Annotated in this window: 40 protein-coding genes; 5 read left to right on the forward strand and 35 right to left on the reverse strand. The window is 46.3% G+C overall.

Annotated elements, in window-relative coordinates; translation table 11 throughout:
- The 11 genes from LGT40_RS05690 to LGT40_RS05740 all read right to left on the reverse strand — a co-directional run.
- On the reverse strand, positions 1-315 hold a 315-nt coding region (locus tag LGT40_RS05690; RefSeq protein WP_226343171.1), incomplete at its 3' end, for a hypothetical protein.
- Complete coding sequence (gene dpdH / locus LGT40_RS05695; RefSeq protein WP_226071945.1) at positions 312-3,395, reverse strand: protein DpdH; 3,084 nt, start codon at positions 3,393-3,395, stop codon at positions 312-314. The genes dpdH and LGT40_RS05690, both read right to left, overlap by 4 nt.
- Before the next feature lie 2 nt (positions 3,396-3,397).
- Positions 3,398-4,270, reverse strand: a complete 873-nt coding sequence (gene dpdG / locus LGT40_RS05700) for a protein DpdG (RefSeq protein WP_226071948.1) — start codon at positions 4,268-4,270, stop codon at positions 3,398-3,400.
- Complete coding sequence (dpdF, locus tag LGT40_RS05705) at positions 4,267-6,849, reverse strand: protein DpdF (protein WP_226071952.1); 2,583 nt, start codon at positions 6,847-6,849, stop codon at positions 4,267-4,269. The genes dpdG and dpdF overlap by 4 nt, the downstream gene beginning before the upstream one ends.
- A complete protein-coding gene (dpdE, locus tag LGT40_RS05710) occupies positions 6,850-10,125 on the reverse strand; it encodes a protein DpdE (protein ID WP_226071957.1) in 3,276 nt (1,091 codons plus the stop codon).
- Positions 10,126-10,271: 146 nt separating this feature from the next.
- On the reverse strand, positions 10,272-10,652 hold the full coding sequence (locus tag LGT40_RS05715; RefSeq protein WP_226071964.1) for a hypothetical protein: 381 nt from the start codon (positions 10,650-10,652) through the stop codon (positions 10,272-10,274).
- Between the two features lie 87 nt (positions 10,653-10,739).
- A complete protein-coding gene (locus LGT40_RS05720; RefSeq protein ID WP_226071970.1) occupies positions 10,740-11,177 on the reverse strand; it encodes a hypothetical protein in 438 nt (145 codons plus the stop codon).
- A gap of 17 nt (positions 11,178-11,194) precedes the next feature.
- The gene (locus LGT40_RS05725; RefSeq protein ID WP_226071976.1) at positions 11,195-11,470 is read right to left on the reverse strand and encodes a hypothetical protein; all 276 of its coding nucleotides are present in this window, start codon (positions 11,468-11,470) and stop codon (positions 11,195-11,197) included.
- Positions 11,463-11,831, reverse strand: coding sequence for a hypothetical protein (locus tag LGT40_RS05730; RefSeq protein ID WP_226071985.1), 369 nt, complete (start codon positions 11,829-11,831; stop codon positions 11,463-11,465). Before LGT40_RS05730 ends, LGT40_RS05725 begins: the two co-directional genes overlap by 8 nt.
- A 68-nt stretch (positions 11,832-11,899) precedes the next feature.
- Positions 11,900-12,895 carry a helix-turn-helix transcriptional regulator gene (locus LGT40_RS05735; protein ID WP_226071994.1) on the reverse strand — a complete coding sequence of 332 codons (996 nt, stop codon included), beginning with the start codon at positions 12,893-12,895 and terminating at the stop codon, positions 11,900-11,902.
- Between the two features lie 14 nt (positions 12,896-12,909).
- Entirely contained in the window at positions 12,910-13,239 is a 330-nt protein-coding gene (locus LGT40_RS05740; protein WP_226071999.1) for a hypothetical protein, read from the reverse strand.
- Positions 13,240-13,388: 149 nt separating this feature from the next.
- Between LGT40_RS05740 and LGT40_RS05745 the strand changes: the two genes are divergently transcribed.
- Both LGT40_RS05745 and LGT40_RS05750 read left to right on the forward strand, forming a co-directional pair.
- Entirely contained in the window at positions 13,389-13,766 is a 378-nt protein-coding gene (locus LGT40_RS05745; protein WP_226072005.1) for a hypothetical protein, read from the forward strand.
- Positions 13,767-13,874: 108 nt separating this feature from the next.
- Positions 13,875-14,963 carry an ADP-ribosylglycohydrolase family protein gene (locus LGT40_RS05750; protein ID WP_226072022.1) on the forward strand — a complete coding sequence of 363 codons (1,089 nt, stop codon included), beginning with the start codon at positions 13,875-13,877 and terminating at the stop codon, positions 14,961-14,963.
- A gap of 79 nt (positions 14,964-15,042) precedes the next feature.
- On the opposite strand, the gene LGT40_RS05755 is transcribed toward LGT40_RS05750, so the two are convergent.
- From LGT40_RS05755 to LGT40_RS05765, 3 genes are all read right to left on the reverse strand, one after another.
- On the reverse strand, positions 15,043-15,408 hold the full coding sequence (locus LGT40_RS05755) for a hypothetical protein (RefSeq protein ID WP_226072024.1): 366 nt from the start codon (positions 15,406-15,408) through the stop codon (positions 15,043-15,045).
- A 150-nt stretch (positions 15,409-15,558) separates the two neighbouring features.
- Positions 15,559-16,275 carry a hypothetical protein gene (locus LGT40_RS05760; protein ID WP_226072028.1) on the reverse strand — a complete coding sequence of 239 codons (717 nt, stop codon included), beginning with the start codon at positions 16,273-16,275 and terminating at the stop codon, positions 15,559-15,561.
- A 33-nt stretch (positions 16,276-16,308) separates the two neighbouring features.
- Positions 16,309-19,719, reverse strand: coding sequence for a TM0106 family RecB-like putative nuclease (locus LGT40_RS05765; protein ID WP_226072037.1), 3,411 nt, complete (start codon positions 19,717-19,719; stop codon positions 16,309-16,311).
- Between the two features lie 112 nt (positions 19,720-19,831).
- On the opposite strand from LGT40_RS05765, the gene LGT40_RS05770 reads away from it, so the two are divergent.
- Both LGT40_RS05770 and LGT40_RS05775 read left to right on the forward strand, forming a co-directional pair.
- Positions 19,832-20,092 carry a hypothetical protein gene (locus tag LGT40_RS05770; protein ID WP_226072052.1) on the forward strand — a complete coding sequence of 87 codons (261 nt, stop codon included), beginning with the start codon at positions 19,832-19,834 and terminating at the stop codon, positions 20,090-20,092.
- Positions 20,085-20,519, forward strand: a complete 435-nt coding sequence (locus LGT40_RS05775) for a metallophosphoesterase (RefSeq protein WP_226072056.1) — start codon at positions 20,085-20,087, stop codon at positions 20,517-20,519. The genes LGT40_RS05770 and LGT40_RS05775 overlap by 8 nt, the downstream gene beginning before the upstream one ends.
- A 157-nt stretch (positions 20,520-20,676) precedes the next feature.
- On the opposite strand, the gene LGT40_RS05780 is transcribed toward LGT40_RS05775, so the two are convergent.
- From LGT40_RS05780 to LGT40_RS05825, 10 genes are all read right to left on the reverse strand, one after another.
- A complete protein-coding gene (locus LGT40_RS05780; RefSeq protein ID WP_226072064.1) occupies positions 20,677-22,008 on the reverse strand; it encodes an alginate export family protein in 1,332 nt (443 codons plus the stop codon).
- A 65-nt stretch (positions 22,009-22,073) separates the two neighbouring features.
- Entirely contained in the window at positions 22,074-22,772 is a 699-nt protein-coding gene (locus LGT40_RS05785; RefSeq protein ID WP_226072066.1) for a pirin family protein, read from the reverse strand.
- Positions 22,773-22,845: 73 nt separating this feature from the next.
- Positions 22,846-23,841 carry a catalase family peroxidase gene (locus LGT40_RS05790; RefSeq protein ID WP_226072069.1) on the reverse strand — a complete coding sequence of 332 codons (996 nt, stop codon included), beginning with the start codon at positions 23,839-23,841 and terminating at the stop codon, positions 22,846-22,848.
- 166 nt (positions 23,842-24,007) lie between these two features.
- On the reverse strand, positions 24,008-25,651 hold the full coding sequence (locus tag LGT40_RS05795; RefSeq protein ID WP_226072071.1) for an MFS transporter: 1,644 nt from the start codon (positions 25,649-25,651) through the stop codon (positions 24,008-24,010).
- A gap of 10 nt (positions 25,652-25,661) precedes the next feature.
- The gene (locus LGT40_RS05800; RefSeq protein WP_226343172.1) at positions 25,662-27,701 is read right to left on the reverse strand and encodes an amidohydrolase; all 2,040 of its coding nucleotides are present in this window, start codon (positions 27,699-27,701) and stop codon (positions 25,662-25,664) included.
- A 35-nt stretch (positions 27,702-27,736) separates the two neighbouring features.
- Positions 27,737-28,420, reverse strand: a complete 684-nt coding sequence (locus tag LGT40_RS05805) for a hydrolase (protein WP_226072075.1) — start codon at positions 28,418-28,420, stop codon at positions 27,737-27,739.
- Positions 28,421-28,620: 200 nt separating this feature from the next.
- Positions 28,621-29,022, reverse strand: coding sequence for a Rid family hydrolase (locus LGT40_RS05810; protein ID WP_226072077.1), 402 nt, complete (start codon positions 29,020-29,022; stop codon positions 28,621-28,623).
- Positions 29,022-29,921 carry a pirin family protein gene (locus LGT40_RS05815; protein ID WP_226072079.1) on the reverse strand — a complete coding sequence of 300 codons (900 nt, stop codon included), beginning with the start codon at positions 29,919-29,921 and terminating at the stop codon, positions 29,022-29,024. Before LGT40_RS05815 ends, LGT40_RS05810 begins: the two co-directional genes overlap by 1 nt.
- A gap of 16 nt (positions 29,922-29,937) precedes the next feature.
- Positions 29,938-30,531 (reverse strand): helix-turn-helix domain-containing protein, encoded by a 594-nt coding sequence (locus LGT40_RS05820; protein WP_226343173.1) that lies wholly within the window; start codon positions 30,529-30,531, stop codon positions 29,938-29,940.
- A 331-nt stretch (positions 30,532-30,862) separates the two neighbouring features.
- Positions 30,863-31,510: a hydrolase gene (locus LGT40_RS05825; protein WP_226072085.1), complete on the reverse strand. Its 648-nt coding sequence runs from the start codon at positions 31,508-31,510 to the stop codon at positions 30,863-30,865.
- Positions 31,511-31,664: 154 nt separating this feature from the next.
- Between LGT40_RS05825 and LGT40_RS05830 the strand changes: the two genes are divergently transcribed.
- The gene (locus tag LGT40_RS05830) at positions 31,665-32,576 is read left to right on the forward strand and encodes a LysR family transcriptional regulator (RefSeq protein ID WP_226072089.1); all 912 of its coding nucleotides are present in this window, start codon (positions 31,665-31,667) and stop codon (positions 32,574-32,576) included.
- Here LGT40_RS05830 and LGT40_RS05835 read toward each other — a convergent pair.
- The 11 genes from LGT40_RS05835 to LGT40_RS05885 all read right to left on the reverse strand — a co-directional run bounded on the left by LGT40_RS05835 (position 32,557) and on the right by LGT40_RS05885 (position 44,710).
- Positions 32,557-33,195: a response regulator transcription factor gene (locus LGT40_RS05835; RefSeq protein ID WP_226343174.1), complete on the reverse strand. Its 639-nt coding sequence runs from the start codon at positions 33,193-33,195 to the stop codon at positions 32,557-32,559. The genes LGT40_RS05830 and LGT40_RS05835 overlap by 20 nt on opposite strands.
- Positions 33,196-33,199: 4 nt before the next feature.
- Positions 33,200-36,226, reverse strand: a complete 3,027-nt coding sequence (locus LGT40_RS05840) for a sensor histidine kinase (RefSeq protein WP_226072101.1) — start codon at positions 36,224-36,226, stop codon at positions 33,200-33,202.
- A gap of 62 nt (positions 36,227-36,288) precedes the next feature.
- Positions 36,289-37,053 (reverse strand): alpha/beta hydrolase, encoded by a 765-nt coding sequence (locus tag LGT40_RS05845; RefSeq protein ID WP_226072106.1) that lies wholly within the window; start codon positions 37,051-37,053, stop codon positions 36,289-36,291.
- A gap of 106 nt (positions 37,054-37,159) precedes the next feature.
- Positions 37,160-37,816 carry an NAD(P)H-binding protein gene (locus LGT40_RS05850; RefSeq protein ID WP_226072114.1) on the reverse strand — a complete coding sequence of 219 codons (657 nt, stop codon included), beginning with the start codon at positions 37,814-37,816 and terminating at the stop codon, positions 37,160-37,162.
- 2 nt (positions 37,817-37,818) lie between these two features.
- Positions 37,819-38,514, reverse strand: a complete 696-nt coding sequence (locus LGT40_RS05855) for a type 1 glutamine amidotransferase domain-containing protein (RefSeq protein ID WP_226072122.1) — start codon at positions 38,512-38,514, stop codon at positions 37,819-37,821.
- Between the two features lie 19 nt (positions 38,515-38,533).
- A complete protein-coding gene (locus LGT40_RS05860; protein WP_247363572.1) occupies positions 38,534-38,851 on the reverse strand; it encodes a zinc-binding dehydrogenase in 318 nt (105 codons plus the stop codon).
- Positions 38,852-39,045: 194 nt separating this feature from the next.
- A complete protein-coding gene (gene wrbA / locus LGT40_RS05865) occupies positions 39,046-39,645 on the reverse strand; it encodes an NAD(P)H:quinone oxidoreductase (RefSeq protein WP_226072127.1) in 600 nt (199 codons plus the stop codon).
- A gap of 185 nt (positions 39,646-39,830) precedes the next feature.
- Positions 39,831-40,802, reverse strand: a complete 972-nt coding sequence (locus LGT40_RS05870; RefSeq protein ID WP_226072130.1) for a zinc-dependent alcohol dehydrogenase family protein — start codon at positions 40,800-40,802, stop codon at positions 39,831-39,833.
- A gap of 211 nt (positions 40,803-41,013) precedes the next feature.
- Complete coding sequence (locus LGT40_RS05875; protein ID WP_226072136.1) at positions 41,014-42,015, reverse strand: XdhC family protein; 1,002 nt, start codon at positions 42,013-42,015, stop codon at positions 41,014-41,016.
- Positions 42,016-42,023: 8 nt separating this feature from the next.
- Positions 42,024-44,234, reverse strand: coding sequence for a xanthine dehydrogenase family protein molybdopterin-binding subunit (locus LGT40_RS05880; protein ID WP_226072140.1), 2,211 nt, complete (start codon positions 44,232-44,234; stop codon positions 42,024-42,026).
- Positions 44,235-44,257: 23 nt separating this feature from the next.
- A complete protein-coding gene (locus LGT40_RS05885) occupies positions 44,258-44,710 on the reverse strand; it encodes a (2Fe-2S)-binding protein (RefSeq protein ID WP_226072146.1) in 453 nt (150 codons plus the stop codon).
- Between the last annotated feature and the right edge of the window lie 234 nt (positions 44,711-44,944).

Consider the following 44,944-nt stretch of genomic DNA (forward strand, 5'->3'; position numbering starts at 1 on the left):
TTTTTTTAGCCCTTCTTTAAATGCAGTCCAGTCTTTACCTTTTGTCAATTCCTGAGCTCGCTGGGATTTCGAAAACCGACTTTTAAGTTTCTCAAGCGATCTGATAGTGTCTGATGGTATGCCGGATGTATTGATCTTTAGTCCTTGGTCACGAAGTAGTCGTAATTGTTCGATTTCTTGACTCAACTCCTGAGAAAGAAAGTCTGCATCGCTCAGTAAGGGTGTTAGATTTCTGCTTTCAGATTTTCTATCATCTGACAAAGCCAGTTTGTTGGCCCTTTCAGATAGTTCTCTTAAATGTTCAATAAGGCTCATGAAACACCTTCCTGAGCTAAATAATTTAGGTCACGTTCAATTTCATCCATTCTTCGAGACAGTTTCTCTGCATCCAATTCAGGGGTAACACTTTGTAATTCACGCTCACGAACTTCGATCTCTTGTTCGATTGCTCCAGCAAAAGTTTCAATATCCTTTAAGAAGCTACCTGCTTGCTCAATAACTGAAATATTCAGCCCCCCCAGCCTCTTGAGTGTATCTTCAGCAGTCAGGTCGACTTCTTCTGAATGAAGAAGTGGCTCTACTAAATCCAATTGTTTTTTAAGATCAGAATTTCTAAATTGCTCCATAGATTTTTTAACTTCACCTCGTCTTAATTGACCCGGCCATACTCCTATAGGCTCTAGAGAATCCAGCATTTCACTTAAACTTGAGAGCAAAGCGTTCTTATCTAAGTCCTCACCCAAAAGTTCTGAAACTTGCGCAAATAGAACTTGTAACTTTTTGTGAAAATCTCTTACAGTCGGCGTTAAAAAGGTTGGCTTTAATTGAGAAAGGTGTTTTCTCTCTATTTCGTCAAATATTTTAGTCGGCTGAATTTCATCTGGAATGTTAATCAAGGTTGGATCTATAGCAAATAAAGTTCTGCCAGTATCCCCCTGATAACAGCCAACCCTTGCCCAGAGCTTATTCTGAAAGTTAGCTCTTAACTGATTAGCCTCTGCACGAAGATTATTCCAGCGTGATTCATCATTGGAATCTAAAATTAAATTTTCTGACTGATTTCTGATTGAATTGATACGTGTTTCGTATGAGGACATACGCTTTCTTTCTGTAGCACCGAGTATCAGAGCTTGTCTGTAAAGGATCCACGATAAAACTTTTACATCACTATCTCTCTCAGATTCAAGATCTCTAATAAATACCGACACAAGTCGTTGAATTAGGTTTGCTAACCTGGCACTGTCCTCTTCTGCCCCTAAGTAGTCTAAATCCCAATTAGCATTTTCCATTCTAATTGCACCTAGTAACGTTTGCTGCAAGTCGCCACTAGGGTCCTTGAAATCATCGGCTATTGGTAACTTGTACTTTGCTGCCGCATCATTCCCTTGAGCATTTGGTATCGTAAGAAGGATAGTAAATTCAAACTTACTGAGGCGTAAGCTATTCCAGGGAATAGCTTTTATTAAGAGGGGTCTTAAAATTTGCCTTAGCTTGTTTGCTTCCGTCTGTTGCAAAACACTTCCAGCAGACCATTCATGGAGAATCTTACGCCACTTTTCTATCTCAACTGAATCGATTAACTCAGATTCTGGTTTGGGGGCAACTACTGTGGTTGTTGGTTGTATTTCTTTTCTACGCTTTGGTATCTGCTTTCCAAATATCTCCGGTCTTTTAAGGCCAAAAGCTAAAAATAATTGTTCTGGTATTGCTGCAACCTGAACATCCGAAACCGGATCCCCACCCCAGTAATACAAAACGGCCTCATATCTTTGTTTTTCTGTTTCAGAAAATCCTGCATCAGTTAACCTACTCCTGATCTCTGCAGAAGCGTGTGCCTCCTCAAAGCCGGGAGAGGGAAATTTGCCTTGAATAAAATCGTCTCTTCCAGATAGCAATACATCTCTAATGATTGTGTTAATTACACGCCTAGGATTGAATCTCAGCTCACCGTCAATTTTAAGGTGTCTTTTAACTAAGCCCTCAACTGCCTCATGGTTGTATGGAAATAAGGAAATATCATTTTTAGTTGCTCCAAAACTTCCCAGTAAATCTGAGTCCTCTGGACTCAGATTTTCACAATAGTAATTATCTATCCAGTTCGTTAAATTAATGTCTTCACTAGAAGAATGTCGAACATATTTTTCTTTGAGTACATCCTCACCCCACCTGGCCGCATTAAGGTATGCGCCAACCAAATCTAGTGTTCGTTCAACGACTCTTTCTTCACCTTTTATGGGCTGGATTATCCATTCTTGCTTTGCCCTCGTGGCAATTGTTTCACGACCTACAAGATAACCATCAGTTAAAGCCAAGGCAGTTCGCATTGGGGCGCGAATTTTCTCACCATCGCGGTCAGCTTCTTGTATGCAAACATTGAGTAATGTTTGTTGAATACCGGATAAGGCGGCAAAGTCTTCCACAAGTAGAACTAATTCACGCTCTTGATGAAATAAAACTTCTCTAACCCTTAGGATGATCGATTCAAGTGTAATACCACCTGTTGCTTGTCCAATTTGGAATACCTGCTGGACAGCCTCATCTATTACATCATTTAGTACTTCTACCGCGATTTCTCTTCCATGACCATCTCCCGTGTTAAGGGCAGTCTGGTAATAGTATTGAACCTCTCTCGCGGCCTCGCCTAGCTTACCTCTGAGGCCATCAGGAATAATCAGATCATCAGCTTTGAATTGTGGTAAGAATTCATCGCCAAGGGATTGGTTATCAATTCCACCATTCACAGCCCTAGAAATTATTGGCCCCAGAACATTGGAAGTTATATGTTCGCGTATCGAGCTATCATTAAACAGACCAGGAAGACCTTCAGCATGCCTTGCTCTGGACAGTAGACGCTTTCTCTCATCACCTGATGAATTTTTGATTTCTTCAACAAGCTTTTTCTTGAGCCTCTTTAGTGAAATTTCCAGTGCACCTGAAAAACTAACTGCTGCCTCACCAGGGTTAACCTCAGCAATTGCCCTGTCCAATGAGGCACGAACCTCAGCAAACTTTGAATCATCTGCAAGCGGCTCAAGTATCAGACTCACCACATCCCTCAAACTTGCGTATTTGGGAATACGAAGTACATGCATGTGGTTGGATCTTGGATCCCTTCCAAGCTGTGCTGCGAGCCAACGTATCAAGTGTGACTTCCCAGAACCAGATGGCCCCATAATTGGCATTATGAGAGTCCCCTCTGGAAGGTCATTACTCAAAAAGGTATCGAGCAAGTCAACTTCAGAAGCCTCAGACTCTGCTTGACTGCCCTCTGCACGTCGAATCAATGAAGTAGGTTGATGAACTGCCAATAGAACTGCATCAGAGGCTGATTCAGCTTGTGTCTTAATACATCGGTTAATCTCATCGCGCTTTGGCCAATAATTGATTAACGGCATGTCTACACTCCCTTGCTGGCAACAACATGACTAAAGTTTGCCCATTCTCTACCACTCGCCCCTTGAAGGATTAATGAAGAGATTGAATCAGACCTAGCTTCTAACCTTATAGGCCCTCCAGGACGTGAAAGTCTCCAAATAGCCCTAGACAATGATGTGGATAATTGTTTTGAATTAGATGAATGCTGCCATTTAGCACTGTCTAGCCTGCTCTCCAAAGAAACCCTGTATTCACCGCCGTCTAAAACGGGTATACGCTCTTTTAATCTGCTTAAAAATTCATTGCATGGCAATTCCACATCTTTTCCAAAAAGTTCTGGTAACTCTTCTGCCACAGCCACTGTAGGATCGGGCCATCGTCTCTTGTCTTCTGACAAAAAACCTAAGTAAGAAGCCCAATGAAGAAAGCCATTCCATCTTGTATTATTTTGCAAGATTCTCTGATCAGTATCTCTGATCAATTGTTCCTCTAAATTCTGGACATCCGCATGATTATCAAATTTTGAGGCGTATATATCTTGTGACAAAATGAAAGCTAAAGCTCTCGTGAAATCAGCAGCCTTCGTTCCCTCGTTATCCCAAAAGTTTTCATTATTTGATGAACTGAATAAGATACGCCTGCACTTTTTAGTAAGCTGTTCTGGGTCTTTATCGTCTTTTTTTAGGCTTAACTCTCCGTCTTTAGACTCTATGAACAGTCCAAGCTGAGTCCAGCGAAATATAGTCTGTTTGATTTTTGTAACATCGCCCACGTCTGACGGTTTGCATAGCTCTACCAACTTATCTTTATGAATTGGCCCATGTATCGAAACCACTTTGTGAAGCACGATTAAAATATTATAGATGCCATCACTGGCAATATTTAGAATTGTCATTGTCTTACTTTCCGTAAAAATTCGTCCAGTTTGATGTAATTCATATCTGTATCACGCAGAAGTCGAGATGGATGTCGGGGGTCGAGAATATTTTCCGACATGAAAACAAGATGCAGTGGCAGGTCCATTAAAAAAAATGCATCAGGGATCCGACTTTCAGAATTAAGGTCAAGAACCGTAGCTCTTGGAACTGGGATTGTGCTGAGATTGCCCACCAGGTCCTCTAACTGATTCATCAATAGCAGACCTTTGGGTGCAAACTTATGTAGTTGATCAATTTTTGGTTCGGAATCTCTAAGTGTTCTTGGCAGAACTAACTCTTGCACACCAATAACTGATACTGATGCCTTCAAGGCATTAAAAATTTGAATACTGGATGTATCTGGTGGACACAGCACAGATACGAAAGAGGGGTCAAGATTTGGAAAAATGGCTTTCCACCCTGATAGGTTCGGAACCCTTGGTCTGGAAATCCCAACGCCAATGGGCGTTTGATATATCAAACTATCTTCATGCGGCCTTCCTTGACTTTGAGGGCAGCCTCGACATACTGGTGAGACAATTACATTGGTGTCTGAAAAAAGTCCTACTAACGTCTCAGACATCTCTTTTTTGCCTTCAAGCGATTCCATCATTTCTTGAAAAGCCTTTTTGGCAGGCACTATGGTTCGCTCGCGTTCAAGATTGAGTCGTTCCTCAAAAAATGTCCTGTCCATTAACTTTGGCTCAATAATTCGGACGTTAATTTGAGTAAATAATTTCTCATACTCCACATTAGATCTGGATTCGAAATCTTCTTCTGTTTCAGACTCTAATCGTTTAAGTGATATTGGCTTTACTGCCTCCAACTGTATCAAGTTGGCACGTGCAAGCATGATTAAGGTCCGCATATTCCATTCGCGATTATAATCAGAGTGTTGTAATAAACCTGCCGGTGGCCTTGTCAAATCGAGTATTCGAACATCGTCACTTTCTTGACTTTTTTCAGCATTGCGATACATCGAACTCCACCGCTCATATCCTTTTTCATCACCAATAAGCGTTGGCACGGTCATACCCTTAGCAGACTTTATGTCCTGAGAATCAAATATGGTCAGAGACAAGCAAGCGAGTCCATCTCGCCCCCCTCGGCCAACCTCCTGATAGAACCTATCTAACGTCTCTGGAACAGTCGCATGAATTACAGTGCGAACGTTGGCCTTGTCCATCCCAACACCAAAAGCAGATGTGGCAATAACCCCATCAATTTGATCATCTACCCAATCATTGATTATGCTCTCTCGCTCAATATCTGCTGTTCCTCCGTGGATGCAAGCTAAACGATTGAAACCAAGTTGGCGTAATCGTTGAAACCATCTCTTGGCATCAATAACTTTTGTTGTGTAAAGAATGAATGGTCTAGGAACAAAATTTATCAACTCCTCAATTCGTTGTTCTTTTTCCTGTTCATCTCTAGCTTCATAGCTTAAATATCGTGGCTCTGGGCGGAGGTGAATTGCTGAAACCATTTGAATTTTTTCAGGTGGTCCAAATAGTGACCTTAGTGTTTTTATAATTTGAGGACTGAATGTTGCAGATAACAAGACAGTTTTAAAACCAGTTGCTGGAGATGCTTTTAAAAGTCCATGTCTGAGCCCTGACAACTGCTGAAATGCGGGCCTAAATTCATCACCCCATTGTGCAATTAAATGAGCTTCATCAACCATAAAATATGAAATTAGCCCTTTCTCTGCAGCAGAATAAAGTGATGGGAGTAATGAACCACATATTGACTCTGGCGAGGCAAATAGTATTCCCTGAGAACCAGTTCTTATTCGTTGCTTGATTGACATTCGAACCGATTCATCTCTACTTGATAGCCAGGCAAGTTCATGAACCTGCCAGCCCTCATTTCTGTTCTTAAACAATTCTTGTGTACGTCTTTCAAGATCCAGTGCTAACGTATTAGTAGGAACAACAACCAGAGTTAATCCGGAATCAAAGCCCCAGAGAACAGTGGGTGCTTGTGCGAGTAATGTTTTTCCTGAGCCTGTAGGAAGATTGACAATCAATGTATCCTCGGAAGGCATCAGTAAAGTACTTATCACAGCTGCACGTTGACCAGGGCTCAGATAATTTCCAAAGCCAGTGGCTTCATCAAGGAACGGATCCATTGATACAAGCATCTCACGCCTAACATTGAATTCTCTGTGTTCATCATTAAAGACATCTACATCAAATGACTCCACATTGCCTAGCCAGCTTGGCTTCCAGGCTTTTACCTCAAGGTGAGCAGTAGTAGGCGATGATGCTACAACGGTGACGCCAAATTTTTCCCAGTCTGCTTTTTGAGGCCATCCTTCTAGGAGTGGTACAACCAGAATTTGATTCGAAGATTCTTTTGACATCAAAAACAGAAGTTGCCGTATGAGAACTATAGTATCTGGGTAACTTGTCAATCTCCCTATTCGACGATCAACCTCTAAGATTTGTTCTAAGCGTTTTAAAACATTATGAGTATCTTTACTAGGCTCGGGAAAATGAATATTTGGCCAATCGAGTAAAGCTCTCCTGAAAGAGGTAAGATTCGAATCCTCCACTTAAATCTCCGTGAACGGTTCTGAAGAAATGAATAACGCGGTGACAGTTGATAATGTGATTTTAGGACTCTGGACTGATTTATGTAGTGCTTCAGCAATTTTTCTCTCAGTTTGAATAATTGACATCAAATTATCGGAAGCCCCACCTTCAGAATATTCCAGCCTAGACTCAAGTTGGGAGAACATAATTTGGTCATTAATTGCGGCCTTTCTTACAGCTAGTTCACAAGTTTGGATTAAGTCAGTTTCATCAATTAAAATTGCCTGTGCTGCAACTCTTGCTTCAGCTACCCACTCATTCCAAACTTCCATGACTGATAAGTTCTTAGCTCTAAGTAACTGCCATCTTTCACTGTTGAGATTCCAATCTTTATAGCCAGTTTCGTTTGCTACTTTCTGATATGGCGCCTCTAACATCATTATCAGTTCATGATTATCAACAATTGACATTTGTTCATCCAACCAGACTCTTTTATAGAATGGGGGGAAAACCATATCACCTCGTCTAGATAAAGCCGGATGAAGTTCGCTTTTTGAAAAGTTTTCAAATCCATTGAGAACTGACTCGACATCTGCCTCAACGATAAAGTCAAAGCGAAGATATAAATCTGCTGGGCAGTTAGTGTGGGGTTTGTAATTTGAATTTTGACGCCATACAGCAGCAACTCTACCTCTATCATCGAGGTCAGTCAGGGCATCAATGCTGTCAACAAACTCATCCCCCCATCGAACTAAACGAACACCTTCTTCTGGTGAAGACTCACCTATTGCTGTTGTTCTTCGACATGTATACCAAACTGTTTTCAACAGTTTAGAGTTTGCTCCGGGAGCATCAACATCAAGAATTTGCAGCAGATCAATAAGTATTTTTTTTAAGGGAATGAGGCTTTCTCTGCCATGGTGCTTATACGAAAATGCTAGACGAAAACAATCAAATCCAAATTGGACATTGTTACCAGGAGTTTTAAGAGATTCCACTCCCGTATTTAGTATTTCTACAACCCACTCTTGGAGTGCATTTGAAATAGAACACCAATCACTATCTACATCAGTTAGAGCCTCGAATAACTCACTCTCGTCATCAATTGTCAGAGAATCGAGCGCGTCTTGCTCATCTATTCGTTTCAGTTCTTTTTCTGCGACCCCATCAGAACCACTGGTTTGCTCTTGTAACCAATTAAAAGCATCAATACCGTCAGTAAAGACTGTTTTTCTAAGGTTATTAATCTGTTCATCTACGACATATTGCAGACTTGCTACTGACCTTGAAAAAAGCTTGAGGCCATTTTCAAGATAATTGAGCCAGACATTGATATATGGGTCATCTTTACAAGAGAAAGCATATGACTTGATTGCATCCCCACTACCGTAGCGATCAACACGACCAATTCTTTGTTCTATACGATTTGGATCTAAAGGCAAGTCATAATGGATTATAACTTTAGACCCTCCTTGAAGGTTTAGACCTTCTTCTGATAGTGCGTCACATATGAGAACGTTATGAGATTCTTCAGTTAAAAATAACTCCCAAGCTTGGGTAAAATCATCATCGTCCAGGTCTTGATGCTGCGTGTGTCGGTCAACAGGGGATTTCAACTCACTCTCTAGGGCTGCTCTGATGCTGTTTGCCATATCGGCCGATGAACAAAAAATTACTACTTTCTTGTTCTCACTCAAAATCACTTCAACCAGTGAAACCAGAGTATTGAGTCGTTGATTTTCGTGTATTAATTTATCTGCAGCATCAATGATCCCTCGAAGTGCTGTTAACTCTGAATCATCTTCTTGATGAACTGAAGTATCCTCTATTCTTGCCTGAACAAGTCGCGTTATTAATCCAGCATCCGAGAAGTAAGCTTCCATGATTTCTGACAAAAATTTTGCTTTGGAATCTGTAACCTCATCTGAGGAACTGTACATGAAAACCTCAATTGAGTTTCTCCAATTCTCTATAGCTTGAATTAAATCAGTCTCGGCAGAAGAAGAATATTCAACACGAACCAAACCATCTCTCACAGGTGTTAGAAATGGTAAATCTCTTCGTCGATTCCGAAGAATTCTTCTGTCAAGTCTGTATGTCTCAGTTAAATGGGCCCTCAGCACTCTCAGTGCCTCGCAGTAGTCTGGATCCGATTTGTCGGGCAAATCTAGAACGATTTCTGAGAGATTCTTAGTATGCTGCTTTAGCAAACTGTCCTTAGGAAATCGCGTCTCTAGTAGGTCGATGAATTCCTCTATCATGAATAAATTTTCTGGAAGCAATCCAGCTACACACTCAGCGAGAATTTGTCTGTTCTGTATCCGTTCACGAAATGAATCTTCATCCTCTAGTTTGTAAACACGTGGATCCAGTAGATGAAGCATCTCGAGAAATCCACGCTCATTGTGCAGAACAGGTGTTGCAGACAAAAGTAGAAGTCTTGGTACTGAAATAACCGCTTCTCTTAGCTTTGAATAAAGTGATGGATCTTGACTAAGGTGATGTGCTTCATCAATGACAAGCATTTGAGCTTTTGTTATGGCTTCTAATAACTCATTAGGTTCAGCATCCATAGCTAAAACATTTACTGAATCATCAATGAAATGTTCCAATAAAAAACGTTTTCGGAGTTCTCTTCGCCACTGAACTACAAGTGTCCGTGGACAAATAACCAAGATGTTGTGTCCTCTGGGATCATCCAAAACAAATTGGCGGATCAGAACACCAGCTTCAATCGTCTTTCCAAGACCTACCTCATCAGCCAATAAATATCTTTGTATGGGATCCTGTAGGACTCTTTTCACAACCTCATACTGGTGTTGCTCAAGATCAATAATTGAAGAGATTAGAGCAGACATTCCTGTACATGCTGCTCTTTGTCTAATCATGGAACCTTTGAAAGCCGCTCTGGCTTCTGAAAATTGGGGAGATTCATTGATCTGAGCCGAAAGGAACGCACTGGGTTCCTCAATTGCCCTGTCCCATCGAACTTCAACCTCTACTAGATTTAAGGCAATATCAACAAAATTCGCGAACCTAATTAAGGCTCGGGAATCATCCGCATCGAGTACTCTGCCAACTCTCCAGGTATTTTCTTTTAGATCAAGCCAATAGACACGAGTTTGTCGCTCAAGAAGAACTGGCTTTAAATATTCGAGTTCAATTGACTCAATAAAGTTTTCTGTTACAGGTGAATCAAACCAAGAAATCGTTGCCAAGCCATCGTCAACATCAATGATTTTTCCTACTCCAAGTTTTGATAGTGCATGGCCATTCACTTTGGCAAATCCATTCACTTTAGGAATCTCCATTTATGAAGTTGATTCAGGTTTAAATTTGATATACACATATCCAGTTAAACACAATCGCTAAATTTTTTTGTATCCGTCTGTGCAAAGTTTTTATTAGCAGCACTATTGGCTACATGAAAATTAGTCTGCCACTAATCTTCGGTAATAGGCCCATTCTGATATGACCAGAATGGTTCAAACACAAACGGGTTATGCAAAAGTATGCGTATCGGGACCGTGTATTGCTGCCAGACTAAAGTTTGTAGTTGTTTCACAGAATCAAATTGCAGTAAGTTGCCGATAAATTCTAGAAATTGTTTTTGCTCGGAAAACAAGCGGCGCTGTGCATATTTAATGGCATAAGGAGCATTAAAAGCAATCGACAGAAAGATGAATTGCGCGTCTGGATCATTCTTTTCAGCTTCGGCATATTTTAACCAGCTGAGCGCCCGATGCACTCGGAGATTCAAGTTCACCGGAAAATGCTCACGATGTTGGCGGGGAACTGATTTGAGATTTTCGAATGTATACATGAGGTCCCTCTCAGTCTAGATATTGTGATTTTTATCACACTTGAACCTTTTTTGAACCCCTGACTGTTTCGAATTAAATACAACAGCTCACCTACAGGTCTGATTTCCAAAAGAATCCGTATTGCATCTAGTCACATTTCCCTGGCTATCCCGATAGGTTTTATTACCAAAAGAGTCGGTAGTGCCGCGAATGATGTTGCCAGTATTATCACGGTACGTTTCATTGCCAAAACTATCAGTGCGTCCCCGCCAGGTGTTGCCTTGGTTATCCCGGTAGGATTTGTTGCCAAACGAATCCGCGCGGCCTCTATACGTATTACCGTTGTTGTCCCGCCAGGTCTCATTACCAAAGCTATCTGTACGACCTCTCAATATGGTGCCATCCGATGAGCGGCATGTGGTGTTGTTAAAACTGTCGGTATTACACCTAGTTTGTGCTGACACATCCAGTGCACTTATCGAGAATAGTGATAAAGCCAATAGCGGGCAAACGTAAAGTAACGTCGCGACTTTAATTCTCAACATAAGGAAAACCTACAAGCTCAGTATTTAAAGTTAAAATTAATGAAAGTGTATGTCCCTTTTCGGCTAACCGTTTTGCTGTCAAGCCGGCCGTCAAAGTTTGAGCTTGAAACCATACTTTTTAACTGCTTATCATTGAGGTGGCTGACCTCTGCAGACTTTAAAATTAGGCTATGCGCTGTGATGCCATCCCAGCGCCACTTTTGCAGTATTGCTTGATAGCCATTTATTTCGACGTCTGCTTGCGACAATATTTTCGTATCGGGATCAACTGGCAGATCATTAAAATCAGACATACGAACTAACCTGTTCTCTGGAATCATCAGTGGAATTTAATCTGCTTAGGTCAAAATCTTCATGTGTGGCCACAATCTGCCCGGATGGTGTTATTTCCAACGCGACACTTTTATCGAAGACAAAGAAATAACGTCGAATATAGCGGTCAGCTAACTGGCCATGTGTTATTTGCATGTGGCTCTGGATCTGTTCAAAAATCTGACACAGCTGTTCACTTATTCGCAGCAGCTGAAACTGTGGTGGAAAATGTAAATAATGTTGCGCGTTATCACCCGCTGTAAGCCTCAGACCAGTATCGACATAAAGGTATGGACTGAAACTGTCAAAAAGCTGGACTTTATTGCTCGAAGCCTGCTGCATAACTGAACTCCCTTTATTCTGTGAGTATCAGTATTTATTGTAGGTGCGACAAATAATGTCGTATAAAATTATTCTGACAATCTTTTCAACGCAATCTTTGTTTGCGCCAAAACTTCTGCTCTCAACCAATCCGGTGATTGGATTGTGATGTGGGCTGCCTGTGCCAGTAACCACCAGCGTAAATCTTTAGAATCGGCAAGCGTCACTCTTAGCGTAAAGCCTTTATCAGTCTCTTCAATGATTTCCTGGTTTTGTCCAATCGGCGATGCGAGTAAATGACTTAACTCGGGCTTATCACATTGCAAAACTAGCTCTACAGGCTTGTCTGAGTGCAAGACATGCATCTCCCCCTGAGAAATAAAATCATCAAGGTTAAAGCCCGCAGGGACATCAACTAATTCCGGTAACACTTTAACCTGTTGCATACGATGAAGTGGCAGTTGTCTGACGTTATCACGTCCATCAATTAACGCGATTAAGTAAGTATTCGGCTCTCTGAATACCAGTCCTAATGGGTTTAATGTAATGGTCTCAGGCGCTGGCCATCGCCTTGCCTGATAGACCATTTCACATTTCTGATTATTTAGTAATGCTTGGGTAACAGCTTCAAGAATAGCGGCATCTAGTATTGGTCGTTGGCTTTCAAGGCCTCTGGCAATAACCCGGATTTTTTCCGGCCAGTGTGCAAGTGCACTACCATTACGTTTAAGGACTGTTTGCGCCTCTTTGAAATGCGGCTCGATGTGAGACAAAACTTTGGGTGGCAATACCGGTGTCAAGTAGGCTCTTGCCAGTTCAAAAGTGACTGCTGCCGGCATATCGAGCATCGGAAATATCTGTGCAGCTGCTTGGGCGTCAAATGACCAGGCATAGGGTTTGACCGACTCATCGGCAATTAATGGGAAAAATGCCGAGAGCTTTTCTAGATCACGTTGGATACTGCGAACATTTATATCAAAGCCCTGATCAGCTAATGCTGCCTGCAAAGCGGTTGTTGAAATGCTACGTGGATGACGCGGGATCAATTGCAGCATGCTGATATATCGAATAGCGGTATCAGCCATGACACCCTCCTTGGTTAATTTTTAGGTCGACGTTGTGTGATGGGCTTATCGTAATATTGCCAATCAATTTGTTCGCTTTCACCCTTCACTTCTTTTAATCGCCGCTCGCTGATACTTACACCAAACACTGCTCTATGCGCTTTCTCCATGGTGTCATGCAGCTCATCTTCCTCAGCTAGCGCCAAACGAGTACCGGCCAGCATAAATCCTTCAATTCGGTTTTTTAATACAGCATTTTTACGCTCATGCAGCTTTAAATCTTCGTAAAACTGTTTGAGAAGCTTTGTGAGTTCTGCCTGAAAACGTTCACGCATAACGTCACTGGCTAAGTCGTTATCACCCATGCTCACGTCCTCAATTACTGGTTTTTGGAAAAATACTATCGCGTTACGACACCCTTTGTCGCGTCAAGCACGAGAATGGTATTGGGGATAGCAAATATTTAATGCTATTTAACCATTTTTGACTCTCATAACTCCGATAAGGAAATCATATGAAAAAAACACTTCTGGCATTTTTTACATTAACTTTAGTAAGTGGCTGTGCAACCTTAACCAACGATCCAACCGTACCGGTTGCTATGTCTTTTAGTGATGGGAGTAATGGCCGTTGCACCCTCGAAAACAAACGGGGCATGTGGGACATTAATATGCCGTCCACCACACAAATACGTCGATCAGATGATGCATTGAAATATCGCTGCGAAACCGAAGACGGTCGTTTTGCTAATGGTGCTATTGATAGCACGATGGGCGGCAAAATTGTTGCCAGTGCTGTTTTCCTGGATTTGGGTATTGTCGATGCCATTACTGACAAACACCGTGAATATCCGGCAAGCTTTGTGGTGCCCATTGCCAAGGTAAACCAATAAGCGGTGATTGATAAACAAGGTACAACAAATATTGCTGCACCTTGTTTATTCTTGCCGTAAGTAATCTGGATCCCCTAGTCAGGGGAACCATCCCATGGGATCTAGAAAATGAATCTCAATCAACTTGATAAATTTCGTGGTTGTCTCATTGGTGGTGCCGTTGGAGATGCATTGGGCGGTGCTGTTGAGTTCAAAACGAGACAAGACATTATTAGTGCTCTTGGTGAACCTGGTATCACTGATTATGCATATGCCTATGGCGGCCTTGGCAAAATAACTGACGATACCCAAATGACGTTATTCACCGCTGAAGGACTTTTAGCTGGGCAAATTCATACTATTCAATCCGGTAACGATAATTTAACGCTAGCCATTGGGCGAGCTTATCAACGGTGGCTTCTAACACAAAAGATTTCTAGTGCGATCACTATGGATGCACACGATAACGAAAACCCAAGCTGGTTGATGCAACAGCAAGACTTGCATCATCGTCGTGCCCCCGGAAACACTTGTCTTTCTGCATTGATTGCTATGCAGTCCTTCGATATGCCAGCAAACAACGACAGCAAAGGTTGTGGCGGCGTTATGCGTGCCGCACCAGTGGGTTTATTCGCTTACAATCATGCTGGTATGAATAATAAAGACACCTTTGAGCTGGGCAATAATTGTGCTGCATTAACGCATGGTCACCCAACAGGGATCCTGACCGCTGGATTCCTGGCATTGCTGATTAAGCTTTTGTTAGACGGTCAATCACTTGAGGCAGCTATTCAAAAAAGTTGTGATTACCTTATTGCTTTTGACGAACATGAAGAAACATTAACCGCTGCCGAAGCAGCTATTGGGTTGGCACAAGAAACACATACGATAATTGAGGCCATAGAAATGCTAGGCGAAGGCTGGATCGCAGAAGAAGCTTTAGCGATAGCACTTTATTGCTGCTTAAAAGCCACAACATTTGAAGAAGCCATCATCATGGCTGTAAATCATGATGGCGACTCTGACTCAACAGGTGCCATTACCGGCAATATTATGGGAGCCATTCATGGCTTAGCAGTTATACCGAAACGATGGCTTGATAGCCTAGAGCTTCGGGATGTCATCGATATGATGTCAACAGATCTGTTTGAATATCCGAGCTGGCCAGAAAACATATTACATCTACAAAGTCCCCTGGCCCTCAAATATCCACTATGAACTTTATGATTTCAGCAGTGCTAGAAACACGACAAACAGTTGGCAACATAATATCTTTCCCGTAGATATAGGCTAAATGCTAAGTCCTTAACTTAGCCAATGAGGAAAGATCAACTTGGAATGGCTCTGGACCTTTAGGGATGCCGATACCATTTTTGAGAAACCTGCCAGAAAAAACCTGTGCAAAAATAGCATTTGAAAGCGGCCCTTGTGGCTTTTTCCCAAACGTTTTAATGAACTGACGCTGGTATTCATTGCCGATATACTTAGCTAGTGTATAGAGGGCAACTGTCCGGGCGATTGATTCTGTTAGCGGCTCGTCGCCATTAATAATGTTTGTATAGAAAAGCCCGCTAATACCAATAATACGTGCTGCTTCTCTATAAGATAGGCTGTGATGTTTTTGCCACGCAAATAAATCGTGACGATCAATTGAGATTGTCATAGTGCATTACTCCTTTAGCGATATTTATTAAGCGCCTGCAAGTAGATAGATAAATCGGCGCAGTTCAATTGTATTTAAACTAATACTCAAAAGCAATGAAGTGTGATTTTAAACTTCGGCCGAGCATAATATTTCGGCTTTTTTCTGTTCTTAGCCTGGAGAGTTTTGGGACTTCGTTTTGCGACTGGCCGTGAAATACATAATAAATTCCAAGCAGCGAAGGTCTGTAAATTTAGCCGCTTGTTGATATTGGTAAGGCAATAACTTCAACAGGCAAAATCGAATATCCGCTATAGCTTGCTGACACTCGCTATCATCGCTGAGCATTCCGAGTATTTGGTGGTACTGCAAGTAACGGTCTAACTGACTCAGCTTATTACTGTGCATCGTGGCTTCAGGGTAGAAATATTTAAACACTTGGCTATCCCATATGGCATATCGATGCGGCCTAGCAAAATGTAACAACTTGGACGCACCAACCAGGCTGTTGTTGGTGGCTGGAATGAGTGCTAGTAAAAGGCTTTGTGTTTTGAGGTCTTTCTTATGTAAATCAAAGCCATCAACAATCAACTGCTGAAAAGCCTCAAAAGCGCGCTGAGGGTCGCCATGCATATCGTTGATAGTGGGCATCCAACCGTAGGTAAATTGGACTGCGATTATAAAGTCATCAAGCGTGAGCGGCTGTTTTTCCTCAAAGAAACGTAAAAATGCTTGATAACTGATGTGTAACCCAGGCTTGTCGTGAAAGGCTCTTTCGTCAACTTTATTTGCAAATTCGCTGGCATCACTTATCAGACGGTCACGCAGTGCAACAGCGGAACTGCCGTTCAATAAACACCTTTCTAATCTTACTTTCTTTTCAGACATAGTCTGCGTTTCCGGACAAAAAGAGTTAGTAGATTAAGACTGCATCAAAGCAGCCACTAAGTTTATCTTGGCCATCTGTTCAACATGATTAACACTTGCATGAGTCAGTGTTGGGCTTGCTACAACAATGGCCAGACATTGCGCTCTTGAAACAGCAACATTCAGACGGTTTTTATCAAATATGAAGTCGAGACCTCTTGGTGAGTCATCAGCCTGGCTGCTGCACATACTGATTATTACAATAGGTGCTTCCTGTCCTTGAAACTTATCAACGCTGCCCACTTTAGCGTTTGGCCCCAGTGCTTTTCTAAGCAGGCTAACCTGATGGTTATAAGGGGCGACATAGAGAATGTCAGCGTCAGTAATAGCCCTCACTGAATCAGGCTCGTCTGTCAGAAATCTGCCTAATAATTCACGTCGTATTTCAGTGATTTTTTCGACCTCTTCCTCTGCCGATTGGGTATTACCCTCATGAGGCACTGGAACAAAGATTATTCCAGCAGATTTATTCAAAGCGCCCTCATAGTCTGCCGGCACTAGTACCTGCCGGCTTGAAGTAATCGCCGCAGCTTCTAATTTCCCCTCATAGATATGCTCACTGATAAATTGATTTACCGCAGGATGCATACGAAAAGTCGTTCCTAAAAAAATGCCTTTATCTGCGGGTATGGTCGGCGTCTCATGCAAAAGATAATCAAGAATAGACATGCCGCTATCTGCCGGATGGGTCGCTTGCGTAGGCTGGCCAAGTTGCATCTGATCGCCCATTAAGATGAGATTTCGTGCACTTCTACTCATGGCAATCAGGTTTGCAACGGATACCTGGCCAGCCTCATCAATAAAGAGATAATCAAACTGTCCCTCAAAATCATCACGGCTAAATCCCCATGCCGTGGTGCCAATTAAACAGGGACTATTAATTTGTTCAGCAAGCTTAGCGTTGTCTATTACTTGCACACCTAGCGCATCAAGTAATTTTTCTTCGCCTTCAGCCTTACTGCAAGCAAAAGTCGCTGAAATTTTCTGGGTTTGGCAAACTTTGGCGGCGCCTTTTAGTAGGTTCAGAATTGCTTTATGGCTGTTACTGCATATGCCAATGCGACAGCCTTTCTCCAGCAGACTCGCAATAATTCTTGCTCCCGTGAAAGACTTGCCAGTGCCGGGCGGCCCTTGAATGACCAGATAACTGTTATCAAGGTCATGAACGATTTGGATGATTTCGCTAAGACGCGCCTCCGGCGTCGTGCTTTTGATAATGGGCCCGTCAATAACAGGCTTGAAACGTGGTTTCTCACGTTTTAAAAACGCCATGATGGCCTGATACGGCGATACTTGATGCTGAGCAATGTCTTTAATGACTTTTTGCAAAGCTCGCTCAATAACACCTGCCGGGACGATTTCATCTGGTATGAGGTTCATCGTTGCAGGCAGGTCGTCAGATTTTAATTGCAAGCTGATGGTGCCCTCACCTGCTTCAGAATGATCCAATACCGCTTTAACGCGTAGTGCCATTCCCTTATCATCGTGCATACCTTGGACAAAGTATTGGCTGGCAAGACCTTTAAGTGGCTGCTCGGTATCGAAATTAAACGGATAAGCGAGGATCCGGGCTTTTGGAGTAGGTTTGAAGGGTTCATCTGCAGAGCGCTGACATAAGGCGATACAATCAGCATCATCGAAGAGCGCCTCATCATTTTGACTGAGCCTATCAAACATCCGCCAGTAAACCGGTTTGTTTTCGCGTCGATGAAACTCTAGCCACCAGGCGAGGTTTTCAAAAAATTGTGCATCCGGTGCTGATTCACTTTTAAGTTTTTCTGCTTGTGCCAGCAAGGTGTTACGCAGTTTTTCGACCTCTAGTTTTGATTCATCAGGCGTTTTTTCTTCACGGTCCTTAGGCGCGAGGTATTCAATGTTATTGTCTGTTTGAAGTGTTCTGAGCCAAGCCACCAATTCTTGCGTCGAATCACAATCATCGATGTTGTAATCACGAATGGCTGTTAAAACCTCACTGTCTTGCCACCGGCCAGTTTCTTCTCCTGCCAAAAACAGGTTTCGCCATTCGTCATAGACGACGACTGACTCACCACCGTTACCGACATCGGTTTCGCGTTTGCCACGATAGAGATGTTCGACATTTTTAATCGAATAACGCGGTTCTCCAAGCAAAATCGCGCCTTTGACGACTTTATACAAATCAACGAACACTTCGTTACGAAGTAATTCGTCTACTTCATGTTCACAAACGCCATAACGCCCCATGAGTTTGCGGCAAGCCGTGATTTCATAACTTGCGTAATGATAGATATGCATACCCGGATCAGCCTGCCAACGCTCATAGACCCAATTTATAAAGGCCATTAGAGCCGCTTTTTCTGATGTAGCATTATGTGCCCAGAAATCTCTGAAAACACGTTTGCCTTTGTCAAAGTATGTAGCGCCCCATAAGTATTCGAGGCCACCGGCGATTAACGGATAGCCTTCAATATCGAAAAACACATCATTGTCTGAGTGTGGCGGTAATAACGTTAAACCTTTTCGAGCCGCTTTATGATGCTCAAGCAAACGATAGGCAGGTTTATATTGGCCTCTACTTTCTATCTGGATCGCAGCCTGGCCTATCAAGCGTTTTAGAACGTCAGGTGAAATTCCTTTAACGTATGTCAATTCGCTTTCTGCAAGCGCTTTCATGGTGATGATGCCCGCTGCATTGAGCTTTTTTATTTGTGCCCGGGTGATGGTGGCTACCTGAAATAGATGATCTTGTTCGAGCAAAATGCTCTCAGCATATTGTGACCAGTTGCCCCATGATTTCGAGTCCGCCGGATCGGGTAGTTGACTGTGATCAAACGCCTCGTGAAACGCCAAAAACCGCTGTTTTAAGTTGCTATAAAAGGCGAAGTGTTCACGTGTCACCAGAGGCATTTTTTTGCCATCGCCCAGCACAATGGTGAGCTTTTCTGGCAGCACACCCTGAAGGTTGGCGAGCATTTCAGCATAACAACATAGTTGAATTGGGTACGTTGGCTTGAGTGAGCGTGAGAGTTTGGTGTCCCAGATCTCATAATAAAAGTCACCTAATTGACTTACCCCAGGCACCTTGATGAGAAAATCCGTGAATCCGGCAAATGCCCCAAGTTCAAGTTTTGCCTGGGCAATGACATCAAAACCTGCCTGCATGGCAGACAAAGTCTCTTCAATCGTGCTACCCCGCGCCATTCGTTTTAATGTGAGACCAGCTGTTTCAAAAGCTTTCTCAGTCGCATCCTCATGGGCATAGCCTTTTTCAGCAAGCTTTTGTAATAGCGGATCTTTAGGATCTCTTTGGGGTGCAGCTTCCGGGCTTTCGAGACTCAGCCTGTCCATCCATGAGGCAAACGGACTTTCCTGAAAAATGGTTAAATCGGTTGGTGAGAAAATCAACTGATTTGCAATAGTCTGCATGGGTGTCCCTCCCCTTGGGATCTACGTTAAGCACAATCTAACGCACTAAGACGACATTCAATGTCGCTATCAGCTTGTAACCTTGGCAATATATCACCAGAAGGAGACAAGGATGACATTTGACTGGCAAACCATCAGTGCGTGTCTTTATGAACTCGATCCGATGCAAACATCTTGTCAGGAAAACGACTGCATTGATGAATATCATTTCGTTGCTAAACATATTGTGAAAAATATCGAGCAAGGTTTAATGCCATCGCGTGCGATTTACTTATCAGTGATGCAATTATTCGATGAGGAAATGGCAAAGTCAGTTGATGTCGATGAACTGGCCAGAATCATTCGTTCAAAAGGTTGTTCTGCAAATGTATGACTTGATTGGTGATATTCACGGCTATGCTCAGCCACTAAGAAAGCTCTTGATCAAGCTTGGCTATACTGAAAACGGTGATGACTTCTCACATCCTGAGCGGAAAGTGATTTTTCTGGGCGATTTTATTGACCGAGGTCCCAATCAAGTCGAGGTCTGCGCCATTGCCAGAACAATGATCGAGCATGATCATGCATACAGCATCATGGGCAACCATGAATTTAATGCTGTTGCTTATGCAACGAAAGATCCATCAAACAACGATACTTATCTGAGGCCTCACAATGAGAAGACCTACCTACAGCATAAGGCATTTCTTGACGAAGTTTATGAATACTCAGCGCTGCATAATGAACTTATCAACTGGTTTAAGGACATTGCCACTTTATCTAGACCTATCCTGACCTTTCCCCCAAATTTAAGACCCTGACATTGATGGGACTTCCAATAAATGGTAGGCCTCAATTTTAGAACCACTCGGTGAATGAATTGAGCTATTCAAGTTTGAATGGACACCACAAACTACAAAGGTCCAAGCTATTTAAAACCAGATTAGGTCAATGAAAACTCATTTCCCTTGAAAATTTTCAGAATCGAAATCGCGCGGTTATTTCCAAAAAATCCATGTCTTTGCTGTCACCGGTCTGGCGAATAAAAGGACCCGGCTGGAGGTGCGTGTATATGACAGTAAAATCTAGGTGGTTTATAGGCGCCCAGGCAAGTTCGAACGAAAGTCCTGTGGCGACATATCGGGCGTTACTGTCGCCCGGCCCACGAATGATTTGACCTGAAGGACTATATACACCGTCGTTCCTTTCGAGCCGCCAGTAAAAATTAACATCTGTGTTGAGGGATAATTTGTCTGTTAATTGTAGGTTCAAGTGTGGGTTAAAATTAAAAAAATTGCGTGGACCTAAAACAGCCGCTTGACTGAAATAATTGCCACGAGGAAACAGCGGGTTGAAGGTCTGAAGGGTTGAATCAGTGGGATCTTTATCACCACTTGCAATGTTTGCCCGAAGTCCCACACGTGGTTGGAGAGGCGCGGTTGAAAAGGTAAAACCCGTGTCGCTGGCAAGCGTCCAGGCGTTGATTTTATCATCACCAAATGACCCGAACTGGTACACGGTTTCCCAGTTCCAATCCCAGCCTCTCGCGGCACCCCATAATCGCATACCGACCGTGTGCCGGGTTTCTTTATTGACACCCTGTACAAAACTGCCAATATCATCTCGAAAGCCAAGGTAGTAGAAATCGGCGCTGCCTTCAGGCAAAAAGTCTGGCCGCCCAACAGTGTAGAGACCCCACATGCTCTCATCGTGATTGGTTTCATCATCGAATACCCCTGCTTTATCGCGCCTTGGCCGAACAGCAACAGCACTGACATCCCAATTTAGGAAGTTCGAAAGTCCTCGAAAACCATCGAAGGTTCTGCGAACATTAGTACCCTCACGTACATCCACGAGACGGCCTGATCCAAACTCAATTTCCTGGCGGCCGGCACGAATGGTTAGATCAGTACTTTCGTTTAGCCCAAAAGAAAAGTCGGCAAAGGCATTCTGAAGATCCAGCCTGTTTTCATCGACTGGACTTGGTCCATTAGCTCGGCCTTCCGACAGCGCACTCGTCAACTCACCAAACAAACGCAGATGTCTTCCAAGTTGCATATCGGCATGCAGATTGACTCGCTGGAGCCAGACGCCGTCTTCATCTTGCGTAACATCACCGAATACTGGATCGTTTGTATATTCGTAACGTTCGCGAATAGAACCGCCAATATTAAGGTAGTTTTCCCTGTTGCTCGTTAATGGGATGTGCTTAATTGTGTAGAACAGGCTTGATGGTCTGACGGGGGCGTTTCGATAATTATAGCTTTCATCAAAACGGAATTTTTCGAAGCTGGGTCGTGAGTATTCCATGGCGGACGCATGCAACGAAATTGATGTAAAAACTACCGCTGACACGATCGTCCGCAACATGATCATTACACGAGTTCAAACAAAAGTACTTCTGCGTGACTATCGGTATCTAGTTCCAATTCTCGCTCACTGGTAATGGCAGCACTATCTCCTTCGCAAAGTTCTTTGCCATTGAGTCGAACAATTCCTCGAGCAACATGCAGCCAAGCCCGATAGTCATTCGTAACCTCATGCCTAAGAGATTCGCCTTGTGCTATCTGACCGGCGTATAGCCTTACGTCTTGGTGGATGATTACGGCACCATCAGTGCCAAAACGCTCACCCATAAGCCGCAACCGACCTTGCCGCTCCGCTTGCGGAAAGCGTTTCTGTTCATAACTGGGTTCAATGCCCTGAGAGTCAGGGATGATCCATAGCTGGAGAAAATGCACGGGCTCGCTTTTCGAGGCATTGAATTCACTGTGGCGGATACCAGTGCCCGCAGACATACGTTGCACGTCACCAGGAGCAATGACGGAGCCGTTGCCAAGGGTGTCGTTATGTTCAAGTGCTCCCTCCAACACATAGGTGATGATTTCCATATCACGATGACTATGCTGACCAAAGCCACCGCCAGGTGCAACACGATCGTCATTAATGACTCGTAAAGCACCGAATCCCATATATTTCTGGTCATGAAAGCCGCCAAATGAAAATGTGTGACGACTGTCGAGCCAGCTAATCTTCGTATGTCCTCGACGTTCACGGTCTCTGATGACAATCATTCAATCTTTTCCTTTTTAATTCAATCATGACGCCCTCTTAATCTTAAGGGGGTCAAACCATACTTCAGGAAAATTATTCAGGATTTAACCTTCTGCCAAAACTAACGCCGTAACTTGCCGGGCGAGCTAAAAGAATAGGATCTTCTGTTGGGCTAATGCCTTCCGGAATAGCAAGAGGATTAAACATATTGGCTTTTTCATAACTTGGACCATCCGCCATGATCTCAGTAAGCGTTAATGTTCCAAGCTGAACCATTTTTCGTTCTGCTGGCCAGACAATTGTGGGATCTGTAATCGCATCGCCTGCTTCAGCGATTTGCAAGGCGATCGTAAATTTAGCCTCACCGGCATCCTTTAATCTCACTGGCAACTCATCCAATAGATAATTATTGGCAGCTTTTTCTCTCTCTTCATCTGAAAGATATTCCGGACCATTCAACGGAGTTATGAGATAGCGGCCATAAACTGTATTGCCCTGTTCATTTTCAAATTCAAAGGCATTAATGCCATGGAATTTTTCCGTGGCGTAACTCACAGGCGCGGGTTTGGGTAATTGCACAAACGTCAGCGTTTCGGGATGCGCTTCAAGAAAAGCTTCAATGGGTGTCGGTTTAGCTTTTGAATTGGCAGAATCTTTAATTGCTGTTAATAATCCAAGAAAATCTTCAGGTGTCTTGACCGGGAACCGATCTACCGAAATCACCACAATATCGGTGTACTCTTCTTCAGGCAGCATAAACCTGATGGCCATACCTTTGGGAAAGCCATCCGGGCTGGTATCAGCTATATCCGGCACGCCGCTGGCATTAGAAAATCGTACGACTATATCTGATTTAGGAATATTAAAATGCGGCGCATAAGTAATTTCAGCGGCCTCTTTTGAAGCTTCAAAATACCCTGTTACCATTAGGCCTTTGGCGTGATTAGAACGCATGCCTGCATGGGGTCCACCGGCAAGTTCAGAGAGTGTATCAACCAGCCTTTCAGTTACCGGTAGTTCCTCAGCGCTAAGGGTAAAAGAGGACGTAACGGCTATTAATAATCCAATATTGAGAATAATTTTTTTCATGACATATCCTTAATAAATATTTAATGAAAAATTTGTGGCATTTGATACATCTTTGTACCAGCTAAAAATTATTTTTAATTCGAACCTCCTCTGGTTGTCTCCCTCACACCCAATCAGGAGTGGAGTCACCGCCAGGCAATAAATAGAACCGATATCGAGGATAATGTTATCCAATCTGTTCGCTTTGAACCGGCGCGCTCACCGGCGCAACATTGGGCTCTGGTGCGAGGAAATGTGTTACGAGCGGTGCACTGTCACCTACATGCAAGGCGAGAACCCTTTTCTGAATGTCACGGTCAGACACTGACACACGTTCGTGGTGACGCAAATGGCCAACCCAGGAATCTTCAGTGAAATACTCCAGATACCGGCCTGGCTCTGCCACGTCCTCAAATAATCCCCAACTGTATGCACCGTTGCGCTTTCGCATGGTCTTTAGCTCGTTCATTAAGGTGATAAAGACGGCTCTCGATTTGAGGTCTATCCGATATTCGACGGTCACAAGAACTGGGCCGCGATCCGGTTCGATCTCACCCGAAACAATCGGTTCTGGCCAGTGTGATGAAGGTGATAAGTCCAGATCCATGCCCAGTTGCAGCTTGGCAGGCCAGGATATAAATGCGCCGATAAGGGCCCCAGCAGCGGCCATTTGCAAAGTTATTGAAATACCAAGCATGGAAGCTGCTTGCCCCCATAGAATGCTGCCAAGCGTCATCGCCCCGAAGAAAACCGTGATGAAAATCGACAAGCCACGGGCTCGGACCCAATCAGGCAATGCAACTTGTGCTGAGACGTTAAGGCTCGAGAGCACAGCGATCCATGAGGCACCCGCAACAAAGCTTGCTACTATCGCCACCGCTGATTGCTTGAAAAGTGCGAATACAATGAGGACTAATGCGGTACCGACAGTGCCAGTAGCAACCAAAGCGTCGGCTCCGAGATGGCCCTTGAGCTTTTGCAAAAGCAGTGCTCCACCAACAGCACCAAGCCCAACTGCCCCCAACATAATCCCATAAAGTTCAGGCCCACCCCCAAGCTCCTGTCGCGCGATGAGCGGCAGTAAGGACCAGTAGGCACTGGCAAAAAGGAAAAATGCAACGGCCCGAATGAGTGTGGAACGTAATGGGCCACTTGATCGGGCGTAACGAAGGCCTGCACCCATTGCAGTCCAAAATCGCTCTGCAGCAAGATGACTCACCTTTTTGGGTGGGGGGCGCCACCAGAGAAGTGCCACAATCACGACGACAAAACTTAGTGCATTTAACAAGTATGGCCAGGCTATTCCAGCACTTACAATAATAATCCCAGCAAGTGCTGGCCCGATGGCGCGGCTAATATTGATACCTACGCTATTCAGCGTCACAGCAGGTTGAAGCGCGTCACGGGGCACCAGCTGTGGCACGATGGCCTGCCACGCAGGAGCGACAAAAGCAGCCCCAGCGCCCGAAATGAAAGTGAAGGCAAGCAAAGTCCACGCACTAATTTGCTCAAATAGAACCAACATGCCAAGCAAAAGTGTCGAGATTGCTAAGATTGCCATCACTACAATGAGCAAGCGGCGACGGTCAACTAGATCCGCTATAGCGCCTGCCGGTAATGCAAACAAAAACACGGGTAAGGTCGTTGCAGCCTGAACTAACGCTACCATCAATGGTGATGGAGACAAGGATGTCATCAACCACCCGGAGGCGACGTCGTGCATCCAGGTTCCAACATTTGAAATAACGGTGGCTGTCCAAAGAACCACAAATGAAATATGCGCAAACGGTGCCCACGATGAGACCTGACTCTTTGGTTTCACGACTTTCATCGTAATTAATTCATATCGCAAAGCACGAGCAGCCGAGCGCGCCCCAGAATGTGCGCTTGTCCTCGGCTGGAATCGGCTGCGTCCACGCAATCTGATGGTTGTGACCATGTACACCGCATGCAGATTCACAGCCATCATGACAAGCACGAGCATACATTGAAGCGCCTGCTGCCAACCTCATTGCGAGACTGGGTTCAGTATTAACAGGGCTCCATCCTGGGGAAGCTGGAGGTAAGGGAGGAGCAAGATCCTTGTATTCATCTTCGCCATGAACGATCCGTCCACCTGTTACGGTAAGCACTGCATTAATACGACGAATATCTTCTGGGGGAACCGTCATGAAGTCTGCTGAAAGGACAGCCAGATCGGCATACATGCCCTTCGCAAGAATGCCCTTGACTTCTGCCTCGCCTGAAAACCAAGCCGAGCCATTTGTCCAAATTCTCAGAGCTTCTTCTCGGCTTAAGATATTTTTCTCGTCATAAAGTGAGAGGCCACCAAGTGTCTTGCCCGTAGTTAGCCAATATAGCGCTACCCAAGGATCGTAAGAAGCAACTCGGGTTGCATCGGTACCACCGCCGACGGGTAAATCCATTGCCAGCATTTTTGCAATTGGTGGTGTGCGCTTGGCGGCCTCTTTACCGTAACGTTCAACAAAATATTCACCTTGAAAGGCCATACGATGTTGAGTCGCAACACCGCCACCCAGCGCCTTAATGCGTTCAAGATTTCGTTCGCTAACTGTTTCTGCGTGGTCAATGATAAAGCGGGTCTGGAAAGGTGTTTTGCCATTCACACGCTCAAAGACACTCAGGAAGCGGTCGATCGATTCGTCATAGGTGGCGTGAATACGAAATGGCCACTTATTGGTAGCAAGTAATTCTACAATCGGTTCAAGTTCACTCTCCATATGAGGTGCCAAGTCGGGGCGCGGCTCCAGGAAGTTTTCGAAATCAGCTGCGGACCAGGTAATATTCTCCCCAGCACCGTTCATGCGCAGCATTGCTGAGCCGGCACCCGGCTCTGTCATCGTGACCCAGCGTTCGTAGTCAGACAATTCATCACCCACATTTTGAGCAAATAGATTGTAGGCAATTCGAACTGTAAGCTGATCCTTATCGTGCAGTTGCTGAATGACGTCGTAGTCTTGCGGGTAGTTCTGCCCTCCACCGCCTGCGTCAATAACGCTGGTTATACCGAGGCGGTTCATCTCGCGCATGTAGTGACGCGTTGAATTGATCTGAGCCTCGATGGGCAGTTTCGGGCCTTGTGAAAGAGTGGAATACAAAATCAGCGCTGAAGGTTTCGCGATCAACATCCCAGTTGGCTCACCTTTCGCATCCTTCTGGATCAAGCCGCCTGGTGGATTGGGTGTATTTTTGGTAATTCCCACCGCTTTGAGGGCGGCGCGGTTCAGTAGTGCTCGTGAGTAAAGATGGAGAACAAAAACAGGCGTCTCAGGGGCTGCTGCGTTGATTTCGTCAAGCGTTGGCATTCGCTTTTCGGCAAACTGGAATTCCGACCAGCCCCCAACGACGCGCACCCATTGTGGCGCTGGTGTCCTCTCTGCTTGATCCTTCAGCATACGGAGTGCATCCACCAGCGATGGCACGCCCTCCCAGCGTAATTCCATATTGTAATTAAGCCCACCGCGAATAAGGTGAGTATGACTATCATTTAAACCGGGTATCACCCGCTTTCCACCCAGATCGATGATTTGAGTATCATCTGTAGCCAGACGCATTATTTCCTTATTTGAACCTGTTCTAAAGACTAATCCGCCGCCAATAGCTATTGCTTCAACTTCCGGGTTCGCTCGATCTAGGGTTGTAATGCGTCCATTCATGAAAATCATATCAACCATCGTGCTTTCCTCTTGCTGTTGCGCATCTACCCATCGCGGTCCAAGCAGTGCAAAAATACCAGCTGCTGTCGCACCTTTAAGTACTTTGCGTCGAGTTGGAGAATTAATCAGAGGATTCTGTTTAGGTTTTGACTCTTTGGGCATAGCTCCCTCTCCTAGACGGTTCTGTTTAGTTTGTTGGGGCATTTTCCTGAGACAAATACTTACGCCTCATCAATAATCTATTCCGCTGACACAGGCTCGAGGCGCGGACCGTGTTTCACTCGCTCCTCAGCCTTATGAACCATGGTGTAGGCATAGTCCACACCCATGCCATAAGCACCAGAGTGTTCTTTCACAAGTGCCATAACAGCCTCATAAGTGTCTCTATGTGCCCAGTCGCGCTGCCATTCAAGCAATACTTGTTGCCAGGTGACAGGAACCACACCTGCCTGAATCATGCGCTGCATCGAGTAATCATGAGCGTCTTTTGACGTACCCCCAGAGGCATCAGCCACCATATAAATTTCATACCCAGCATCGTGCATGGCTGATAATGCAAAGGTGTTGTTGCAGACTTCAGTCCACAGGCCGGAAACAACCACTTTGTTGCGTCCATTTTTCTTCAAAGCGTCACGTACTTTCTGGTCATCCCATGAGTTCATGGATGTCCGCTCCAAGAGCGGTGTATCAGGGAATACTGACAGTAGTTCCGGATATGTGTGACCGGAAAAGGATTCCGTTTCCACAGTAGTAATGATGGTAGGGATATTAAAAATCTTCGCCGCCTTAGCAAGGCCGACGGTGTTATTTTTCAAGGTCTGCCGATCAATACTTTGCACACCGAACGCCATTTGTGGCTGGTGGTCGATAAAAATCAATTGGCAGTTGTGGGGGGTTAATACTTCAAGTTTTGGGTTGTTCATGGTCGTCTCCTGTATGGTTACCTATTGTTTTGGATCATTGATATAAGAATTTCAACATTACTTCAGTGCCGATAAAGCTATTAGTCATAACTACCACCAACAAAGCCCCTAACCGTTTCGGCGTTGCCGGAAGAGGAATAGCTAACCATCGGTAATCTAATGGTTGTCTTAATAAAGATCTCCTTCTCTCAGCCTTGTGTTCATTGAATAATCGCAGTTACTCGAATTTCAAAGCGCATCGCTGGCAAACCCAATGCTTCAACCCCCACTTGTGTCCAGACCGGTGCGTGGGAAGGCATGTACTGTCTGTATAGCTTGACAATCGTCTCGTTGACTACAGGTGGAAAGCCGCCAACATGATAGGTATTGACGTGAATAACGTGTTCCCAGGTTGCACCTGCTGCCGCTAAAACCAACTCAATGTTGCGAAACGCTGCGGCAATTTCTTCTTCAATAGCTTCGGGGATCTTCAGGTCATCATTCCAACCACCCTGACCGGACGTCTCTACTCGATTTCCGATCTTGACTGCGGTTGAGAAATGTAGGGCTTGACGGAAAGTCTCACCAAACCCTGGTGTGACGATAAATTCAGGCTTATCCATCACACGCTCCTTTTCATTGACATGGGCGTTGCTGGCTCATCGGGTAGAGGGATGAACTCTGCATCATCAGCATCAGGTAGTTTCATCTTGCCCGCTTTCCAGTCTGATGCAGCTTGTGCAAGACGTTCTTTAGACGAGGACACAAAGTTCCAATAGATGAATCTCTCACCGATGGGCTCGCCACCAAGAACCATCACAGTAGATTGTGTAATAGCTAGTAACCGTGAAGCGGTCGAGCCGACCACCAACATCCGACCGCTTTGGTAGCGAATTCCCCCCAACTCCACCAAACCACTCGCAATGTATATCGCTCGTTCGCTGTAACCGTCTGGAATCTCAGCAGTCGAGCCCGCTGTCATATCAAGATGTGCATAAAACAAAGGCGAATGTGTTTCAGCTCTGGCCGTCAGACCATAGGCACTGCCAGCAATAAGTTGCCCGGCCACACCTTTGTCATTCCACTGCGGTAAATCACGGTCAGCATGGTGAGAAAAGGAGGGAGCGCTCTCCTCCTGTTCGACTGGCAGAGCTACCCAAGCCTGGATTCCGTGCAAGTGATCGCCATGAGCCCGAGCGTGTTCAAATCGCTCGCTGTGAGTAATGCCCCGTCCCGCAGTCATCCAATTGACTTCATGTGGGCGAATAGTCTGTTGGTAGCCAAGACTGTCGCGATGCATTACCTCGCCAGAGAACAAGTAGGTTACCGTTGAAAGACCGATATGGGGATGCGGACGTACATCGATGCTGCGATCCAAACCGGGCATGATATCTAGCGGCCCCATATGGTCAAAGAAAATGAAGGGGCCTATCATGCGTTGCTTTGCAAACGGCAAGATACGGCCAACTTCCAAGCCGCCACCAAGGCCGCGCCGTCGTTGTTCAATAACCATTTCAATCATGTGGTTTGTTCCTGATTCAGGCAGCTTGTCGCGGTAACATTTCAGTAAACTTCGACGATTGAGATCTGGCAATATGTAGCTTTCGCCAGCTTTGCGGTGACATACCCGTTTCAAGTCTGAAAACACGGCAAAAATGTGATTGGTCACAAAACCCATTGCTGAGTGCGATTTCGCTCAAGGATAAGCTCGAATGCAACATTTGCTGCCTTGCGGCCTGCACTCGTGAGCCAGTAACGTATTTCTGTGGAGTGACACCCGTCGTGTGTTTAAATGCGTGGGAAAAATGACTGACGCTCAAATTCAGTAGCGAAGCGAGATCGGTTGTACGAATGCAATGTTCGAGATGGTCTTTTATGTATTCGTCTACACGAGAAATCTGCCAACGAAGCAATCCTCCCCTATTTTTAGGTGAAAATGATTTATCAGTTCTGTCTTCTGCCAGCAAGCTGATTGCCTGATCGAGAAAAGTCGAAGCGATTTCGGCATCACGATGAATGACTCGCTCAGTCTCCTTCAGTAACATCAGCAGTTGCCTCGAATGTTTCAAACCGCCAGAAACCAAGGAGTCTGAGTTGTCCAATAAGTTAGCTTTGCTAGCATTCCGGTTCATAGCTCACGCTCCATGGCTTGAATAAAATCCTGCTGGCATATTTAAGTCATCACTATGAATACAGGATGATGTTTTTAAGATGTCTCAAACAGACCCAAACGGGTGGGCATTCACCAACACTAAAGTGGTGGTTAATTCGAAAGGCCAATTAATCCATGTAGAACAACCGTAGTTAATGCATGACTCCGAGTGGCAGTTGCCAGAGTCATCGCTAACGTCTGCATCTGAGCATGGATAGTTGGAACTGCTGAGGGCATGATGGAGCAAGATAATTCAGCTTAAGCGCAACGCTTCAGTAAAGGTTTTAATCACCCTGCGCAGTAATTCTGCTCTACCACGAGGGTATTGGCGTATTGAGCAACTGCTGCTCCCACATGAACGCAATACCGCTACTACCACCATGCTGCTTTATCACCTCAATAAGCTCGGCAAGGTGGTCGGTACGCGCCCAATCTCGCTGCCACTCTGCTGCAAGTGCCATCCAGGTCATCATATTGGCGCCAGCGGCAATCATGCGTTGAATAGCGACTTCATGTGCTTCAACAGAAACAGCGCCCGATGCATCTGTAATCACTGTTACATCCCACCCCTCACCAAGTGCTTGGATAGTTGGCATCGCAACACATATTTCAGTCCATAAACCTGCGATTATTAGCTGCTTTCGGCCAGTTGCGATGACTGCATCGACAACTTTTTGATCTTCCCAAGTATTGATAAAAGTGCGATCGATGACTTCCTGGCCGGGAAATACATCAGTTATCTGAGGGAAAATATCGCCACCCTGAGCTGCTATTACACTTGTCAGGATGGTGGGGACACCGAAGGCCTTAGCGGCTTTTGCCAAGCCCGCTGAGTTATTAATTACCATCTGTGGTTCGTGGCTATTCAGGTTTGCAAGTTGATAGGGCTGGTGATCAATGAGAACAAGCACTGAGTCTTCGGGACGAAGAAGAGAATTAAGGCCGTTACGAAAAGTCATGAATATATCCTCTGTTGCCATATAGAGTAATGTTGATCTTCTGGGAGCAACACGCCAGCTACGACGTTTTCCACAACAACAGTCTGCTATGTCAGTACACGATACGGTAGTACTATCTCGTGACAAACTATGTCGCGTAATTAGGAACACTGAAATGGATATCAAAGAGCTTGAGACTTTCGTCGAAGTTGCTGATGCTGGGGGAATTTCGCCTGCTGCATTTCGGCTCGGCGTGTCCAAGTCTATCGTAAGCCGCCGGCTCGTAAGGCTCGAAACGGAACTTGGTGTTCAGTTGCTTGCGCGAACCACACGTGGAGCTGCTCTAACAGAAGCCGGAACCTTATTCCGAATTTACGCAGCCAAAATCTGTTCCGAAATCGACGAGGCCAGGGAGACAATCTTACCCGCAGGTGACCTCTCCGGTCGCTTACGAATTGCTATGCCGCTGACTTTCGGCCCGACTCATTTCGCTCCCGTAATTGCGGAAATGGCGCGACGTCACCCCAAGCTTTATATCCAAACCTGCTACAGTGATCGCTTTGTGGATATTGTCGCAGAGGGTTTTGATTGTGCAATCCGGGTTGGCTATCTTCAGGACTCCAACTTAATCGCCAGACGCATTGGCCCTATCTTTGGAAAGCTTGTCGCGAGTCCGGATTATATAAAAGTGCACGGGTCACCTGAGACGCCTGAAGAACTTATTACACATCAAGCGCTAATGCAGGGCACCGAAGCCTGGAAACTCATGGACGGCAATGAGATTATCACCATCCAGCCGCAGGGTCGCTTTAAGGCCGACAACGGCGTGGCGCTTGTAGCAGCTGCAATTGCAGGGCTTGGGATCGCTTATGTCCCGGATGGCCTAACCGATGAGTATGTGGCTTCGGGTGCGCTTGTTCCTGTCATGCCCCGCCATCCACCACCTCCAGCAGGTGCATACGTTATCCGTCCGCCAAGTCAGCATCCGGTACGAAAGGTTCGGGTTCTGACCGAACTGCTGATCGAATATTTCGACCAGCCTCAGCATATGAGTAACGATATTCAATCTATTGAGAAAAATCGATAATTCCCCGCTGAATACCGATAGTGACCGCATGCGTCCGATTATGCGCTGCCAGCTTTTCCATTATGTTTCGAAGATGACCTTTAACAGTATCTTCACCTATTGCCATTGCCAGAGCCGCTTCCTTATTCGATAAGCCGTTGGCGACATGTTGAAGTACCTCAACTTCTCTGTTGGTAAGACCATTCTGATCCATGTGGGCGGCCAACTCAGCTGCGATCTCCGGCGGGAAACGACGTTTACCGGCTGCTAATACACGAATGGTTTCAATGAGTTCATGGCGCAACGCGCTTTTCAAAAGATAACCTCGCGCCCCTGCCTTGATAGCTTTTAACGTCCTTATATCGCCACGGTAAGTGGTAAGCACAGCAATACAAGCCTGCGGAAACTCCGAAATGATGGAACTGATTGCGCCAATACCATCAAGTTCAGGCATTTGAATGTCCATGATGGTGACGTCTGGTTGAATTTTCCGGTAGGAATGAATTGCCTCAAGACCATTAGAGGCTTCTCCCACTAGGATGATGTCTTCAGAACCTTCTAACAACGATTGAATACCCTCCCGTATAAGAGGATGATCATCTACTATCAGAACTTTAATAAGCCTGTTGGTATCTGCCATAGAGTTACCCTGCTCTTTTGGATCGGCTCTGTTTTTCGTCAACTTCATTTTCATAGGCAACTAAACTAGGTAATGAAAGCTGTATACGTGTACCGTTATCAGGGTCACTAACGATCATCAGATTTGCGTCGATTCTACTGGCCCGTTCGTACATCCCTCTTAGTCCGCCATGTTTTGGCTTTCCATGTATTCGCTGATAAAGCGGATCAATACCTACCCCATCATCATCAACAAGCATCTCAAAAGTGCGAGCCGAGTATATGAAGGAAACTTTAATCTGGGTAGCCTCTGCGTGGCGAATCGCATTGAAAACAGCTTCTCTACCTACCTGATAAAAAACATCACGAACTTCATTCCTAAGTGCCAGCGGTTCGCCCTTATTGCTAACTTGGTAGATCGCAGAGAAAGGGACGCCGGCTTCAAGCTTCAGAGCCTGAAACGCTATGGCTAAATCTTCATTTGGTGCCATCTGGCCACGCAAACCAGTAATTCGGTCTCGCCCCTCAGCAATAACCTGCTCGGCCCGGTTCATCGCCTTTTCCATGGAAGAGCGGGCACGGGATTCTAAAGGTAGGTTGTTAGCGATAGCCTGAAAGCTGAGCATCATTCCCTGAACGCTTTGGAGCAAAGTGTCATGCAATTCTCGCGCTATACGCTCGCGCTCCTGAAAGCGCTCTTCAAGACGGGTTCTTAAAATTGTCTTCTCTCGTTGTGTATAAGCGCGGGACGCCCATATCACAAGCACCAGAATCGCTAATAAAGAGAGCAGAAGAAATTCTGGGCGCTGATAAAAAATCTGGGGAATGATGAGATCTAAATCCGCCTCAGGGAGATGTAGATGTCCGTTATCACCAAGCGCACGAACCTGAAATTCGTAATTACCTGGACGCAGACGTGTGAAATGTGCTTGTCTTAAGCGCCCAGCGTCAACCCATTCCGAGTCATGTCCATTAAGCCGGAATTGAAAGCGCATGGCTTCAGGCGCGGCCAGGTTTAATGCTGAATATTTAATTACTAGCTTATCCGGCGCAACTGGTAATCGAACAGGCGCGGAAGAGATATCTATGTTGACGCCATCAACTGCCAGCGACTTAATTTTTACGACGGGTGGACGTGCCATCCCTCTTAATTGGTAAGGATCAACGCTGACAACCCCATTACCGGTGGAGAACCATAGTATGCCTTCTTGCGTGAAAACCGCCGTGGGCAGCGGCATGACCTTATAGAGATCCATAGGCAGCTGGCCGATGTGATCATGCGAGCTGTACATCAGTGTGTCACCACCCGCTATAATGCGCTCAATCTCAGCTGCGGGCAGTTTATAAATACCGCCGCGACTGTGTACCCAGATATCCATCCCGGATTCTTTATTATCTTTTTCAGTTGGCACAGCGACTAGCCCGTAGATATTCTGAAATGGCCCTGCAGCCGGCAACTCAAGTGAATGAAACCGCCCGTTCTTGAGATATGCCAAGCCATTCTGACCGCCTACCCAAGTTCGTCCGGGCAAATGTAACATTGCTGTGACATGCCCGATGTTCAGACCTTGCTGCTCACTCCAGTGAAAGATTTTCTGCTCATCATAAGACACCAGAAGATTATCCCTGTAGCCAAACCACAGTTTGCCCGTCAAGTCTCTAGAAGCAGTGACTGGCATCACTTGACGCCTAGAATCACTAACTGGCTCTAAACGTCGCCATTTCTGTTCAGCCCAAACGAACAGTCCTGCTCGATTTATTGAGACCCATATATCGCCATCCTTACCAACCACTATGGCTCTGACGGCAGATTCATGGGCAGACTCGACAGGTAATGCTGCGATGCGCTCAAGTTCATCATCTGCAAGCGAAAAAATCCCCCGGTGCCCTCCAGCCAACAAGCCATATTCGTGACTGTTTATCAATGTGGTGATCGGCATGTCCAACTCATAAATGGACTGACCGCTGTCACCCAAGCCCCTTAGCTGGCCATTGTCATTGCCGATCCACAATGAACCCGTATCGCTTACCACCAATGCGTGACCACCTGCTCCCCCAGGCAGAACGAGAGGAGTTAATGTTTTACGCGTGAGCCTATCAAAACCCTCATCGGTACCCACCCATAAACTACCATCACGATCGATGAACTGGCTCAATACATTATCAGAGCTGAGTCCATCGCGAATTGCGTACTTATTGACGCCATCTCTATTCTGAATAGATCGTGGCGACTCTCCAACCGGCATGTATTGCACACCGGATGCGAGCGTCCCAAGCCAAATATCTCCTTTAGTGTCTATAACGATACTTGTAGCCCGTGAAGCTTCTATCTCTTCAAACTTAACGTCTGCATAGCCAGTTTTTTTTAGGTGGGTGATATGGTCCCTGGCTCGATCAGTTATCCATATGTCACCTCTTGGGGAAGAGACAATTTTGCTGACAGACTGACTCTTTACGCCAATCTCTATAAACATCGATGCCCCAGGGGGAAGCATATATATAACTTCTTCACTTGCTGCCCATACATAACCATCAGCATCCACGTGCACCGCCTGAGCATGATGTTCATTAAACCCTTCTTTTTTGCCAACTTGGTGCCAATTAGTACCATCATGCCGGGCTAAGCCATCATTCGTTGCAACCCAAATTTGTCCTTGCTGGTCTTCTGCTAAACCAAAAACCACCCCACCCGGGAGGCCTGGATCAACTGGTTGAATCACCCCGTTTACATCTATCAAGCGCACCCCGCCTTCACGCAGACCAACCCATAGGCCTTCAGTGGTGGTTAGAAGTGTCGAGACAGCGCCGAGCGGCTCACCATTAGTAGGAACAAATTTCTCAAAATCAAAACCATCAAAGCGATACAAGGAATCCTGAGTACCTAACCAAAGGTATCCATCTGCAGTTTGTTCGAACGCTAACACTGAGTTGGGGACTTCGTCGCTGCCAATCCAGCGGCGATGATCTATTTCGTCCGAGATGCTTGCCGCTCCACTTGAGTATATTAAGCACCCAAGTAGGAGGCTCAGCAGCAAACTGGTAAATTTCCGCATGGAGTACACCTCCATAATGCGCCATCGCGTTGTGAAGTGATGGCTCACAATCGCATGAGGTATTAAAACCTGCCTAACTGCTGTTGAAGCCATTCAATAATTTGGTCTGCTACCTGTTCCCAGCCTGGCTGCATGATAAGCAAGTGCCCATAACCAGGAAATAATAAGTAATCAGATTGCGCTAATGACTGTCTCTGATGATAATAATTTGCTAAAACTACAGAACTCTTTACCAAACGATCGTCACTACCAGAAATCAATAATAACGGTCCGCGTTCCTGATTAAATAATAATCTGCTTCCGATGCCCAATGATAATGCGATCATCAGTCTTTTTGGTACTTTGTAGACAATTTTATTATAGGACAATTTTATTGTCTGGGGTGTCAGTGGATAGGCGATATGCCGAAAAAACTGCGCGGAAGTCATTTGCAGAAAGCATATGCCATGCAACTGCTCGGATTTTGCTCCAAATATGTGTATCAGTGATCCTAAGTCAGGGAAAACGCGCTGGGGTGCTTGTGAGGCAATAGCGACACCGGCTAAGCCAATCCCTCGGTCAAGCAAAATTTGGACGACCAATCCACCTAGTGCATGACCAATCAAGACTGGTGGTGAAGGCAAGGCTGCTATCTTTAATGCGTAGAAATCAACCAAGCGGTCTAACACTGCTTTGCCATTCAAGATGTGATACCAGCCATCATCATCTTGGTCTGGTAAAGATAGAACATTGCAGATATATCCACATGCCTTGAAATGACGCTCGAAATTTTCCCATATTACCGGTGCTACCCAGTCGCCTTGAATAAAACAAATATGGTTAGTCATTATATGAATTCACGTGGATCACGTGCTCTCAGCCCGCCCCCCGAAGAGGCCAGAGTGCCTTAAGATTCTTAAAGACCTGCTCAATCTCTACCCTTACGTTAGTCGCTCAATCGACGGTCATCGCACCGACCGCCTCGCAGATTGGGACGCCGCCACCGGTCAACTCTAGGATCAACCGGTTGAGGCTGGGAGTTCGCAGTAGCTCCACGATGGTCGCGGCGACGTCGTCGCGAGCGATTTCGGTATGGACCTTGGCGAGGCCGAGGTCGACCCGGCCCGCGCCGGGTGCATCGGTCAGGGCGGACGGGCGCACGATCAGCCAGTCGAGGTCGGTCCGAACCAGTTGGGTCTCAGCCCTCTTTTTCTGGACCATGTAATGTTCGAATGAGGCATTCATGCGCCGTTCGCGCCAGGCTTCAGGAAAGACCGAGACGAGGATAAAGCGACGCACCCCGGCGCGTTTCGACGCGAGGGCCAGCTTTCCCGGCCCGTCCCCGTCTACGCGGGTGGTCGCCGCGTCGCCCTGCTTCCCGCCCGCGCCGGCGCTGAACACGATCGCGTCGTAGTCGCGCAGGACCGCCGCCAACTCACCAACCGACATCGCGACCAAGTCGCCGGGCACCGTCCGGATACCGGCCGAGGCGAGCGCCTTCGCCTGCTCCGGTCGGCGCACCAAACCGCCGGGTTGATCTCCTACCCTGGCGAGCTGTTTCGCCACGCGGCGGCCGACACCGCCGGCGATTCCAATGATGAAGACCTTCATCGCTAGTCCATTTTTTGAGCGTGGAGCCCTCGAGCGACCAAGCGCTGTGCGGCGGCGGCAGACGAAGCGGGGTTCTGGCCAGTGATCAGCAAGCCATCCTCCAGCACGTAGGAGCCCCAGTCCGGACCACTCGAATAGATGCCGCCCAAAGCCTTCAGTTCGTCCTCAACCAGAAACGGCACCACTTCAGTCAGGCCGACACCTTCTTCTTCGGTGTTGGTGAAGCCGGTCACCTGCTTGCCCTCGACCAGCGGCCGGCCATCCGGTGTCTTCACGTGGCGCAGCACGCCCGGCGCATGGCAGACCAGTGCGACCGGTTTGTTCGCCGCAAGGAAGCTCTCTATCAGGGCGCACGAGTCCGCGCTTTCAGCCAAATCCCACAACGGGCCGTGGCCACCCGGGTAGAATACCGTATCGAAGTCTTCCTCCGAGACGTCGGCGAGCTTCACGGTGTTCGCCAGGGCCCTGCCCGCTTCGGTGTCCGCGTCGAAACGACGGGTGGCGTCAGTCTGGAAGTCCGGCTCGGCACTCTTCGGATCTAGCGGCGGCTGGCCACCCTTCGGCGAAGCGAGCGTGATCTCGTAACCCGCATCCTTGAACACGTAATAAGGAGCGGCCAGCTCTTCGAGCCAGAAGCCGGTCTTGCGGCCGGTATCGCCAAGTTGGTCGTGCGATGTTAGTACTATTAGAACTTTCATTTTCATTCTCCTTTGTTGTCTATTGTTTATAGGAATCTACTTTTCGAAGGCTTCCTAGATGTTGCTTTTGTTGAGTCGTTAATGGCTGTGCAATTAAACAGAATGTACCCTGAGGCGATAGGATGTCAGCACTTTTGGCGAGATGCTCCTCACTGACCGCCAAGCTCGTGATGTAATCGACCAAGCGCACGTTTATCTTATTGAGTTGCTCACGCCAGTCGGCACGGGGATAAATTACGTGGTGAGCCCCCGAACATGCCCACTGATCATTTTCTGGTCGAGATGCCGTAGTAATCACCTTTAGATTGGCTACCTTGGCAGCTAGCTGCGTCAGCATTGCTCCAACGATCCCACCGGCCCCGATGGTCTGAATTGATTTCTGATGTGTTGGCGGCACAAAGTGTAGCCTGAGACTGTTAAACAATATCTCCCTAGCCGTAATGCTGGACAACGGAAGTGCTGCAGCTTGCTCATAGCTAAGGCCTGATGGCATAGGGTTGATCATTTATTCGTCGACTGTCTGGTAGGCGTCTAGCTTTTGAGTTTAACCGCAATGGTGGCGACATATTCGCCCTGGTGGCGGGCAATCTCCAGCTCACGTTCATCAGGTTGCCGAGAGCCATCAGCGCCAGCAATGGTCGATGCACCGTAAGGCGTACCACCACTCACCTTCGTGATATCGAATAGTGCAGGTGTGGTGTAACCAATCGGTACAATAACCATGCCGTGGTGCGCCAATGTGGTCCAGGTAGAGGTGATGGTCATTTCCTGACCGCCCGTTGTACCGGTTGAGGTGAACACGCTCGCGACTTTACCTGCCAGACTTCCCTTGGCCCAAAGACCACCGGTCTGGTCGAAGAAGGTACGCATTTGCCCTGACATATTGCCGAAGCGGGTTGGCGTGCCGACGATGATGGCATCATAGTCGCCCAGCTCCTTTGGGGTCGCCACGGCCGAGTCCTGGTCGACCTTTCCGCCGGCTGCCTTGAAGGCTTCGGCCTCCATGGTTTCAGGGACCCGTTTCACCGTGACCATTACGCCATCAACGCTACGAGCGCCTTCAGCAACTTTGTTCGCCATAGTTTCGATATGACCATACATGGAGTAATAGAGAATGAGAATCTTTGTCATTTTTACGTCCTATTTGGGTTAAAATTGTTTTGCGTTTGCTTTGTAGGAAAAAATATTCCCAGCGTGAGGTGCCCTTTCTGGAAATTTCGGCGAAACTCGGGGTGTTCAGAGAAATCGTACTCAATTGTCATGATGGGGATTCTCAGTTGTCCCAGACAATACGAGCTTGCCTGGGTGTGCAGCTATCAGGAAACTGAGATGACCACTTTGCCGTTGAGTCGCTCTCCATTGACCACACCTCGCTCTAAGGTGGTATGAGCCTCAGGAATTTGGGTCAGTGAGAAGCTGGCGCCTATGATTGGCCGGATGCGACCATTTTCCAGCAGCGTCTTGAGAGCCTGCAACTTGCCACGGTTCTGACGCGTAAACACAAAGTGATATTCGGCATTCACGCCCCAGGCTGCGACGAGGTTCTGTGGCGTTTCCAAATCGACAATCGTAACGACCCGGCCGGCATCACTTAGCACATGAGGAGACTGACTCAGCGTCTGGCCTCCAATGGTGTCGAACACCACATTCACACCCTTGTTACCGGTCAGGCTGGCGATTTCTTCGATGTAGTTTTTGCTGGTGTAGTCAATGGCGTGGTCTGCGCCCAGCTGGCGCACAAAATCGAAATCATTGCTGCGGCAGGTCGTGTAAACAGTCGCACCCATCACCTTTGCCAGTTGAATGGCGATTGAGCCAACGCCACCCGCGCCGCCATGGATTAACACAGACTCAGCTGGACTCAACTTGGCCCGCGAAACGAGGGCTTCCCAGGCAGTTCCGCCAACGAGCGTTGTCGAGGCGGCTTCTTCGTGAGACAGGTTCGAAGGCTTATGAGTTACCAACGATTCTGGAACAACGTTGTACTCAGCATAAGAGCCCCCTTTTGGGCCAAAAATTTTGGGGGTGTAAAACACCTCGTCACCAACTTTGAAGTCAGTTACGCCAAGGCCCACCTTTTCAACCACACCTGAGACGTCATGGCCGATAATGGCGGGCAAGGGAACATATTCGGGATAGTCGCCGCGCCGAATTTGGTAGTCGAGAGGATTGATGGCGGTGGCGACAACGCGAACCAGCAACTCGCCGACATCCACTTCAGGAATTGGCACGTCCTGTAGCTCAAAGCTGTCTGTGCCGCCAAACTTCGTAAGAACAATCGCTTTCATTTCAGTATCCCTATGTGCTGAATGGGGATGGGCCATGTGGCCTGTGAAAGCCACCCACATGATTCACCTTAGCCGAATACCACCGCTTATTATTGGATGACTGTCTTATGTTGGGATGATTGTGTGATGAATGCTATTCACAACAGACACACTTGTGTGTGGTCGGTCGTCTGGCTGGCTACAACCCTTGGTTCGCCATGCATAGCGACTTTCACGCTAAGTTATACCTATTTACTTCAGCATAGGATAGATTCATCGGAGTATTGGCTAATTCTCGCTGTTTACTGCGCGTTTGAATGATTTCAGCCAGTATCGATACTGCAATTTCTGCTGGCGTTCGACTACCGATAGATATGCCGACAGGTCCCTTAAGGCGTGAAATTTCTGATTCAGACAAATCAAACATCCGCATTCTTTCCCGGCGTTTGGCTTGATTTTTTTTTGAGCCCAGCGCCCCGACATAAAGTGCATTACTGGTGAGTGCTTCTAATAGCGCCATATCATCAAGCTTGGGATCATGCGTGACCGCGACAATCGCCGTATTTGAATCAGGTTTGAGTTTGACGATAGCGTCATCTGGCATCATTTGCAGCAGTTGACTACCTTGTACGTGCCATTCCTTCGCGACATCGTCCCTTGGATCGCAGACTATAACCTCATAGTCGAGAGTACTTGCAATATTTGCGAGGACAGAGCCCAACTGGTTTGCACCAATAATGATGAGACGCATTTTCGGGCCAAAGTAGCTATGAAACCAATCACCATCAACTTTAGGCTCACTGCCCGGCAAGGCATCTTCTATCAACAGTTCACCGGTTTTCATATGAACCGATCGACATAACAATTGCTGCGATTCGATGCCGTCAATTATCTGTGTCAGCTCAGATCGGACCGTTAATGGCTCACAAAATATTGCCAACTCACCGCCACATGGCAAACCGAATTGTTGCGCCTCGTCGGCAGTAATGCCATAGCGCAGCACTTCAGGTGAATTTGGTAGTGTCATTGATTTTGCTTTTTCAGCTAAATCATCCTCTATACAACCACCTGAAACCGAGCCAATGTAATGGCCATCATCGCGAACTACGAGAATTGAGCCCGGGCCTCGTGGCGCCGATCCCCAGGTTTTGATTACGGTGAAAAGGTAAGCCTTATAGCCGGCATTGAGCCAGTCATTCGCGCGCTTAAGTACATCTAAATCAGGAGAATTCATAACGTTAATCAATATGCATACAGGTGTTTGGAGATCGGGAGCTCTCGTATACGCTTTTGCGATACCGCATAGATAGCATTGGTGACTGCGGGTGCAATAGCGGCTGTGCCCGGTTCGCCAATACCACCGGGGGCCTCAGCACTTTTCACCAAATGTACTTCAATGTCAGGCAGTTGATTCATTCTTAGTGGCTGGTAAGTGTCGAAGTTTTTCTGGTCAATGACACCATCTTTAATGGTGATTTCGCCCCACAATGCCGCAGTCAAACCATAGACAATGCCCCCTTCTATCTGAGCAATGACATGGTTAGGATTGATAACGATGCCACAGTCAACGGCAGTCACCACACGAAGGACGCTGACTTCATCATCTTCAACGCGGACCTCGGCAACTTGGGCGAGGTAGCTACCAAAGGCTTCAATGACCGAAATCCCAAGACCGTGATTCGCAGGTAATTGTTTACCCCACTCAGCTTTTTGAGCACACAGTTCCAGCACGGCCAAAGCCCTTGGATGGTGCTTAAGCAGGTTACGACGATACGCCACAGGGTCAACCGAGGCACGATGAGCCAACTCATCAATAAAGCTCTCAATCATGAATGCGTTGTGCGTTGCCCCTACGCCACGCCACCATCCTGGTCTCATACCATTCGTTTCCTGTCTGACATAGTCAACAAGGATATTCTCTGGTGCATAGAATGGGTTCTGAGCAAGCTCTACCGCATCGGTATCCAGGCCATCTTTTACAACCGAAGGGATCCAACGAAGCATGATAGAGGCACCAGTTACACGATGATGCCAGGCAACCAGTTCACCTTTATCATTGAGGCCTGCCTTTAAGTGATCGTAGTAATAAGGCCGGTAAACATCGTGCTGCATATCTTCTTCACGCGTCCAGACCAGTTTTACCGGGTAATTGACGTGTTGGGCGATTCGGACAGCCTGATCGATAAAATCGACATCAAGTCGGCGGCCGAACGCGCCGCCAATTTGGTAGTTGTGCACAAAAACCTGGTTTGCAGGAAGCCCGGTGATTTCAGCGGCATTGGCCTGCGCCATGGCCGGTACCTGAGTGCCTGCCCAAATGTCACAACGATCTTTCTGGACATGCACGGTGGCATTCATCGGCTCTATCGGGGCATGCGCTAGGAATGGCATTTGATAGACAGCTTCAAAGGTATCTGTTGCCTCAGTATAAGCTTTGTCAAAGTTGCCATCGTTTCTGGCGATAACGGCCTTTGCTGTACCCTCTCCTGTTTGGCTGGCTTTTTTCAGTTCAGCAACAATATCCTCCATGTTTTGCGGTTTATAACTATCCTGAGTCCATTCAATTTCAAGTGCCGAAATGCCTTGTTTGGCTGTCCACATATCTGTGGCAATAACTGCCACGGCATCACCCATCTCAATAACTTCAACCACACCTTTTAGCCCTTTGGCTTTGGAAATATTGAGTGTCTTGACCTTTCCACCCAGTATCGGTGTCATGGCTATAGTGGCTATTTTTAGATCGGGTAAATCGACATCAATGCCGTAAAGCGACGTGCCATTGCCCTTCGCTTTACCATCAAGTCGTTTAACAGGCTGTCCAATCAGTTTGAAGTCTTTCGGATCCTTAAGCGTTACTTTTTCTGGCACCGGCATCTTGGCCGCTTTTTCTGCTAACTCGCCATAGGTAAATTGCCTATCAGAGTCTGATAATTTCACTACACCGTTTTCGGCATAACATGCCGAAACATTCACTCCCCAGTCTTTAGCTGCGGCCGCAATTAAGATTTCTCTCGCTACAGCACCCGCCTCTCTGAGCGGCTGCCAGGTACCTCTTATGGAGGTTGAGCCGCCGGTTACCTGGGCACCCAGGATGGGATCAGCATATTTTTCATTATCTGCAGGTGCATGCTCCAATGTGACCTTTTCAAGATCTAACTCTAGTTCTTCAGCGATCAGCATAGGTAAAGAGGTAAATACACCTTGGCCCATTTCTGCTTTTGAGACAATTAAGGTGACGTCCCCGTTGGTGGCAATCCGGATAAACGCGTTGGGAGAAAAGGTGCTTTGATCTCCTGTGCCAACACCCGCGAGAAGTTTATGTGGTACAGCAAAACCTACTAAAAGGCCTGCACCAGCACCCGCAGAGCCAATTAAAAACTGACGACGAGAGATACCATGCTCAGTAATAACTTCAACACCATCATTCTCTAGGTTGTTTAAATTGATGTTCATATGATTCGTCCCCTGAGCGTTAATTAAGCTTTAGCAGCTTGTTTGATGGCTTCACGAATGCGTGAATAGGTGCCGCAGCGACAAACATTACCTGCCATTGCGTTATCTATTTCTTCATCGGTTGGCGACTTATTTTCGGAAAGCAATGCGGCGGCTGACATGATCTGCCCCGATTGACAATAACCACACTGCACAACGTCCTGCTCGTGCCAGGCATACTGGAGTTTTTGTCCGACTTCACTTTCACCGACGGCTTCAATGGTTGTGATTTTTTTCCCCTGCGCATCAGACACCGGCGTGACACAGGAACGTGTCGGGGAACCATCGACATGAACCGTGCAGGCACCACAGAGTGCGGCACCACAACCAAACTTAGTCCCGGTTAACTTGATCACATCACGTAATGCCCAAAGAATAGGCATATCTTCAGCCACATCAAGTTGGTAAGGATTTCCATTCACATTTAATTCAATCATGACGCACTCCTGTTAATTTTGTGGTCTGTAAAAGCTTTTTTAATCGGCAAGCTTTAGATCGTTGTACTGAATTGCGGTGCATTTATTAAATCATCGGGTATATCGATATCGTAAAAAATAGCGTCGTTGGTAACAGGTGTCAACAACGGGTGAAAACTGATCCACTTTTGACCTAAAACAACGGAATAAAAGTGATCCACCTTCAGCGTGTATTTAATTTAAAACACCGACTTA

The organism is Methylophaga pinxianii (assembly GCF_020447225.1).
In the GTDB taxonomy this organism is placed as follows: Bacteria; Pseudomonadota; Gammaproteobacteria; order Nitrosococcales; family Methylophagaceae; genus Methylophaga; species Methylophaga pinxianii.

Coding starts and splice junctions, on each gene's coding strand:
- dpdG (WP_226071948.1), bottom strand. CDS start 4,270: ATGACAATTCTAAATATTGCCAGTGATGGCATCTATAATATTTTAATC.
- LGT40_RS05735 (WP_226071994.1), bottom strand. CDS start 12,895: ATGGCTGATACCGCTATTCGATATATCAGCATGCTGCAATTGATCCCG.
- LGT40_RS05780 (WP_226072064.1), bottom strand. CDS start 22,008: ATGGAATACTCACGACCCAGCTTCGAAAAATTCCGTTTTGATGAAAGC.
- LGT40_RS05790 (WP_226072069.1), bottom strand. CDS start 23,841: ATGAAAAAAATTATTCTCAATATTGGATTATTAATAGCCGTTACGTCC.
- LGT40_RS05830 (WP_226072089.1), top strand. CDS start 31,665: ATGGATATCAAAGAGCTTGAGACTTTCGTCGAAGTTGCTGATGCTGGG.
- LGT40_RS05770 (WP_226072052.1), top strand. CDS start 19,832: ATGACATTTGACTGGCAAACCATCAGTGCGTGTCTTTATGAACTCGAT.
- LGT40_RS05760 (WP_226072028.1), bottom strand. CDS start 16,275: ATGTCTGAAAAGAAAGTAAGATTAGAAAGGTGTTTATTGAACGGCAGT.
- LGT40_RS05805 (WP_226072075.1), bottom strand. CDS start 28,420: ATGAACAACCCAAAACTTGAAGTATTAACCCCCCACAACTGCCAATTG.
- LGT40_RS05755 (WP_226072024.1), bottom strand. CDS start 15,408: ATGACAATCTCAATTGATCGTCACGATTTATTTGCGTGGCAAAAACAT.
- LGT40_RS05765 (WP_226072037.1), bottom strand. CDS start 19,719: ATGCAGACTATTGCAAATCAGTTGATTTTCTCACCAACCGATTTAACC.
- LGT40_RS05815 (WP_226072079.1), bottom strand. CDS start 29,921: ATGATTGAAATGGTTATTGAACAACGACGGCGCGGCCTTGGTGGCGGC.
- LGT40_RS05825 (WP_226072085.1), bottom strand. CDS start 31,510: ATGACTTTTCGTAACGGCCTTAATTCTCTTCTTCGTCCCGAAGACTCA.
- LGT40_RS05730 (WP_226071985.1), bottom strand. CDS start 11,831: ATGCAGCAGGCTTCGAGCAATAAAGTCCAGCTTTTTGACAGTTTCAGT.
- LGT40_RS05840 (WP_226072101.1), bottom strand. CDS start 36,226: ATGCGGAAATTTACCAGTTTGCTGCTGAGCCTCCTACTTGGGTGCTTA.
- LGT40_RS05775 (WP_226072056.1), top strand. CDS start 20,085: ATGTATGACTTGATTGGTGATATTCACGGCTATGCTCAGCCACTAAGA.
- LGT40_RS05875 (WP_226072136.1), bottom strand. CDS start 42,015: ATGAATTCTCCTGATTTAGATGTACTTAAGCGCGCGAATGACTGGCTC.
- LGT40_RS05720 (WP_226071970.1), bottom strand. CDS start 11,177: ATGTTGAGAATTAAAGTCGCGACGTTACTTTACGTTTGCCCGCTATTG.
- LGT40_RS05820 (WP_226343173.1), bottom strand. CDS start 30,531: ATGAACCGGAATGCTAGCAAAGCTAACTTATTGGACAACTCAGACTCC.
- LGT40_RS05715 (WP_226071964.1), bottom strand. CDS start 10,652: ATGTATACATTCGAAAATCTCAAATCAGTTCCCCGCCAACATCGTGAG.
- LGT40_RS05855 (WP_226072122.1), bottom strand. CDS start 38,514: ATGAAAGTTCTAATAGTACTAACATCGCACGACCAACTTGGCGATACC.
- LGT40_RS05750 (WP_226072022.1), top strand. CDS start 13,875: ATGAATCTCAATCAACTTGATAAATTTCGTGGTTGTCTCATTGGTGGT.
- wrbA (WP_226072127.1), bottom strand. CDS start 39,645: ATGACAAAGATTCTCATTCTCTATTACTCCATGTATGGTCATATCGAA.
- LGT40_RS05740 (WP_226071999.1), bottom strand. CDS start 13,239: ATGGGTGATAACGACTTAGCCAGTGACGTTATGCGTGAACGTTTTCAG.
- LGT40_RS05845 (WP_226072106.1), bottom strand. CDS start 37,053: ATGACTAACCATATTTGTTTTATTCAAGGCGACTGGGTAGCACCGGTA.
- LGT40_RS05850 (WP_226072114.1), bottom strand. CDS start 37,816: ATGAAGGTCTTCATCATTGGAATCGCCGGCGGTGTCGGCCGCCGCGTG.
- LGT40_RS05870 (WP_226072130.1), bottom strand. CDS start 40,802: ATGAAAGCGATTGTTCTTACGAAGTTTGGCGGCACAGACAGCTTTGAG.
- LGT40_RS05885 (WP_226072146.1), bottom strand. CDS start 44,710: ATGATTGAATTAAATGTGAATGGAAATCCTTACCAACTTGATGTGGCT.
- LGT40_RS05785 (WP_226072066.1), bottom strand. CDS start 22,772: ATGATTGTCATCAGAGACCGTGAACGTCGAGGACATACGAAGATTAGC.
- LGT40_RS05880 (WP_226072140.1), bottom strand. CDS start 44,234: ATGAACATCAATTTAAACAACCTAGAGAATGATGGTGTTGAAGTTATT.
- LGT40_RS05725 (WP_226071976.1), bottom strand. CDS start 11,470: ATGTCTGATTTTAATGATCTGCCAGTTGATCCCGATACGAAAATATTG.
- LGT40_RS05800 (WP_226343172.1), bottom strand. CDS start 27,701: ATGCCCCAACAAACTAAACAGAACCGTCTAGGAGAGGGAGCTATGCCC.
- dpdH (WP_226071945.1), bottom strand. CDS start 3,395: ATGCCGTTAATCAATTATTGGCCAAAGCGCGATGAGATTAACCGATGT.
- LGT40_RS05745 (WP_226072005.1), top strand. CDS start 13,389: ATGAAAAAAACACTTCTGGCATTTTTTACATTAACTTTAGTAAGTGGC.
- LGT40_RS05795 (WP_226072071.1), bottom strand. CDS start 25,651: ATGAAAGTCGTGAAACCAAAGAGTCAGGTCTCATCGTGGGCACCGTTT.
- LGT40_RS05835 (WP_226343174.1), bottom strand. CDS start 33,195: ATGGCAGATACCAACAGGCTTATTAAAGTTCTGATAGTAGATGATCAT.
- LGT40_RS05810 (WP_226072077.1), bottom strand. CDS start 29,022: ATGGATAAGCCTGAATTTATCGTCACACCAGGGTTTGGTGAGACTTTC.
- LGT40_RS05860 (WP_247363572.1), bottom strand. CDS start 38,851: ATGCTGACGCAGCTAGCTGCCAAGGTAGCCAATCTAAAGGTGATTACT.